The sequence below is a fragment of the Pseudomonas marginalis genome, assembly GCF_900105325.1.
In the GTDB taxonomy this organism is placed as follows: Bacteria; Pseudomonadota; Gammaproteobacteria; order Pseudomonadales; family Pseudomonadaceae; genus Aquipseudomonas; species Aquipseudomonas marginalis.
In genome coordinates this window covers 2,564,165-2,619,382 of the sequence record NZ_FNSU01000003.1, presented here as the reverse complement: position 1 = coordinate 2,619,382, position 55,218 = coordinate 2,564,165, and the positions used below count along the sequence as shown (strand labels likewise).

The window sequence follows — 55,218 nt, the reverse complement described above, 5'->3', positions numbered from 1 at the left end:
ATTCGACCGAGTTCCAGCATGAGAATGCGGTCCAGTGTGGGAGGGGCTTGCCCCCGATGGCCATAGGTATCTACCCAACTCTTAAAGGCTGACACATAACTCTGTGGTGAGCGGGCTTGCCCCGCGCTGGGCTGCGAAGCGGCCCCAATAAGGTCACCGCAGAGTGCCAGAATCAATCGAGGTGAAGGTTTTGGGGCTGCTTCGCAACCCAGCGCGGGCGGTGCGACGATTCGACAAGCCCGCTCACCACAGAAGCCTAATTGCCATAGATTCCGTATTCACTGGAAGTTGTGTAGATACCCATGCCCCGATGGCGCCCGCCCAGCCAGCACCTCCCTCGCTTATTCCTTTAAGCCATAAGCACCACACTTTGCGTGATATGGCCCGCCGACCTTTCCCGGTATGATGTTCGCCCCCGCAGTCTGGATTGCGAATACGCCATGACCTTGCAGTACCCTACAATCGCCGATTGCGTCGGCAACACGCCCCTGGTCCGCTTGCAACGCATGGCGGGTGAAACCAGCAATACCCTGTTGCTCAAGCTCGAAGGCAACAACCCGGCCGGCTCGGTAAAAGACCGCCCGGCGCTGTCGATGATCACCCGCGCGGAACTGCGCGGGCAGATCAAGCCCGGCGACACCCTGATCGAAGCCACCTCGGGTAATACCGGGATCGCCCTGGCCATGGCCGCCGCGATCAAGGGCTACAAGATGGTGCTGATCATGCCCGACAACGGCAGCGCCGAGCGCAAGGCGGCGATGACCGCCTATGGCGCCGAGTTGGTGCTGGTCACCCAGGAAGAAGGCATGGAAGGCGCCCGCGACCTCGCCGAGCGCATGGCCGCCGAAGGCCGTGGCCAGGTGCTGGACCAGTTCGCCAATGGGGACAACCCCGAAGCGCACTACACCACCACCGGTCCGGAAATCTGGCGCCAGACCCAGGGCACCATCACCCATTTCGTCAGTTCCATGGGCACCACCGGCACCATCATGGGCAACTCGCGCTACCTCAAGGAGCAGAACCCGGCGATCCAGATCGTCGGCCTGCAACCAATGGAAGGCGCGGCGATCCCAGGCATTCGTCGCTGGCCCGAAGAGTATTTGCCGAAGATCTACAACGCGACGCGCGTGGACCGCATCATCGACATGGCCCAGCGTGAAGCCGAAGACACCACCCGCCGCCTGGCGCGTGAAGAAGGCATCTTCTGCGGCGTGTCGTCCGGCGGCGCCGTGGCGGGTATGTTGCGCTTGTCCAAGGAAGTGGAAAACGCGGTGATCGTCGCGATCATCTGTGACCGAGGCGACCGTTACCTGTCGACCGGCATTTTCGACGAACCCAACTGATGGCCAAGCACGAGAGAGGCCTGCGCTTCCAACCGACGGGCGGCAGCCGGGCCCCACAGATTCCCGTGGGCAAGAAGCAACGCCTGACCATCGAGCGCCTGGCCAACGACGGCCGCGGCATCGTGTTCTTTGAAGGCCGCACCTGGTTTGTCAACGGTGCGCTGGCCGGCGAAGAGGTTGAAGCGCGAGTGTTGGGCACCCACGGCAAGGTGGTCGAGGCCCGCACCGAGCGTGTGTTCACGGCCAGTGAACTGCGCCGTCCGGCACCGTGCGCGCACTTCGGTCGCTGTGGCGGTTGCAGCGTGCAGCACTTGCCCCATGCCGAACAACTTGCCCTGAAACAGCGCATGCTCGCCGAGCAACTGTCCCGCGTGGCCGGTGTCGAACCGCAGGAGTGGGCCGCTCCATTGAGTGGGCCGGAATTCGCTTACCGGCGCCGCGCCCGGGTGGCGGTGCGTTGGGATGCCAAGGCGAAGAAGCTCGAGGTGGGTTTCCGCGCCGTGGCCAGCCAGGACATCGTCGCCATCGATGATTGCCCGGTGCTGGTACAGGCCTTGCAACCGATCATGCAGCGCCTGCCGAACATGCTGCGCCGCCTGAGCAAACCTCAGGCCCTGGGGCATGTGGAGTTGTTCAGTGGTTCGTCCGTCGCCGTGTTGCTGCGGCATATGGCGCCGTTGTCGGGGGCGGACCTGCTGATCCTGAAAGAATTCTGCAGCTTCCATGACGCCCAGCTGTGGCTGCATGGTGAAGGTCAGCCGGAACCGATTGAGCCCGATCAGTCACTAGGGTTTCGATTGGACCCATGGGACTTGGAGTTGGCGTACCGACCGGGGGATTTTGTCCAGGTCAACGCCGGGGTCAACGAGGCGATGGTTGCCCAGGCCCTGGACTGGCTGGCGCCGCAACCTGCTGAGCGGGTGCTGGACCTGTTCTGCGGCCTGGGCAACTTTGCCCTGCCGCTGGCGAAACAGGTGTGCGAAGTGGTGGCGGTGGAAGGTGTGCAGACCATGGTGGACCGGGCTGCACGGAACGCCATCAGCCACAATTTGCATAATGCGCAGTTTTTTCAGGCCGATTTGTCCCAGCCTTTGAATGACGTGGAATGGGCCAAACAGGGCTTTTCTGCGGTACTCTTGGACCCACCCCGCGATGGTGCCCTGGAGGTTGTGCGCAAGCTCGCCACCCTGGGGGCCAGGCGCCTGGTGTATGTGTCCTGCAACCCGGCGACGCTGGCGCGGGACACGGTTGAGCTGGTCAAGCAAGGCTACCGGCTAAAACGTGCCGGGATCCTCGACATGTTTCCGCAGACAGCGCATGTCGAGGCCATGGCGTTATTTGAAGCGGGCTAGGATGCCCGTTTAATCCGACTGGCCTGCGTTCTCCAAGGCCTATGATCTGCCGCGGAGCTCGCAGTAAAAAGGTCGGCGATGATTTTGGCGCATCCAAGGTGCGTCATAGGGAAGGTAAGCAAGATGGTACAGGTGAGAGCACACCAGCCGATCAACACCGACGGCAGTATCAATCTCGAGGCATGGCTGGATCATGCCATCAGTGTCGACCCGGCACTGGACCGTGAAGCCTTGAAAGCAGCCTGCGAGTTCGCTCGTGAGTCTGAGCAACAAGACAATGCAGCGAAGAACCTGTGGGCCGAAGGCACTTCCAGCTTTCGCACCGGGTTGGAAATCGCCGAGATCCTTGCCGATCTCAAGCTGGACCAGGACTCGCTGATCGCCGCCGTGCTCTATCGCGGCGTGCGCGAAGGGCACATCCAGTTGCCGACCGTCAGCCAGCGTTTTGGCGCGGTGGTGGCCAAGCTGATCGACGGCGTGCTGCGCATGGCCGCCATCAGCGCCAGCCTCAGCCCGCGCCAGTCCATGGTGCTGGGCACCCAGGGTCAGGTGGAAAACCTGCGCAAGATGCTGGTGGCGATGGTCGACGACGTGCGTGTCGCCCTGATCAAGCTGGCCGAACGCACCTGCGCAATCCGTGCGGTGAAGACCGCGGACGACGAAAAGCGCAACCGCGTTGCCCGCGAAGTCTTCGACATCTACGCGCCCCTGGCCCACCGCCTGGGTATCGGCCATATCAAGTGGGAGCTGGAGGACTTGTCCTTCCGCTACCTCGAACCTGATCAATACAAACAGATCGCCACGCTGCTGCACGAGCGGCGGCTCGACCGTGAGCGCTTTATCAGCGACGTGATGGGCCAGTTGCGCGCCGAGCTGCAGGCCACCGGGGTCGATGCCGACATCAGCGGCCGCGCCAAACACATCTACTCGATCTGGCGCAAAATGCAGCGCAAGGGCCTGGCCTTCAGCCAGATCTACGATGTGCGTGCGGTGCGCGTGCTGGTGCCGGAAATGCGCGACTGCTATACCGCGCTGGGTATCGTCCATACGCTGTGGCGGCACATTCCCAAGGAGTTCGACGACTACATCGCCAACCCCAAGGAAAACGGCTATCGCTCGCTGCACACCGCGGTGATCGGCCCCGAGGGCAAGGTGCTGGAAGTGCAGATCCGCACCCACGCCATGCACGAAGAGGCAGAACTGGGCGTGTGCGCGCACTGGCGCTACAAGGGCACCGACGTCAAGGCCGGGTCCAACCAGTACGAGGAGAAAATCTCCTGGCTGCGCCAAGTGCTGGAATGGCACGAAGAACTCGGCGACATCGGCGGCCTGGCCGAACAGTTGCGCGTGGATATCGAGCCGGACCGGGTCTACATCTTCACCCCCGACGGCCATGCCATCGACTTGCCCAAGGGCGCCACGCCGCTGGACTTCGCCTACCGCGTGCACACCGAGATCGGCCATAACTGCCGAGGCGCCAAGATCAACGGGCGCATCGTACCGCTCAACTACAGCCTGCAAACCGGCGAGCAGGTCGAGATCATCACCAGCAAGCACGGCACGCCGAGCCGCGACTGGCTGAACCCGAACCTGGGCTACATCACCACATCGCGGGCGCGGGCGAAGATCGTCCATTGGTTCAAGCTGCAGGCGCGCGACCAGAACGTCGCCGCCGGCAAGACCCTGCTCGAACGCGAGCTGGGCCGCCTGGGCCTGCCCCAGGTGGACTTCGACAAGCTGGCCGAAAAGGCCAACATGAAGATCGCCGAAGACATGTTCGCCGCCCTCGGTGCCGGCGACCTGCGCCTGGCGCAACTGGTCAACCTGGCCCAGCAACTGGTCGAGCCGGAGCGCGGCAACGAACAACTGGAGCTGATCCCACGCAAGGCCACCGGCTACAAGCCCGGCAAGCGCGGCGATATCCAGATCCAGGGCGTCGGCAACCTGCTGACGCAAATCGCCGGCTGCTGCCAGCCGTTGCCGGGGGATGCCATCGTCGGCTACATCACCCAAGGCCGTGGCGTAAGCATTCACCGCCAGGACTGCGCCTCGGTGCTGCAACTGGGTGGGCGCGAGCCTGAGCGGATTATCCAGGTCAGCTGGGGCCCGGTGCCGGTGCTCACCTATCCGGTGGACATCATCATCCGTGCCTACGACCGTTCCGGCCTGCTGCGTGACGTCTCGCAAGTGCTGCTCAATGAGCGCATCAACGTGCTGGCGGTCAATACCCGCTCGAATAAAGAGGACAACACCGCGCTGATGTCCCTGACCATCGAGATTCCGGGGTTGGACGCTCTGGGGCGGTTGCTGGGACGGATTTCCCAGTTGCCGAACATCATTGAGACGCGGCGCAACCGTACCCCATGATTCGCGGAATGAATGCAGGCTAAATGTGGGAGGGGGCTTGCTCCCACACTGATCGGACACAGAAAGATGTATTCACTTGAAGACCTGCTGCACCTGATGAACCGCCTGCGGGACCCGCAATACGGGTGCCCGTGGGACATCAAGCAAACCTACGCGACCATTGTCCCGCACACCCTGGAAGAGGCCTACGAAGTGGCCGACACCATCGAACGCGGCGACTTTGATCATCTGCAGGGTGAGTTGGGCGACCTGTTGTTCCAAGTGGTGTATTACAGCCAGCTGGCGCGGGAAGAGGGGCGTTTCGAATTTGCCGGGGTGATCGACAGCATCACCCGCAAACTGATTCGCCGCCATCCCCATGTGTTCCCGACCGGCGATCTGTATGCGCCGATGGATATTCCTCAACTGAGTGAAGAACAGGTCAAGGAACGTTGGGAGCAGATCAAGGCCGAGGAGCGTGCGGAAAAATCCGACGCGCCGGAGCAGCTGTCCCTGCTGGACGATGTGCCCAGCGCCTTGCCGTCCCTGTCCCGGGCCGCCAAATTGCAGAAGCGCGCCAGCCAGGTCGGCTTCGACTGGCCATCGGCGTTGCCGGTGGTGGATAACGTGCGCGAAGAGCTGGACGAAGTGCTCGAAGCCATGGCCGACAACGACCCGGAGGCCATCGCCGATGAAGTCGGTGACCTGCTGTTCGCGGCGGTCAACCTGGCCCGTCACCTCAAGGTCGACCCGGAAACCGCGCTGCGTGGCGCCAATGCCAAGTTCGAGCGACGCTTCCGATTTATCGAACAGGCATTGCGCGACACCCACCAACCCATAGAAGATTGCACCCTCGAAGAGTTGGACGCCCTGTGGGGCGAAGCCAAACGTCAGGAAAAGAACGTGTCCAGCTGCGGTTGAGCAGTTGCCTAAGTGAGTAAGCACCATGAGCCTTTCCCTTCGCGACCAGTTGCTCAAAGCAGGTCTGGTCAACCAAAAGCAGGCCAAGCAGGTCGGCAAAGAGAAACAGAAGCAGCAGCGCCTGGTCCACAAGGGCCAGATCGAGGCCGATGACACCCAGGCGCGCCTGGCCGCCGAAGCGCAGGCCGAGAAGGTCAAGCGTGACCAGGAGCTGAACCGCCAGCAACAGGAAAAAGCCGAGGCCAAGGCCCGTACGGCCCAGGTCAAGCAACTGATCGAGACCTCGCGCCTGCCTAAGCTCACGACCGAGGACTACTACAACTTCGTGGATGACAAGAAGGTCAAGCGCCTGTCGGTCAACACGTTGATGCGCAACAAGCTGAGCAACGGCTCCCTGGCCATCGTGCATCACGGTGGCGGCTACGAGGTGATCCCCCGTGAAGCCGCGCTGAAGATCCAGGAGCGCGCCCCGGAACGTATCGTGCAGCTCAATATCCTCACCGAAAGCCAGGTGCCGGATGAGGATGATCCGTACGCGGCCTACCAGATCCCGGATGATTTGATGTGGTAAGGCTGTAGCTACGAATTGTGGTGAGCAGGCTTGCCCTGCGTTGGGCTGCGAAGCAGCCCCAGAACACACAAACCCCGCTCAAAAGGCGGGGTTTGTGTTTTATAGGCCCCCCAGCTGCGTGGGGCTGGGGGGCCTACAGGATTTTGAAGTTTCAGGAGCTTTGCGCCTGGCGTTTCATCTCAAGGGCTTCGAGCTCGTTTTTATAATTATGAGCGTCGCTCTCGTTGTGAAACATGCCGACCAGCAGGTCTTGTTGGTGGACATCCCAGATGTGAATCCCATGGCCCAGCGCTTCGTGGGACATATGTTCGTCGTCGCGTTCAGTTACTTTTACAGTCATCTGCTTGCTCCAATTTCTGGTGGGTATGCGGCAAGTCGTCGCAGGTCTTTTTATACGGTTTGTTAGCTTGCTAAGTAAACCGCTTTAGAGGTTTATGACAGAAGTTTCATGTTGGGCTCCCGATGACGGCAGACACTTGAACCCAAAACCCCCAGACGAAAAAAAGCCCCGCATTCAGCGAGGCTCTTCTCAGCTCATCAATCCAATCAGCTGCCCTTGATGGCTTTGCCGTCAACGGTACCGTCTTGCAACATGATGTTGTATTCCTTGCCGTCGGTTTCCACCTGACGCAGGGCTACCAGGATGCCACCCAGGTCCTTGGCGAACCACATCTGGGTGATGCGCTTGCTTTGAGTCGGGTCGCGTACGCGCTCGACCTTGATCGCGTCAATGCTGCCGACCTTGGTCTGGACCTTTTCCGGGCCGATCACACGGAAGTCGTAGGTGTCGACGTCGGTGCCTTCAACCACGTTGTAGCTCATGCTTTTCTTGCCGGCTGCCACGTCGCGCTGCAAGGCCAACTGGTAGGTCGACTTGTCGAGCATGCCGCTTTGCAGGGGCACATTGACCGGGTCTTTGTTTTCAAAACCCGTGACTTTCTTGGTCGACGGGTCGAAGTCCAGGTTGATCTTCTTGGTCTTGCCCAGGCCGCCGCGTTCGAAGGCGTAGCTCTTCGGTTGCAGGGTGTCCTTGTCGAACAGGATCACACTGGTTTCGGTCAGGCTGGCGATCATCATGGAAGCCTTGAAGTTCAAGGTCCAGGTGCCGTCACCGTTCTTGGTCAGGCTGCGTTCTGCCGAACCACTCATGGGCAACTGTTTCCAGTCGGCGGTGTAGCTGGCGGAGAACGGGTGTAGATCTGCCGCTTGCACGGCAGGCAAGGCGAACAGCGCAAAAGCGAAGAGCAAGGCGCGACGCATAAAATCTCCTAGGTTCGAATCAAGTGGCCGCTGGCCGCAAGTAACTGACCGTCCAATAATGCACCCTGGTCACCAAGAATCAACCGCCCCTCGGCAAACCAGCGCACAGCCAGCGGGTAAATCCTGTGTTCCTGGGTATGAACCCGTTGCGCAAGGGTCTGCGCCGAGTCGTCAGACTCTACCGGAACCACTGCCTGTACGACCAGAGGCCCGCCATCGAGTTCCTCGGTGACGAAGTGCACGCTGCAGCCATGCTCGCTGTCACCGGCATCCAGGGCGCGTTGGTGCGTGTGCATGCCTTTGTACTTGGGCAGCAGGGAAGGGTGGATATTCAGCAGGCGCCCGTCGTAGTGCCGCACGAAGCCCGGGCTGAGAATGCGCATGAAACCGGCCAGTACCACGAGTTGGGGGTTGAAGGCGTCGATCAGTTCGACCAAGGCGCTGTCGAAGGCCTCGCGGCCTTCGAAAGCCTTGTGATCCAGCGAGCGGGTTTCGATACCCGCGTCCCTGGCGCGTTGCAGGCCGTAGGCGTCGCTGCGGTTGGAGATCACCGCAGCGATGCGCACCGGGCTGTCGCCGGTGCGCGTGCTGTCGATCAGGGCCTGCAAGTTACTGCCGGTGCCGGAAAGCAGCACCACGACATCACAGGTCCGAGGCATCAGTGAGCCTTGAGGTTCTTCAGTTCAACCTGAGCCGCGCCTTCGGCAGCGGTGGCGATCTGGCCGATGACCCAAGGCTGCTCGCCGGCTTCACGCAGTACGTTCAGCGCGGTTTCAACATGTTCCTGCGCCACGCAGATCACCATGCCCACGCCGCAGTTCAGCACGCGGTGCATTTCGGTTTCATTGACGTTGCCTTTTTCCTGCAGCCAGTCGAATACCGCAGGACGCTGCCAGCTGGCCACGTCGACGATCGCCTGGGCGCCTTTTGGCAGTACGCGCGGGATGTTGTCCAGCAGGCCGCCGCCGGTGATGTGGGCCATGGCCTTGACCGCGCCGGTGTCCTTGATCAGCTTGAGCAGTGGCTTGACGTAGATGCGGGTCGGGGCCATCAGCAGGTCGGTCAGCGGCTTGCCGTCGAGCTGGATGTTCTCGATGTCGGCACCGGACACTTCGATGATCTTGCGGATCAGCGAGTAGCCGTTGGAGTGCGGGCCGGAGGATGGCAGGGCGAGCAGGGCGTCGCCGGCAGCCACTTTGGAGCCGTCGATGATCTCGGCTTTTTCCACCACGCCGACGCAGAAGCCGGCCAGGTCGTAGTCTTCGCCTTCGTACATGCCTGGCATTTCAGCGGTTTCGCCGCCGACCAGGGAGCAACCCGACAGTTCGCAGCCGGCGCCGATGCCGGTCACCACCTGGGTGGCGGTCTCGACGTTCAGCTTGCCGGTGGCATAGTAGTCGAGGAAGAACAACGGCTCGGCACCGCATACCACCAGGTCGTTGACGCACATGGCCACCAGGTCGATGCCGATGCTGTCGTGCTTGTTCAGGTTCAGTGCCAGGCGCAGTTTGGTGCCCACACCGTCGGTACCGGAAACCAATACAGGCTGCTTGTAGCCGGCCGGGATCTCGCAGAGGGCGCCAAAACCGCCCAGGCCGCCCATGACTTCGGGGCGCGCAGTGCGCTTGGCAACGCTCTTGATGCGTTCGACCAATGCTTCACCGGCGTCGATGTCTACACCGGCGTCCTTGTAGCTCAGGGAGGGTTGCTTGCTCATGATCCAGGCCTTTAGGGGGGATTCAGGGGTAACGACCGAGCGGGCGGGCACTTTTGGTAAAAGGCCCAGCCGTTGACGGTCTGCGAAGGCGCGCGATTTTATCAGGCTTGAGGGGCAGCGGCCATCCTCGGGCCGACGGGCAGGGCAGATAGATTTAAAAAAGCAGGTTAAAAAAATGCTGATCGGGTCTGTTCAGGCACGTATTAAGGTATAGCCTTTAAACCGCTGTCGTTAATGACATGGCGAAAACTTACCAGGACCCCGTGAATGTTTTAGTTGTCGCTGTGGTCACAGCCTGGCTATACCGATTTCACGCGGTCTGTTCCAGCCGCTAAATTTGTCGTTCGGGAATCTTCCATGCGTCTGTGTAATGTCTTTTTTGTAGGCTGCTTGTCGTTGATCAGCCTGGCGAGTCATGCCGAAACCCTCAATGGCCTGTACCAGGTACTCGAACCCGTCAGCAGCCAATCGCCGCAAGAGCGCGACCAGGCGACCCAGCGCGCGGTGGAGACCCTGGTGATCCGCCTCACCGGCGACGCCAAGGCTGCGCAAGGCCCGGGCCTGGCGGCGATTCGCAAGGATCCGCAGCAAATCATCACTCAATACGGTTACGACGCCGGCCCGCCCGAGAGCCTGCAAGTGGACTTCGACCCGGTCAGCACTGATCGCGCCTTGCGTGACGCCGGCCTGTCGATCTGGGGCAGCAATCGGCCATCAATCCTCGGCTGGTGGCTGAACGACTCCACCGAAGGCAGCAGCCTGGTCGGCGATGGCCAGGCCGCTGCCCAGGCGCTGCGCCGTGCGGCACAGCACCGCGGCTTGCCATTGCGCCTGCCCCTGGGGGACCTGGATGAACAGGTGGTCGCCACCGCGCCGAATCTTGAAAACGCCGATGCCACGCCGTTGCGCGCCGCGTCCGAGCGCTACGGTGCCGACGCCTTGCTGGCCGTGCATGCACGCCAGGAAGGCAATCAATGGCAGGCCAAATGGCGCCTGTGGCTGGGTGACAAGAGCGAGCAGGGCGCCGCGCAAGGCGCCGACACGGGCGCGCTGGCCGATGCCGTCATGCTGGCGGTCAGCCAAAAACTGGCGCCGCGCTTTGCGGTCAAGCCCGGTGTGAGTACCGAGCAACTGCTGGAAGTGCAGGGCATGAACCTGGAGCGGTACGCGGCCCTGGGGCATCTGCTTGAGCCGTTTGGCGTTCAGCCGCAATGGGTGGATGGCAATCGTATTGTGTATCGGGTCAACGGCAGCGCCGATCAGTTGCGTACCCAGTTGAGCCTGGCCAAGTTGCAGGAAGTGCCTGCCGGTGAGGCCCCGGCGCAGCAGCCTGCGGTCGATGGCACACAACCGGCAGCGGCACCTGCGCCCCAGGCGCAACTGCATTTTCGTTGGTAAAAGTTCTTCCTATATAGATAGAAGCAAATAATGGAGTGGTTTATGGCGGATACGCGTCGTTGGGTGTGGCTTGGCGGGATCGTCCTGCTGTGCGTTTTTGTGTTCCTGCTGCATTCGATCCTGACGCCGTTCCTGGTTGCGTTGCTGCTCGCCTATCTGTTCGATCCTGTGGTGGATCGCCTGGAAAAAGCCGGTCTGTCGCGGACCTTGGGCGTGGTTGCGGTGTTTGCGTTGTTCACATTGATCATCACCGCGCTGGTGCTGGTGCTGGTGCCGATGCTGGCCAAGCAACTGTTTCGTCTCTATGAGCTGGCGCCGCAGATGCTCGACTGGCTGCAGCACACGGCGATGCCGTGGGCCCAGGCCAAGTTGGGCCTGTCGGATGGCTTCTGGAAGTTCGACAAGGTCAAGGCGGCGATCAGCGAGCACATGGGCCAGACCACCGATATTGTGGGGGTGATCCTCAGTCAGGCGACCGCCTCCAGCCTGGCGCTGATCGGCTGGTTGACCAACCTGGTGCTGATCCCGGTGGTGGCGTTCTACCTGCTGCGCGATTGGGACATCATGATGGCCAAGATCCGCAGCCTGCTGCCCCGCAACCGTGAAGAGCGCATCGTGGCCCTGGCCGGCGAGTGCCATGAGGTGCTTGGCGCCTTTGTGCGTGGGCAGTTGCTGGTGATGCTGGCACTGGGGATCATCTACGCGGCGGGCTTGATGGCCATCGGCCTGGAGCTGGGCCTGTTGATCGGCCTGATCGCCGGCCTCGCCGCTATCGTGCCGTATATGGGCTTTGTGATCGGTATCGGTGCGGCGTTGGTGGCTGGCCTGTTCCAGTTTGGCGGCGACCTGTACCCGATGCTGGGGATTGTCGCGGTGTTCATGGTCGGCCAGGCCTTGGAAGGCATGGTGCTCACGCCGTTGCTGGTGGGGGACCGGATTGGCCTGCACCCGGTGGCAGTGATCTTTGCGATCCTGGCGGGCGGCGAGCTGTTCGGTTTTACCGGCATTCTGCTGGCACTGCCGGTGGCGGCGGTGATCATGGTGCTGGTGCGTCATGTGCACGATCTGTACAAGGATTCCGACGCCTATACGGGGGTCGAAGACCCCGACCTGTAACCGCTGCGTCACAAACCCGGCTTCGGCCGGGTTTGTTGTTTATGGGGCTATGGCGTCAAACAATCCGCTTAAAACCGGCAAGTTAACGCAAACCTTTGATTTTGCTTGTGGTCTGCTGCATTGTGCGCCCGGCGTCACGGGTATAAACTTTGCAAACTTTACACAGAGGCCACTAACGGTTCGATGGGAGCCGTTCAGTCAGCATGAAACCGATTCAGCTGCCCTTAGGTGTGCGTCTGCGTGATGACGCTACCTTTATCAATTACTACCCAGGCGCCAATGCCGCTGCACTCGGCTATGTCGAGCGGCTCTGCGAAGCCGACGCCGGGTGGACCGAAAGCCTGATCTATCTGTGGGGTAAACACGGCGTAGGGCGTACCCACCTGTTGCAGGCCGCTTGCCTGCGTTTCGAGCAGATGGGCGAGCCGGCGGTTTACCTGCCCCTGGCCGAGTTGATGGATCGCGGCATCGGGATCTTCGACAACCTTGAGCAATACGAACTGGTGTGCCTGGACGATCTGCAGGCAGTGGCCGGCAAGGCGGATTGGGAAGAGGCGCTGTTCCATCTGTTCAACCGCCTGCGTGACAGCGGCCGGCGCTTGTTGATTGCGGCCTCCACCTCGCCACGGGAGTTGCCGGTGAAGCTGGCCGACCTCAAGTCGCGCCTGACCCTGGCGCTGATCTTCCAGATGCGCCCACTCTCCGACGAAGACAAACTGCGTGCCCTGCAATTGCGTGCATCCCGTCGCGGCCTGCACCTCACCGATGAAGTCGGGCACTTTATCCTCACCCGTGGCACCCGCAGCATGAGCGCGTTGTTCGATTTGCTCGAGCAGCTCGATCAGGCCTCCTTGCAGGCTCAACGAAAATTGACGATCCCTTTTCTCAAGGAAACGTTGGGCTGGTAACTGGTTGAATCTACGGGGTTCGGCAATTTCCAGGCGCCAGAAACCCTGCGTTTAAGCCACGTTGGCTACGCATGTGAACCGATAAATGGAATTACGGCTTAGATGTCATAGTCCAATCGCGAAGTCACATAGATCACGATTGAATTTGCAAATCGATGTGATAGAAGGCATAGTCTCGACTTCTTTACATACCAGCCACGGTCGTGCCCATGCTAAATCGCTTCGCACCCCTCGTGCCCCTCGCACTCGTTACCCTCTTGTTTGGTTGCGCCTCCCACCCTCAACAGGTGGTTGAGCAGCAAAAACCTCAACAACAGTCCCAGGCAAAATTCGTTGCTGCACAGTCTGCTTCTGTCTATGAAGAAGAGGTGGCAACCGAAAAGGAACTGGCCGATTTTTCCGGCAACAAGCCTTACCAGCTTCCAGTCCTGGCCGACAGCATCCTCGAACGCGGCATGTCCCTGATCGGTACCCGTTACCGTTTCGGCGGTACCTCTGAAGCCGGTTTCGACTGCAGCGGTTTCATCGGCTACCTGTTTCGTGAAGAAGCTGGCATGAACCTGCCACGCTCCACGCGCGAAATGATCAACGTGAAAGCACCGTTGGTCGCGCGCAACAACCTCAAGCCCGGTGATCTGCTTTTCTTCAGTACTGCAGGTCGTGGTCGCGTAAGCCATGCCGGTATCTACCTGGGCGATAACCAGTTTATCCACTCCAGCAGCCGTCGCAGTGGCGGTGTTCGAGTCGACAGCCTGGGTGACAGCTACTGGAGCAAAACCTTCATCGAAGCCAAGCGCGCACTCGCCATGGCCCCGACTACGGTTACCGCCAGTAAGTAAACTTAAAGTGATACTTGAAGTTTGACGTGTAAGCGCTAGAATCCCTGGACATTGTTGTAATCCGTTCGCGCGAGCTTTGCTTGCGCGTTCTGGTTTTCAGCGTTCGGCAGCGATAGCCGCATCCAGACCAGGATTGTTCTGCACATGTCGACCTCAGCCCGCCTGCTCCTTATTCTCTGCGCCGCGCTTATCAGCGCCTGCGCCAGCCGGCCGCCACCCGCTCCCGTTGCGGTCAAGCCCAAGCCGGTATTCAACTATTCCACCCAGAATTTCTCGCCTGCGGCCGAAGACGTACTCTTTCGTGCACTGGGCCTGGTCGGCACGCCTTACCGTTGGGGCGGCAACACGCCGGACTCGGGTTTCGATTGCAGTGGCCTGATCGGCTTCGTCTTCCGCGACGCCGCCGGCATCTCCCTGCCGCGCACCACTCGCGAACTGATCGTGATGCGCGCCCAGGATGTCAGCGAGCAGAACCTGCAGACCGGCGACCTGCTGTTCTTCGCCACCGGTGGCGGCTCCCAGGTCAGCCACGCCGGGATTTACGTGGGCGAAGGTCGCTTTGTGCATGCGCCGCAGACCGGCGGTACGGTCAAGCTGGACACCTTGTCCAAGGCGTATTGGCAGAATGCCTATCTGAGCGCCAAGCGTGTGTTGCCAGCAAACCTGGCACGTAATCCCTGAAATCAGCGATAAGCTTCAAGTCGTAAGCTGCAAGAGGGTGCAATGCCACCTTGCAGCTCCACGCTTGAAGCTTGCGGCTTCGCTACCTAGTGGCCGACACCCGCCACACCTTATTCCCCACATCATCCGCCACCAGCAAATCCCCTTGCTGATCGATCACCACGCCCACCGGCCGGCCCATGGCGTTCTCATCTTTATCGAGAAACCCGGTCAGCACGTCCACTGGCTGCCCTTTAGGCTGGCCTGCCTCGAACGGCACGAAGATCACCTTGTAGCCACTGTGGGGCTTGCGGTTCCATGAGCCATGCTGGCCGATGAACGCGCCGTTGCTGAGCGGCGCCGGGAGTTTGCTGCCCTCGGCGAACGTCAGTCCCAAAGACGCGGTGTGCGGCCCTACCGCATAGTCCGGCACGATTGCCTTGGCCACCAGGTCCAGGTTCTGCGGCGTGACGCGTACATCCACATGCTGGCCGTAATAGCTGAAGGGCCAGCCATAGAACCCGCCATCCTTGACCGAGGTGATGTAGTCGGGCACCAGGTCGCTGCCGATCTCGTCGCGCTCGTTTACCGCTGTCCATAGCTTGCCGCTCTGGGGTTCCCAGGCCATGCCGTTAGGGTTACGCAGGCCGGAAGCGAAGATGCGCTGCTGGCCGCTGGCGCGATCGACTTCCCAGATAGCCGCCCGGCCCTGTTCCGCCTCAAGACCGTTCTCACCGACGTTGCTGTTGGAGCCGACGCTCACGTACAGCTTGCTGCCGTCCTTGCTGGCGATCACGTTCTTGGTCCAGTGGTGATTCAGGGGCCCGCCCGGCAGGTCGACCACCTTGGTGCCAGGTGCCTTGATCGCGGTTTCGCCCGCTTGATAGGGAAAACGCAGCAGCTTGTCCGAATCGGCGACGTACAGGTCATTGCCGACCAGTGTCATACCGAAGGGCGAGTTGAGGTTTTCCAGGAACACCGTACGGGTCTCGGCAACCCCATCGTGATCGGCGTCGCGCAGCAGGGTAATGCGATTGGGGCTCGGCACCCCGGCACCGGCGCGGCCCATGACCTTCTCCATGACCCAGCCGCGAATGCCCTTGGAATCATCCGGTTTGGGCGGCGCATTGGTTTCTGCCACCAGCACATCGCCGTTGGGCAATACATACAGCCAGCGCGGGTGATCCAGGCCTTCGGCGAACGCCGCCACTTGGGTGCCGGCCGCCGCCGTTGGCTTCACGCCCTCCGGCCAGCCGATAGCCGGGGCAATGTTCACCGTGGGAATCAGGGTTTTGTTCGGCTCGGGTAGCTGCGGCGACGGCCCGGTGCCGTCGGACACCTGCAGGGTGGAGCTTTCACCGCAGCCCGCGAGGGTGCCGGCGAGCATGATGAGTAGGGCGAGTCTGGTTTTATGCATGGTGTTCTCCTTGATACCTGTAAGGGTAGAGGAGGGCGCTGGTGCGATGGTTCAAGTGCAAGGCCAGCTTTAATTGACGCTCCACCCCCAACCCACTAACCTTCGCGGCTTGTTCCAGGTGCTCTGTGACCCACGGGTCGACCGAGTGAAACAGGGAAGCCGGTGAGCGAGCGCACTTGTACACAGTGCTGCCGCGATTCCGGCGCTGCCCCCGCAACGGTAAATGAGTCAAGACGGTGCCTTTTGCCACTGTATCGCCCGCGATATGGGAAGGCGCGCCGTCGGCGTGTTCGCTCTGTCGATGAGCCAGCGCACCACTCATGAGCCCGGAGACCGGCCTGGATCATCCAACAGCATCACGGTGGGCGATGCTTGGCTGTCTGTTTTTTCCTGCCTGCCGTTTTTGTCCAGCCCCAACGGAGAGCTGCCATGACCGATACCCCCGACCGCGACGAACGCCACCTGGCGCGCATGCTGCGCAAAAAAGCCGTGATCGACGAGCGCATCGCCAATTCCCCCAATGAGTGCGGCTTGCTGCTGGTGCTGACCGGCAACGGCAAAGGCAAGAGCAGCTCGGCATTCGGTATGCTCGCGCGCGCCATGGGCCACGGCATGCAGTGCGGTGTGGTGCAGTTCATCAAGGGGCGCAACAGCACCGGTGAGGAGTTGTTCTTCCGTCGCTTCCCCGAGCAAGTGCGTTTCCACGTGATGGGCGAAGGCTTCACCTGGGAGACCCAGGACCGCCAGCGCGATATCGCTGCCGCCGAAGCCGCCTGGGCCGTGTCTCGCGAACTGCTGCAAGACCCGCGCATCGGCCTGGTGGTGCTGGATGAGCTGAACATCGCCCTCAAGCATGGTTACCTCGACTTGGACCAGGTCCTCAGCGACCTGCAAGCGCGTCCGCCGATGCAGCACGTGGTCGTCACCGGCCGTGGCGCCAAGCCTGAATTGATCGAAATGGGCGATACCGTCACCGAAATGGGCATGCTCAAGCACGCGTTCCAGGCCGGGATCAAGGCACAGAAGGGCGTCGAACTTTGAATCAGCCCCGTCACTGCCCGGCCGTCCTGATCGCTGCACCGGCGTCCGGCCAGGGCAAAACCACCGTCACCGCCGCGCTGGCCCGTTTGCACCGCAACCTGGGGCGCAGGGTACGCGTGTTCAAATGCGGCCCGGATTTCCTGGACCCGATGATCCACGAGCGCGCCAGCGGTGCGCCGGTGTATCAATTGGACATGTGGATGGTGGGCGAGCAGGAAAGTCGCCGCCTGCTGTGGGAAGCGGCGGGTGAGGCCGACCTGATCCTGATCGAAGGCGTGATGGGCCTGTTCGATGGCACACCGTCCAGCGCCGACCTGGCGCGGCATTTCGGCGTGCCGGTGCTCGGTGTGATCGACGGCACCGCCATGGCCCAGACGTTTGGCGCCCTGGCCCTGGGCCTGGCGCGCTATCAGCCGGACCTGCCGTTTGCCGGGGTGCTGGCCAACCGCGTCGGCACCCTGCGCCATGCGCAGTTGCTGGAAGGCAGCCTCACCGAAGGCTTGCGCTGGTATGGCGCCCTGTCCCGCGAAACCGGGATCGAACTGCCCAGCCGCCATTTGGGCCTGGTGCAGGCCAGCGAGCTGAATGACCTCGACGTGCGCCTGGACGCCGCCGCCCAGGCCCTGGGCAGCAGCTGCGAAGTCGCATTGCCGCCACCGGTGACCTTCGCCGCGCCGGAAGTGATCATGGCCGAACCATTGCTGGCCGGTGTGCGCATTGCGGTGGCCCGTGACGAAGCCTTCGCCTTCACCTATGGCGCCAGCCTCGACCTGCTGCGGGCGATGGGGGCCGAGTTGCACTTCTTCTCGCCGATCCATGATCGCCAGCTGCCCGAGGCTGACAGCCTGTATTTGCCCGGCGGTTACCCGGAATTGCACCACCAGGCGCTGTCGCAAAACACGCCGATGCTTGACGCCATTCGTAACCATCATGCCGCCGGCAAACCCTTGCTCGCCGAGTGTGGCGGCATGCTCTACCTGCTGGACTCGCTCACCGATGTCGACGGCACCCGCGCCGAACTGGTCGGCCTGCTGCAAGGCGATGCGGTGATGCAAAAGAAACTCGCGGCCCTGGCCCTGCAAAGTGTCGAACTGCCGGAAGGCGTGCTGCGCGGGCACACGTACCACCATTCCCTGACCAGCACCGAGTGCCAGCCGATTGCCCGTGGCCTGAGCCCGAACGGTGGGCGCGGTGCCGAAGCGGTGTTCCGGCAGGGGCGGATGACGGCCTCTTACGTGCACTTCTATTTCCCGTCGAATCCGACGGCGGTAGCCGCGTTGTTTGCCCCGGACCGAGCTGAAACCCCATCCACTGTGGGAGGGGGCTTGCCCCCGATAGGGCCATGACCGACAACGCTTTCCCCCAGGCCGACCGCGACGCCGTCTACCGCGCCATCGCCGAACGCCGCGACATGCGCCACTTCAGCGGCGGCAGTGTCGCGCCCGAATTGCTGCATCGCCTGCTCCAGGCCGCGCACCAGGCGCCCAGTGTCGGCCTGATGCAGCCCTGGCGGTTTATCCGCATCAGCGACCGCGCGTTGCGCAGCCGGATTCAACAGTTGGTGGAAGAAGAACGCGTGCGCACCGCCGAGGCGTTGGGCGAGCGCTCCGATGCGTTCATGAAGCTCAAGGTCGAAGGCATTCACGACTGCGCCGAAGTGCTGGTGGCGGCGTTGATGGATGATCGCGAGCGCCACATCTTCGGGCGGCGCACCTTGCCGGAGATGGACCTGGCGTCGCTGTCCTGTGCGATCCAGAACCTGTGGCTGGCCGCGCGGGTCGAGGGGTTGGGCATGGGCTGGGTCTCGCTGTTCGAACCCCAGGCCCTGGCCGACCTGCTGCGCCTGCCGCCCGGTGCGAAACCCCTGGCGGTCTTGTGCCTGGGGCCGGTGACGGAGTTTTACCCGGCACCGATGTTGCAGCTCGAAGGCTGGACCGAGCCTCGGCCGTTGAGTGACATGGTGTATGAAAATGCGTGGGGAGTGAGTCAATGAGTGTGGCCTTGCTGTGTGTCGCAGCAGTGGCGCTGGATGCGCTGCTGGGCGAGCCCAGGCGCTGGCATCCGCTGGTGGCGTTCGGCAATTTTGCCGGGCGCATCGAGCAGCGTTTCAACAGCGGTGGCCGGGGCTGGCGCAGCCATGGCGTGACCGCGTGGGTTATCGCCGTGGTGCCATTGACCCTGCTGGCCACCGCGTTGTCGTGGGCGCCGTATATCGGCTGGGTCCTGGAGATCCTCGCGTTGTACTGCGCCCTCGGCATGCGCAGCCTCGGCGAGCATGTGATCCCGGTGGCCCAGGCCCTGCGCGGCGATGACCTCGACGCGGCCCGCACACGGGTGAGCTACCTGGTCAGCCGCCAGACCAGTGAACTGGATCGCACCGAAGTCGCCCGTGCCGCCACCGAATCGGTGCTGGAAAACGGCAGCGATGCGGTGTTTGCCGCGTTGTTCTGGTTTGTCGTCGCCGGCGTACCGGGCGTGGTGCTCTACCGCCTGAGCAATACGCTCGACGCGATGTGGGGCTATCGCAATGAACGCTTCGAGCGTTTCGGTTGGGCCGCGGCCAAGATCGACGATGTACTCAACTATGTGCCTGCACGCCTGGTGGCCTTGACCTACGCCGTGCTGGGCAAAACCCGCCTGGCCCTCAAATGCTGGCGCACCCAGGGGCCGACCTGGGACAGTCCCAATGCCGGGCCGGTGATGGCATCCGGCGCTGGCGCGTTGGGCGTTGAGCTGGGTGGCGCCGCGATTTACCACGGCGAGGTGCACCAGCGTCCGCCACTGGGCGAAGGCCCGGCGGCGGATGCCGACTCTATCGACCGCGGCTGGCAACTGGTGCAGCGCGGCGTATGGTTGTGGTTGCTGATTCTCTGCGTGGGGGGGCAATTTTATGCTTGAGCACGGTGGCCGGCTGCGCAAGGCAGCGATTCAGTACGGGATTGCCGAGGCCGATTGGCTGGACCTGTCTAGCGGCCTCGCACCCTGGCCATGGCCGATCCCGGAGATTCCGCTGCGGGCCTGGGCGCGCTTGCCGGAGTCCGACGACGGCCTGGAACAGGCGGCCAGCGAGTATTACGGCGCCGCGCATCTGCTGCCGGTGCCCGGCTCCCAGGCGGCGATTCAGTTGCTGCCGCGCCTGCGCCGTGCCGGCAAGGTCGGCGTGCTGTCGCCGTGCTACGCCGAACATGCCGAGGCCTGGCGGCGTGCCGGCTACGTGGTGCGTGAAGTGCAGGAGCAGGAAGTCGACTTCTTCCTCGACGTCCTCGACGTGCTGGTGGTGGTCAATCCCAATAACCCCACCGGACTGAGCCTGGCCCCGCAACGCCTGCTGGACTGGCACACAAGGCTGGCCCAGCGCGGCGGCTGGCTGGTGGTGGACGAAGCGTTCATGGATGTCACCCCGCAGTTGAGCCTGGCGAGCCAGGCCCATCAGGTCGGCCTGATTGTGCTGCGTTCGTTCGGCAAGTTTTTCGGCCTGGCCGGGGTGCGCCTGGGCTTTGTGCTGGCCGAGCGCAGGCTGCTCAAGTTGCTGGCCGAACAGGTTGGGCCCTGGGCTGTCAGCGGGCCGACGCGGGTACTGGGCCAAGTGTGCCTGCGCGATACTGCCGGTCATGCACGGCAGCGGGCACGCTGCATCGAGGCCGGCCAGCGTTTGTTTGAACTGCTCGAGCGTCGTGGCTTTCAACCCCAGGGCGGCTGCGCGTTGTTCCAATGGTTGATCACCCCGCACGCCGAGCGCATGCACGAATTCATGGCCCAGCGCGGCATCTTGCTGCGCCTGTTTGTGCACAACAGCAGCGTGCGGTTTGGCCTGCCCGACACCGAGGCCGATTGGTCGCGTCTCGACGAAGCGCTGGCTGCCTACAAGGACGCCTCATGAGTACGCTGATGGTGCAAGGCACCACCTCCGATGCCGGCAAAAGTACCCTGGTGACCGCGTTGTGCCGTTGGCTGGTACGCCAGGGCATTGCCGTGGTGCCGTTCAAACCGCAGAACATGGCGCTCAACAGTGCGGTGACGGCCGAGGGCGGCGAGATCGGTCGTGCCCAGGCGGTGCAGGCCCAGGCGGCCAACCTGGCGCCCCATACCGACATGAACCCGGTGCTGCTCAAGCCCAACAGCGACACCGGCTCCCAGGTGATCATCCATGGCCGCGCCGTGACCAGCATGAACGCGGTGGCCTATCACGACTACAAAGCCATCGCGATGCAGGCGGTGCTGGCTTCCCACGCGCGGTTGAGCGAAGCCTACCCGGTGGTGATGGTGGAAGGCGCAGGCTCCCCGGCGGAGATCAACCTGCGCGCCAACGACATTGCCAATATGGGCTTCGCCGAGGCCGTCGACTGCCCGGTGCTGCTGATTGCCGACATCAATCGCGGCGGGGTGTTCGCCCATCTGGTCGGCACCCTGGAATTGCTCTCTCCCAGCGAACAGGCGCGGGTCAAGGGCTTCATCATCAACCGCTTTCGCGGCGACATCGCACTGCTGCAACCCGGCCTGGATTGGTTGCAGGCACGCACCGGCAAACCGGTGGTGGGCGTATTGCCCTACGTGATGGACCTGCACCTGGAAGCCGAGGACGGTATCGACCAACGCCAGATCGACAAGGCGGCGCAGGTGCTCAAGGTGGTGGTGCCGGTGTTGCCGCGCATCAGCAACCATACGGATTTCGATCCGCTGCGCCTGCATCCTCAGGTGGACTTGCAGTTCATCGGGCCGGGCCAGCCGATTCCGGCCGCCGACCTGGTCATCCTGCCGGGCTCGAAAAGCGTGCGCAGCGACCTCGCGTACCTGCGTGCCCATGGCTGGGACACCGCCGTGGCGCGGCACTTGCGCTACGGCGGCAAGGTGCTGGGGATTTGCGGCGGGCTGCAGATGTTGGGCGAGCAGGTGCATGACCCGTTGGGCTTGGAAGGGGGGGCGGGTTCCAGTGAGGGGCTGGGGTTGTTGGCGTTCAGCACGACCTTGGAAGAAGAGAAGCAATTGCGCAATGTGCGTGGGCGGTTGGTGCTGGAGGATGCTGAGGTCAGTGGGTATGAGATTCATGCAGGGGTGACGTCGGGCGATGCGCTGTCTCATGCCGCCGTGGTGCTGGACGACGGGCGTAGTGATGGGGCTTTGAGTGCTGACGGGCAGATCCTTGGTACGTATCTGCATGGTTTGTTCGAGACGCCGGCGGCTTGCAGTGCCTTGTTGCGTTGGGCTGGGTTGGAGGATGTGCAGGAAGTGGATTATCACGCTTTGCGCGAGCGGGACATTGAGCGGTTGGCGGATTTGGTGGAGAACCATTTGGACACCGATTTGTTGCGTAGTCTGTGTGGGGTTTAAGGGTGTACACACGGTTCAAATGTGGGAGGGGACTTTCGGTGTACATATCCATTCCTGCGGTAACGGCCACTTATGGTTCCGCTCTTACAGCGGCTCACTTTTGGAAAGGCCCAAAAGTAAGCAAAAGGCCTTCGCCCCACCACTCGGCACCTCGCTTGGGCTCGGTGTGCCCGAACGCAGGCTTGAATCCGTGGGCCGCCGCAATGGGCCATCCCTGGCCCAGTGCGGCTAACCCGGCGTCCTGCCGGGTTACCCACGGATTCAAGCCTGCGTTCGGCCAGCGTGGTTTACGGGGCGACTTCAGATCAAAAGCAGGATCAAAAACGACTCGCTTCGCATCGTGGAGTGGTGGGTGGGGAGGGGGGGTCTCATGCTTCAACTGATTTTAGGTGGCGCCCGCTCCGGCAAAAGCCGCCTCGCTGAAAAACTCGCCGGCGACAGCGCTTTGCCCGTGATCTATATCGCCACCAGCCAACCGCTTGACGGCGAGATGAATGCCCGCGTTGCCTTGCATCGCGAGCGTCGCCCTGATCACTGGGGTTTGATCGAAGAACCTGTCGAGCTGGCGCGTGTGCTACGCGAAAACGCTGCGCCCGGTCGTTGCCTGTTGGTGGATTGCCTGACCCTGTGGCTGACCAATCTGCTGATGCTCGAAGACGCGCAGCGCCTGGCGTTCGAGCGCGATCAATTGCTGGAAAGCCTGGCCGTGCTGCCGGGTGAAATTATTTTTGTCAGCAACGAGACCGGTCTGGGTGTCGTGCCGCTGGGCGAATTGACTCGCCGCTATGTGGATGAAGCCGGTTGGCTGCATCAAGCCTTGGCCGAGCGCTGTCAGCGTGTTGTCCTGACGGTTGCCGGCCTGCCCCTGACGTTGAAAGGTACTGCGTTATGACTGACACCTGGTGGCTCAACCCTTGTAAGGCCATTGACGCCTCGGCGTACGAACAAGCCCTGGCGCGCCAGCAGCAATTGACCAAGCCGGCCGGTTCCCTGGGCCAGCTGGAAGCGCTGGCGGTGCAATTGGCCGGCTTGCAGGGCCAGGTCAAACCGTCGGTGGACCGGCTGTGGATCGCCATCTTTGCCGGTGACCACGGCGTGGTTGCCGAAGGTGTATCGGCGTTTCCCCAGGAAGTGACCGGGCAAATGCTGCATAACTTTGTCACCGGTGGCGCGGCCATCAGTGTATTGGCGCGGCAACTGGATGCGCAGTTGGAAGTGGTCGACCTCGGTACGGTGACCCCTTCGCTGAGCCTGCATGGCGTGCGTCACCTGAATATTGGCGCGGGCACCGCCAATTTCGTCAAGGGCCCGGCAATGACCGGCGCCCAGGGCCGATTGGCATTGCAGGCGGGTCGCGACAGTGTGCTGCGCGCCCGTGAAAGCGGTGCGCAGTTGTTTGTTGGCGGCGAGATGGGCATTGGCAACACCACCGCCGCCAGTGCGCTGGCCTGCGCCTTGCTCGATTGCCAGGTGACCGAGCTGACAGGCCCGGGCACCGGATTGAATGCCCAAGGCGTCAGTCACAAGGTGGCGGTGATCGAACGCGCGCTGGCCGTGCATGCGGCGCAGCGTGGGGATGCGCTGCACACCCTGTGCAATCTCGGTGGCTTTGAAATCGCTGCCCTGGTGGGCGCTTATCTGGCCTGCGCCCAGGAAGGCATCGTGGTGCTGGTGGATGGGTTTATCTGCACCGTCGCGGCACTGGTCGCCACACGCTTGAACCCGGCGTGCCGCGAATGGCTGCTGTTCGGCCACCGCGGCGCCGAGCCTGGCCATCGCCATGTCTTGCAGAGCCTCGATGCACAACCGTTGCTGGAACTCGGCCTGCGCCTGGGCGAGGGCAGTGGCGCGGCGTTGGCGGTGCCATTGCTGCGCCTGGCCTGTGCGCTGCACGGGCAGATGGCGACGTTTGCCGAAGCGGCCGTGGCAGACCGTCCGGCATGACCTTGCACCTGGACCTGTTGCGCCATGGCGAAACCGAACTGGGGGGTGGCCTGCGCGGCAGCCTGGACGATGCATTGACCGCCAAGGGCTGGGAACAGATGCGCGCCGCTGTGGTGGCACAGGGGCCCTGGGATCGGCTGATCAGCTCGCCGCTGCAACGCTGCGCGCGGTTCGCGGATGAACTGGGCGCGCGGCTGAATGTGCCGGTGAGTCTGGAAAAGGACCTGCAGGAACTGCACTTCGGTGCCTGGGAAGGGCAAAGTGCGGCAGCGCTGATGGAGACCGACGCCGAAGGCCTGGGCCGGTTTTGGGCCGATCCCTATAGCTTCACGCCGCCCCAGGGCGAACCGGTCAGCGCGTTTTCCCTGCGGGTTTTGGGCGCCGTCCTGCGCCTGCATAAGGCATATGCCGGTGAGCGTGTGCTGTTGATCAGCCACGGTGGGGTGATGCGTTTGCTGTTGGCCCAGGCTCGGGGGCTGCCCCGTGAGCAGTTGCTGAATGTCGAAGTCGCTCATGGCGGGTTGTTCAACCTGCGGGTCGGCGCCGATGGCGTGTTGAAGGAAGGAGTCTGAGCATGCTGCCGTTCTGGATCGCCGTGCAGTTCCTGAGCAGTTTGCCGATTCGCCTGCCGGGTATGCCGCAACCGCAGGAACTGGGGCGCTCGTTGCTGTTTTATCCTGTAGTCGGGTTGCTGTTCGGCGTGCTGCTGTGGGGGCTCAATACGCTGTTGATCGGATCACCGCTGTTGTTGCACGCCGCGCTGCTGCTGACGGCCTGGGTGTTGCTCAGTGGCGGCTTGCACCTCGACGGCCTGGCGGACAGCGCCGATGCCTGGCTGGGTGGCTTCGGCGACCGCGAGCGCACCCTCAGCATCATGAAAGACCCGCGCAGCGGGCCGATTGCGGTGGTCACCCTGGGCCTGGTGTTGCTGCTCAAGTTCACCGCGCTGGTGGCTTTGATCGAACAGCGCAACGGTGTGGCGTTGATTCTCGCGCCGTTGATCGGCCGCGCGTCGATGCTGGGGTTGTTTCTCACCACGCGCTATGTGCGAGCGGGTGGGTTGGGCCAGGCGTTGTCGGATCATTTACCGCGCGTCGTCGGGCAACAGGTGCTGATCCTCAGTGGCCTGGCCTGCATCCTGATCGGTGGTTTCAGCGGGGGGCTCGCCGTGCTGCTCGCGGCCGTGTGTTTTATCGGCCTGCGCCAACTGATGGTCAATCGCCTCGGCGGCACCACCGGCGATACCGCTGGCGCGCTGCTGGAGCTGCTGGAAGTGGCTGTTCTGGTCGGTTTGGCGTTGTAACACTTTCTTGCATTTCCTTAATCGCGGGTATATACACGTTCCATGCTTGCCTCCCAATGTTTATGCACCAACCTGCGACGTGCCGCCCGTGGCGTCAGCAGGCACTACGACGGCGCCCTCGACGGCTTCGGGATCAACGTCGCCCAGTATTCCTTGCTGTGCAACCTGCAGCGCCTCGATCAACCGAGCATTTCCAGCCTGGCCGACGCCATGGGCCTGGATCGCAGCACCTTGGGGCGCAACCTGCGGGTGTTGGAAGGTGAGGGCCTGGTGCGGATGGTGGAGGGCGATGACCTGCGCAACCGCCTGGTGCTGTTGACCGCCGCCGGTGAAGAGCGCCTGGCGGCAGCGTTACCCGCCTGGGAGGCAGCGCAACAGAAATTGATCGATCAACTCGGCGCGGAAAAACGCGAAACCCTGTTGGCCTTGCTGGATGAACTCGCCTGAACGCGGGTTTGTTCGAATACAAGCGGGTATATACCCGCGAACGGAGAATAAGAAATGACGTCGATGTGGCGCACCAGTGGTTGGATCCTTGTAGGGAGTGCGCTGATCCTGGCGTTGTCCTTGGGCGTGCGGCACGGGTTCGGCCTGTTCCTGGCGCCGATGAGCAGCGAATTCGGCTGGGGCCGTGAGACCTTTGCCTTTGCCATCGCCTTGCAGAACCTGATCTGGGGCCTGGCGCAGCCCTTTACCGGTGCCCTGGCCGACCGGTTCGGCGCCACCAGGGCGGTGTTTGTCGGCGGGGTGTTATACGCCGCGGGCCTGGTGTTGATGGGCCTGTCGGATTCGGCGTGGTCATTGTCCTTGAGTGCCGGCCTGCTGATCGGGATTGGCCTGTCGGGTACATCGTTCTCGGTGATTCTGGGCGTGGTCGGCCGCGCCGTGGCGCCGGAAAAGCGCAGCATGGCCATGGGCATTGCCAGTGCCGCCGGTTCGTTTGGCCAGTTCGCCATGGTGCCGGGCACCTTGGGCTTGATCAGTTGGCTGGGCTGGTCGGCCGCGTTGCTGGCGCTGGGCCTGATGGTGGCGCTGATCCTGCCGCTGGTGAGCATGCTCAAGGATCGCCCGCTGCCGGTCATGGCCGGCCAGCAGACCCTGGGTGAAGCCTTGAAGGAAGCCTGCTCCCACTCCGGGTTCTGGCTGCTGGCCTTCGGCTTTTTCGTCTGCGGTTTCCAGGTGGTGTTTATTGGTGTGCACCTGCCGGCCTACCTGGTGGACCAGCACTTGCCGGCCACGGTCGGCACCACGGTGTTGGCGTTGATTGGGTTGTTCAATATCTTCGGCACCTATACCGCCGGCTGGCTTGGCGGGCGCATGTCCAAGCCGCGCCTGTTGACCGGGTTGTACCTGCTGCGCGCGGTGGTGATCATCCTGTTCCTGTGGGCACCGGTGACCGAAGTCACGGCCTACCTGTTCGGCATGGCCATGGGCTTTTTGTGGCTGTCCACGGTACCGCTGACCAACGGCACGGTCGCCACATTGTTCGGGGTGCGAAACCTGTCCATGCTCGGTGGGATCGTGTTCCTTTTCCACCAGCTCGGCTCGTTCCTTGGCGGTTGGTTGGGCGGAGTGGTCTATGATCGAACCGGTAACTACGATTTGATCTGGCAAGTGGCAATCCTGTTGAGCGTGCTCGCCGCAGCCCTTAACTGGCCGGTGCGTGAGCGGCCGGTGGCGCGATTGCAGGCGCAGATGGAGACGGCATGAGTTCGACCTGGTATTGGTTTGGCGGGGCAATCGCGGCCGCACTGTTGCTGGCCCTGGCCTGGTGGGGCTGGCAGCGCGGTGGCCTGGCGTTGATGCAACTGGGTATGTCGATCTGTTAAGTTCGGTGCCTGAACTCTTTAAAGGACGTTTCGACATGCAGATGCGCTGGCTGGCTGTACCCGTGCTGATGGCTGCTTTTGGCGGCGTGGCGTTGGCTGCCGATTGCCCGCCGTTGCTGGAGGGTCAATTGCCCAAGTTGCGCGCCAAGGAATCCATCGACCTGTGCCAACGTTTTGCCGGCAAGCCCCTGGTGATCGTCAACACGGCGAGCTTTTGCGGGTTCGCGCCGCAATTCAAAGGCCTCGAAGCGCTGTATCAGCGCTACAAGGATGAAGGGTTGGAGGTGATCGGCGTGCCATCCGATGACTTCAAGCAGGAAGCCAAGACCGGCGAAGAAACCGCCAAGGTCTGCTACGTGAACTACGGCGTGACCTTCACCATGACCGAGCCGCAGAAGGTCAAGGGGCCGGACGCGGTGCACCTGTTCAAGGTATTGGCGCAGCAGAGCAATGCGCCGAAGTGGAATTTCTACAAGTACGTGGTGGACCGCCAGGGCAAGGTGATTGCCGATTTCTCCAGCCTCACCAAGCCGGACAGCCCCGACCTGATCAAGGCGGTGGAGCAGGCGATAGCGTCCAAACCCTGATTATCGGGCACTGAAAAGCCCCGCCTCCCTTGCAGGAGAGCGGGGCTTTTTTACACCCGTCCGGATCAGAAGGTGTAGGTCATGCCCAGGCCGAAACCGTTGGCACTGTTTTCGTACTTGGCGCGGTAACTGGCTGTCGACGGGGCGTTAGCCGTCTGGTTGATCTTGACGTCTTCTTCTTTCAGGTACGAATACGCCAGGTCGACGGTCATGTTATCCATGACTTTGTAGCCCAGGCCCACGCTGAAGATCGTACGGTCGCCCGTCGGGATGCGCGGCGAACGATCGGTGTTGTTGGCCGGGGATTGGTCGAAGGTCAGGCCGGTACGCAGCACGACTTGCTTGGTCAACTGATACGAGGTACCCACGGCGTAGGCCCAGGTGTCGTGCCAATTTTGTTCTTCAGTGATAGAGCCCAGTTGGCTTGGCGCCAGTAAGCCGCCTGCAGCTGTTACGCCTTCGTTGTTGACGGTGATCTCTTTCAGGCGACTCCAACGCGTCCAGGTTGCACCGCCGTAGAGTTTCCAGGCGTCGGTCAGGTCTTGGGTGACCGACAGGTCGTAGGACTCTGGGGTGTCGATTTTCAACGAAGCGTCGTAACGGTTGTTACGCAGGAACGGTTGAGTGGCCGCTGGGCCGCTGACCGTGGTGTGGCCTTCCAGCTTGTACTTGACCTTCGAGTGGTAGGTCAGGCCCACGCGAGTGGTGTCGGTGGCCTGGACCAATACGCCGACGTTGAAACCCAGGGCGGTATCGTCACCCTTGATTTTGACGTTGGTGTCGGAGGCAAGCGGGCTGAGGGTCTTGTCCGACTCAAGCACACCGGAAATCCGGTTGATGGTCGGGCCAAAGCCGATGGATACACGATCATTGAACGCATAGCTGACAGTTGGCTGGAAGGTCATGACCTTCACTTCGCTCTTGCTGCCGAAGCCGCGACCCTGGAAGCCGTTTTCATAGTCGGTCACCAGGCCGAACGGTGCGTATACACCGAAGCCGATAGCCCACTGATCGTTGAGTTTGTTGGTGTAGAAACCGAATGGCACCGCGGTGAACGGAACCATGTCGCCTTTGTTGGAACCGCGAGAGTTGCCACCGGTATTGCTGATATCGGTCGACGCATCAATGGCAGCGACACCACCGGTGATTTGTTGGCCATTCAGACGGGACATACCGGCCGGGTTACCGTAGACAGTGCTTGCATCATCGGCAGAAGAAGAGCGACCTGCGAAACCCGTACCCATCCCGCTGACGCTCTGTTCGTTCAGTGCGAAACCGCTTGCGAACAGTTGGGAGGATGCCATGGCAACGGCGAGGCTAAGTGTGGTCTTGAGCATTACTTTTTTCATTATTAGAACTCCGTGGTGATCACCGCAGCGGAAAGTATCAATAAAATTAACATCGCGCTATAGGCTGTAATGCAGGAGATAGAGCGGTTTTGTAGGACAATCCGACCAAAATTCGGCTTTTTTGCCGAATCTTGCAAATTGCCCGGTCAGCAGGCCACGTGATTCAAGGGCGAAACACAGGTTTGCCAGGCCTGGGTGAAATCCCGCAGCCTTCCTTGAGGATGAAATATTTCTTTCCAGATACGCGCCATGGCTAAAACATCACCGGGTGGTGGCAGGGCGGGGCTGTGTTGTTCGACCAGGAGCCAGGCGATGGCCGTGGCATAACGCAGGTTTACGGTGAGTTCCAGTTGGGGCGCACTGAGAAAGGCGTGTTGGCTGGCGAGCCCGCGTACCAGGCTGGCACGCTCGGGATCGAGCGCCAGGTAGTTATCCCACAAGGCGCGATGGCGAGGTTCGGTGATGCTGTACAGGCCGTGGCCGCGTCGATCATGCAGGGCAGAACCCAATTCCGACTGGCTGGCGGCGATACCCAGCAGCAGTGACTCAGCCGTTGGGCTCTGCTGGCCGAGGTACGTCAAGGTCGGCCGGATCACATAGCGACACAATTCACTGGCTGCGATACCCATACATGCCTCAATCCGTGAAAAGGGTCGACGAGCCCTGAGAAAGGGGGCTTGGCAGCAGTGGATCGGCTCTCAGGCTCGTCGGAAGCGGATCATGCCGCTTGAGTTGAAGTGTAGTGTCATATTCATGAGGTAAAGGACTGTTTTTAAAACATCTTCTTCAACCAGTTATAACGTTTATATCGATTTGAACTTAGTGCAAATACTCGAGGCAAGAATGACGGGCAATAAAAAACCCTGTGTTTTAAACAGGGTTTTTTGTGTTTCAGCGACTCGGGTCGATCAGGCAACCAGTGCCTGACGGGTACGCTCGATCACGGCCTGCAGCGGTTCAGCGCTGGAGTATTGATCGGGGTACAGGCGTTCGCTGTGACGGGCGATGCCGTGTTCGTTGACCAGGGTGAAGCTGAAGCAGCCTTTGCGAGCGGCCATGATCAGGCAGTTCATTGGGGCAAAAGCGTTGGTGAGGGTGCGAATGGCATCCTGAGTGTGGATAGCGGACATATTATTGGTGTTCCTACAAATGACACGGATAAGAACCGTGCAACGTTAAAACGTTCCAGTAACGTTGATCACCATTGATCGAACGAAGAACCCGACTGGAACAAAGCAGCCAGTTTGAAGCGCTGATTAAGTTAGGCGCGCTTGGGCTGGCAGGTAGGTACTTAGGAGGGCAGGCAACACAACAAGGGCAAAGGTTCTGGGCCCGGGGTGAAGATCCTGATCAATTTGCAGGTTGGTTCGGTCAGAGTATTAAAACTTCGCGGCACCCTTTGCTTGTTCAAAGGCAGTGTCGTCGCAAGTGATACCTGGAAACCATCGAGGTGGTCGATCCCGTGTTGTTCAGGGGAGTTGTTCGACCAGAATTGACTTTCAGCTTGGTACTAACGCTGCGGATAGTAACGGATTGAAACAGGCAATGGAAGCGTGCTAGTCAAAAAACTTCAATCAGCCGCCCAGCAGGCCGCGATACACCAGCACCGTGACGGCGGCGGCCAGGGAACAACCCAACCCATAGGCGGCCAGGGTCAGGCGCAAGGATTGGCCGGTCTCGACCATCTTCATCACATCGCCCATGTCATCGATACGCCCTTCACCCAGCTCGATGCACAGGCTCACGGCGGTGAACGCGGCCGATAGCAGGATGGCGATGGCAAACAACGCCCCATCCGGGGATGGCAGTACGACATTTATCCCTAATGAAATGGCACAGATGGCCAGTAACAACACGGCGAATAACAGCATTCCTTTCATCGGCCCACTCAGCGTTGTGTTGTCCGTCGGGCAGTGTGGCGAGCTGGCAAAGATTTGAAAAGTCCCTGTTTTGCCTCGGCGGTAACATTTTTGAAGGCTATCGCTTCAAAAAAAGCCGGAGATATAACCATCGGATCGGTACTTGTGCACATTAGTTGCGGCGTGTGTAACCTGGCTGTCAGTCGCTGGACAGGGCCGCCATTTGCCTGCAATGGAAATTTAAGTCAATGAAAAATCTGGCTTTTTTTTATTGGTGAAAAAATCGTCAGTTTGACTGTGGGCCCCGTTCCATGGGCCTTTGCGCGAGTTAAAGGCTGGTTGTCCACTGAGTTATCCACAGCTTCTGTGGATTGTCCCAAGCGCTTGCTCTAGAACGGGCGTGCCGGGTTTTTTCAGCTTTACCTGTGCGAAAAAAAGAGTAGAGTGGCGCGCCTTCCGTTCTGTCCCACAGTGCTTTATGAAGTTTCGCTTAGTATCACCTTCTGTTACCGATACCTCCCAGACTGTTACCGCACCCAAGCGTTTTTCCTTGAAAGTCGCCCTGTGGTTGCTCGACAGCCCACGCCTGGGCCATAGCACCAACATCAAACACTTCGCCGGGCGCTTGCTCAAGCAGCCGGCCCGTGAGGGCGTAGTGGCTGCGCAAAGCCGTCTGGGCCAATTGATGTGCCGCGAGTGCGGCAACGCCCGCGACCGCCGCATCGGCCACGATCTGCTGCGCCTGGCCGCCCGTGCCGGTGACCGCCGTGCCCAACGGGAACTGGGTCAGGTCGAAGACTGAGCTGTCCTCACGCTCTACGCTTGGTTAACCTTGCTCCTTTTCGGTGATGGCAGAAATGGCTATGGTTTTTGACTGGACCAGTGTTGCCCTGGGCCTGGCTGGCGCCACAGTGCCTTTATTGGCGGTGTGCTGGCAGATTCAGCGGCGGTTGACCGCGCGGACCACTGGCTGGGAACTGCTCGAAGAGCGCCTGGCCACTGCGCAACTGGCCCAGGAGGGCCTCGCCGCTCAACTGGATGCCAGTCGCGATGAAATCAGCGATCTGAGCCAGGCCAACGCCGCCAAGCAAGCTGACCTGGCTGCAGTGCGCCGCGAGGTCGAGCTGTTGCAGATCGATCGCGACAACGCCCGCGACGCCGCCCACGCCTGGAACCTTGACCGCAGCGCCAAGGAAACCGAATTACGCCGCCTCGACGCACTGTCGGCCGCCTTGCGCGCCGAACTGCGCGAGCAGCAGGAAAGCCATCAGCAGCGCCTCGCCGACCTGCAAGGCTCGCGGGACGAGTTGCGTGCGCAGTTCGCTGAGCTGGCCGGCAAGATCTTCGATGAGCGCGAGCAGCGCTTTGCCGAGACCAGCCAGGAGCGCCTGGGCCAGTTGCTCGACCCCTTGAAGGAACGCATCCAGTCCTTCGAAAAACGCGTGGAAGAGAGCTATCAGAACGAGGCTCGCGAGCGCTTTTCCCTGGCCAAGGAGCTTGAACGCCTGCAGCAGCTGAACCTGCGTCTGTCAGACGAAGCCACCAACCTGACCCGCGCCCTCAAGGGCCAGAAAACCCAGGGCAACTGGGGCGAGCTGATCCTCGAACGGGTGCTGGAGCACGCCGGCCTGGAGAAGGGCCGCGAGTACCAGACCCAGGTCAGCTTAAAGGGCCCGGACGGTGAGCGCTTCCAACCGGATGTGCTGATCATGCTGCCCGGTGACAAGCAGGTGGTGGTGGACTCCAAGGTCAGCCTGACCGCGTACCAGCAGTATGTCGCAGCGGATGATGAGGTGATCGGCCAGGCAGCCTTGAAGCAGCACGTACTGTCGCTGCGCAATCACGTCAAAGGCTTGGCCGGTAAGGATTACAAACGCCTGGAAGGCCTGCACAGCCTGGATTTCGTGTTGTTGTTCGTGCCGATCGAAGCCGCTTTTTCCGCGGCCTTGCAGGCCGAACCGAATCTGTTCCAAGAAGCTTTCGACCGGCATATCGTGATCGTCAGCCCAACGACGCTGCTCGCCACCCTGCGGGTGATCGACAGTCTCTGGAAGCAAGAGCGTCAAAGCCAGAACGCCCGCGAAATCGCCGAACGCGCCGGGTGGCTGTACGACAAGTTCGTGCTGTTTATCCAGGATCTGGATGAGGTGGGCAATCGTCTGCAGCAGTTGGATAAGGCTTACAGCGCGGCGCGGAACAAGCTGACAGATGGGCGCGGAAACCTGGTCAGTCGCACCGAGCAATTAAGGTTGCTCGGTGCGCGTGCCAGCAAAAGCCTGCCGGCGGATTTGCTGGAGCGGGCGATGACCGACGCCGACGGCGTCGCGCACCTTCCCGAATAAACACAATCCGAAAGGTGGAAGCGGGCAAGCCCCCTCCCACATATTGACTGAGTACATCCGGTTTATAGCGGTAAGTGTCGACTCAGCAACGCCCGCAGCGCGGCCGGCTTCACCGGTTTGGCGAGGTAATCCAACCCTGCCGCATGCACCTCTGCCACCATCTCCGGGCGGCCGTCGGCACTGATGACCACGCCGGGAATCGGCTCCGCCATTTGCGCCCGCAGCCAGCCCATGAGCTCGGTGCCAGTCTCACCGTGGTCGAGGTGGTAATCCACCAGTGCCAGTTGCGGGCGTACGCCTTGCTCCAGCAGCGCCGCACATTGGGCCTGGTCGGTGGCGGTCCACACTTCACAGCCCCAGCGTGTCAGCAGGCTGCGCATACCGATCAGGATGCTCTCTTCGTTGTCCACGCAGAGTACTTGCGCGCCGCTTAACGGCAGGCCGTTCTCCTGGGTAGGCTTGACCTGCGGACTGGCCTGGTTGCGTGCCAGCGGCACACGCACGCTGAACACGCTGCCCTTGCCGGGCCATGAGCGCACGCTCAGGCGATGGTCCAGCACCCGGCACAGGCCGTCGGCAATCGCCAGGCCCAGGCCCAGGCCTTTCTCGGCGCGGGTCTGGTGGCTGTCCAGGCGTTTGAACTCTTCGAAGATCACCTTCTGTTTATCCAACGGGATGCCAGGGCCTCGGTCCCAGACTTCCAGGCACAGCTCGCCCTTGCGCCGACGTACGCCCAGCAGCACCGGGCCGTCGGCATACCGGAAAGCGTTAGTCAGAAAATTCTGCAAGATCCGTCGCAGCAACTTGATGTCACTGTCGACGCGCAAGCGGCTGCCGCGCAGGCGAAAACGCAGGCCTTGTTCCTGGGCCAGGGCCTTGAATTCCGCGCCGAGGGTGTCGAACAGTTCGTTGAGCACAAAGGGCTGGCGCTGCGGGTTGATCTTGCCGTTTTCCAGGCGCGAGATATCCAGCAGGTCGCTGATCAGGTCTTCGGCCGAACGCAGCGAGCTGTCCAGGTGCTGTACCAGTTGCCGGGCTTCGCTGGACAGGCCGTCGTTCTGGTGGGAAAGGGCAGCGGAGAACAGGCGGGCGGCGTTCAGCGGTTGCATCAGGTCATGGCTGACGGCCGCGAGGAAGCGCGTCTTTGACTGGCTGGCGGACTCGGCAACGCCCTTGGCATCGGTGAGCGCCACATTGAGCTGCGACAGTTCGTGGGTGCGCTCGGTCACCCGTTGCTCGAGGCCTTCGTTGGCCTCGGTGAGTGCCTGCTCGGCCTCGCGGAACGCGGTAATGTCGGTGAAGCTCATGACGAAGCCGCCGCCGGGCATCGGGTTGCCGATCAGCTCGATCACCCGCCCATTCGGGAACAGCCGCTCTGAGGTATGCGCGCGGCCCTGGCGCATCCAATGCAGGCGGCGCGCCACGTGGACCTCCGCTTCCCCCGGCCCGCACAGGCCGCGCTCGGCGTTGTAGCGGATGATGTCGGCAATCGGTCGGCCTACGCTGATCAGCCCGTCCGGGTAATTGAACAACTCCAGGTAACGCCGGTTCCAGGCCACCAGCTTGAGGGACTGGTCCACCACACTGATGCCCTGGGTGATGTTCTCGATAGCGCCCTGCAGCAATGCGCGATTGAATTGCAGCACTTCCGAGGCTTCGTCGGCGATACGTACGACGTCCTCGAGCTGCATTTCCCGCCCCTCGATCGCCGCTTTCACCACGGCCCGAGTCGAGGATGCGCCGAGCACACCGGCCAGCAATCGCTCGGTGTGTGCGATCCAGTCGTTGTCGGCATTCTGGTTGGGGTTAAAGCCTTTGCCCTGGCGATAGGCGAAGCGGATAAAACTCTGCTGGGCCCGTTCTTCGCCGACAAACCGCGCGGCCAGGCTGAGCAGGTCGCTGATCTGTACCGACAGCATCGAGCGGGCATTGGCGCGCTGGCTGATTTCCTGGCCGATAAAGCGCCCGGCTTGCCAGTGTTCCGAGACACGTGTGCGCGACAGCATCGACACCCACACGAACAGCGTGAAGTTACCGGCCAGGGAGAACACGGTGCCCAGGGTCAGTGAGGTGACGGACAAACCGAGCGGCTGCGAATGCATCCACGTCAGCCCCGGGAAAATGGCGAGGGACCAACCCAGGCTTTTCGCGGTAACCGGCAGGACCAAGGTGTAGAACCACAGGAACGTACCCGCCGCCAGCCCCGCAAATACACCGCGTCGGTTGGCTTGCTTCCAATACAGTGCGCCAAGCATGGCCGGGGCCAGTTGAGTCACCGCGGCAAACGCGATCTGGCCGATGGTCGCCAGGCTCGCGGTGGAGCCCAGCAGGCGGTAGCTGACATACGCCAGCAGCAGAATGATCACGATGCTGACCCGGCGCACCGACAGCATCCAGTGGCGGAACACTTCGAACGGCCGCTCGGCGCTGGAACGGCGCAGCAGCCAGGGCAGCAGCATGTCGTTGGAGACCATGGTCGACAAGGCGATGCTCGCCACGATCACCATGCCGGTGGCCGCCGACGCACCGCCGATAAACGCCAGCACGGCGAGGGCCGGGTGGGCTTCGGCCATGGGCAGGCTGATCACGTAGGAGTCCGGCAGCACCGAGCCGGGCAGCATCATTTTGCCGCCCAAGGCGATCGGCACGACAAACAGCGCGGCGAGGATCAGGTAGGCCGGGAACACCCACTTGGCCAGGCGCAGATCCTGGGGGTCGATGTTCTCCACGACCGTCACATGGAACTGCCGAGGCAAGCAGATGATCGCCATCATGGCGACGCCGGTCTGCACCACCATCGACGGCCAGTTGATGGTTTCCTTCCAGTATTCCTCCAGGCGTGGCGCGAGCATCGCCTGGCTGAACAGGTCGCCGAAACCGTCGTACAGGCCGTAGGTCACAAACGCCCCGACCGCGAGAAAGGCGAACAGCTTCACCAACGATTCAAACGCAATCGCCAGCACCATGCCGCGGTGGTGTTCGGTGGCGTCGAGGTTGCGGGTACCGAACACAATGGTGAACAGCGCCAGCACCAGGGACACGATCAGCGCCGTGTCCTGGGCTCGGGTGCCGGTGGTATCGGCACCTGCGCCAATCAGCAGGTTGACCCCCAGCACAATGCCTTTGAGTTGCAGGGCGATATAAGGCAGCACGCCCACCAGGCAGATCAGCGCGACCACCACCGCCAGGGACTGGGATTTGCCATAGCGTGCGGCGATGAAGTCGGCGATGGAGGTGATGTTTTCCTGCTTGCTGATCAGGATCATCTTCTGCAGGACCCAGGGTGCCAACACCAGCAACAGCACCGGTCCCAGGTAGATCGGTAAGAACGCCCACAGTTGTTCGGCGGCCTGGCCTACGGCGCCGAAGAAGGTCCAACTGGTGCAGTAGACGGCCAGCGACAGGCTATAGACCCAGGCACGCATGCGCGGCGGCAGCGGCGCACGGCGGCGGTCACCGTAGAAGGCGATGGCAAACATAATGGCCATATAGGCCAGGGCAACGGCGGCGATCAGCCCGCTGGACAGCGTCATGGTAACTCCGAGCATGAGAACACCCAGGCATTCCAGGCCCGGTTGGACAGTCTCGCATGATGCCTGGGGTTAGTCAGTGTCGACCAAGGTCGTGTGGGATCTAATGTCGCAGGGGGCGCTCAGCGCGGTGGCAAGGTTTTCTGGCGCAGGATGTAGATTGTCACCAGCACCGCGCTGGTCAACATGAAGCCACGTGCCCATGGCAACGGCACCAGGTAGCAGGAAAAACCGATACTCAGCCACATCAGGCCGATGGCGTAGACCTTGCCCTTGAGCGGGATGCCGTTGCCGTCCAGGTAGTCACGAATCCAGGGGCCCAGGCGCGGGTGTTCCACCAGCCACTGGTAGAAACGCGGGGAGCTTCGAGCGAAGCAGGCGGCGGCGAGCAGGAGGAAGGGGGTGGTCGGCAATACCGGCAGGAAAATACCGATCACTCCCAACGCTACGCTCAGCCAGCCGATGGCCAGCAGCACGTAGCGCAGGAGCAGCGAGCGATTGCCCATGGGTGTCACGGGCAAGCGACTCAGTGGTGGCGTGGCTTGAGGATCGCCGGTTTTTCGTCAGGGGCGTTGCACAGCAGGTACAGGGCGGTCAGCGCTTCGGGGATCTGTACGATCATGTCGTCCATCAGGTTGGCGTCGGCGGCGATGTCGGAAAATTCAGCTTCTTCCTCAAACAGCCCCGAGCCGACCATGATCGGCAAAAGCATTTCGCTGACTTCTTCCTCGGCGGTTTCGAACCAGGCGGCTTCACGCAGGAACACACCTTCCATGAAGCCGATGCACCAGCCGCGCAGGTCGGAGTCGTCCGGCTCCTCGCCCAGGTCCAGCTCGCACGGCAACTCGAACTCTTCATCGGAGGCCAGTTGGCGAGAGATGTGGGCCTTGAGGGCCAGCAGGGTGGATTCGATTTCTTCGCGCTGGGCGGCGTCGGCGTAGTGCGGCTCTTCGGCGAACAGTGCGTCGATCCATTCACGGTCGGGAACGACCTCGGAGCAGATCGACAGGGCGGTCAGGTAGCCGTGGGCGGCCACGTAGTCCAGCGCCTCGTCATGCAGCTCATCGGCGTCGAGGAAGGCTTGCAGGCGGGTTAGTTGCTCAGCGAAGGACATTGAAGGACTACCTTGGGAATAAACGATGCTGAATTCTAGGCTTTCTTGCGCGCCCAAGCCAGTCGGCGTGCATATTTGCCAGGTTTTAGAGACGGGCTGCAATTCGTCAGCGGCGCCCTTTGCCGGATGACGCTCGGGTATACTGCCGCGTTTTGTGATGCCCCTGCAGGCCAAGCGCCAGGTCGAGAAAACTTCGCTTACGGATTATTTTCCGTGAGCCCGTATTTTTTCGACCAGCCTGTACAGAGGGATTTCGGCACTATTTTGTTGGAGTTATACATGCTCGATCAGGCTCAACGCGTCCTCAAGGACATCTTCGGCTACGACAGCTTTCGTGGCCGCCAGGGTGCGATCATTGAGCGCGTGGCCAAGGGCGGTGATGCCCTGGTCCTGATGCCTACCGGTGGTGGCAAGTCGTTGTGCTTCCAGGTGCCGGCGTTGTTGCGCAACGGGCTGGCAGTGGTGGTGTCGCCACTGATCGCGTTGATGGACGACCAGGTTGCGACCCTGGAAGAACTTGGCGTCGCTGCCGCCGCCTTGAACTCCACCCTCAGTGCCGAGCAGCAACGCGACCTGGCCGCGCGGATCAAGCGCGGTGAAGTGAAGATGCTTTATCTGGCACCTGAGCGCCTGGTGCAGCCGCGCATGCTGGCGTTTTTGCAGAGCCTGGAAATTGCCCTGTTCGCCATCGACGAAGCCCACTGCGTATCGCAATGGGGGCATGATTTCCGCCGCGAATATTTGCAGCTCGGTCAACTGGCGGAGCTGTTCCCGGACGTCCCGCGCATCGCCCTGACCGCCACGGCCGACAAGCGCACCCGTGAAGAAATCGTCGAGCGCCTGCACCTGCAGAACGCCGAGCGGTTCCTGTCGAGTTTCGACCGGCCAAATATTTTCTACCGCATCGTACCCAAGGAGCAGCCGCGCAAGCAGTTGCTGGCATTCCTTTCCGAGCGACGCAGCGATGCGGGCATTGTCTATTGCCTGTCGCGCAAGAAGGTCGATGAAGTGGCCGCGTTCCTCTGCGAGCAGGGCTACCCGGCGCTGCCGTACCACGCCGGACTGCCCAACGAAACGCGCGCTGCCCACCAGAAGCGTTTTCTCAACGAGGAAGGCCTGATCATGGTGGCCACCATCGCGTTCGGCATGGGCATCGACAAATCCAACGTGCGCTTCGTGGCCCATATGGACCTGCCCAAGTCCCTCGAGGCCTATTACCAGGAGACCGGTCGTGCCGGCCGTGATGGCCTGCCGGCGGATGCCTGGATGGTCTACGGCCTGCAGGACGTGGTGATGCTCAAGCAGATGCTGCAGAACTCCGAAGGCGATGAGCGCCACAAGCGCCTGGAGCAGCACAAGCTCGACGCGATGCTCTCGTTGTGTGAAGAGACCCGCTGCCGCCGCCAGACCTTGCTGGCCTACTTCGACGAGGACATGCCGCAACCGTGCGGCCACTGCGATAACTGCATCGATGGGGTGCAGACCTGGGACGCCACCGAGCCCGCCCGCCAGGCGTTGTCGACGATCTATCGCACCGGCCAGCGTTATGGCGTCGGTCATCTGGTGGATGTATTGCTGGGCAAGGACAACGAAAAAGTACGCAGCTTCGGCCACGAGAAACTCTCGGTCTACGGCGTCGGCAAGGCCCGTGCCGAGGGCGAATGGCGTTCGTTGTTCCGACAGATGGTCGCGCGCGGTCTGGTGGACATCGATATCGAAGGGTATGGCGGCCTGCGCCTGAACGACAGCTGCCGGCCGTTGCTCAAGGGCGAGGTGAGCCTGGAGCTGCGCCGCGACCTAAAGCCGCAAACCACCGCCAAGACCAGCACCAGCCAGGCCAGCCAGCTTGTACGGGGCGAGGAGCGCGAACAGTGGGAAGCCCTGCGTACCCTGCGACGCAAACTGGCCCAGGAACACAGCGTGCCGCCGTACGTTATTTTTCCCGACTCCACGTTGCTGGAGATGCTGCGCGAGCAGCCCACCACCATGGCCGAAATGGCACGGGTCAGCGGCGTCGGTGCGCGTAAGCTGGAGCGCTACGGCCAGGCATTCCTCGAAGTGCTTGGTGGCCAGGCCGAAGCGCCGAAGGAAATCGCCGATATTCGCCATGAACTGATCAGCCTGGCCCGCGCCGGCATGACCCCGATCCAGATCGCCGGCCAGTTGCAATGCACGGAGAAAAACGTCTACACCTTGCTGGCCGAAGCCATCGGCAAGCAGCAGTTGTCATTGGAGCAGGCCCTTGATTTGCCGGAAGATTTGCTCGGCGAAATCCAGGATGCATTCCTGGACGGAGAAGGCGAATTGCCACCGGTTGCGGAGATTGCACCGCTGTTTACCGGGCGTGTTCCTGAGGGGGTTTTGTACTGCGTGCGGGCCGCTTTGCAGTCTGAATTCGAAATTTAGTGTGCCAATTACGACAATGTAACGAATCAGTACATAGCAACTCTTGCCTAGTGACATGGCTCATGCTTAGCTGACTAATAATTAGCCATACTTTATTTTCAGTCTAAACCATGAGTTTTTTATGCCGTTAACCGATCAACACCGTTTTGGCATGCAACTGGCGCAAATGTCCCGAGGTTGGCGCGCCGAGCTCGACCGCCGTTTGGCCGGGCTGGGCCTGTCCCAGGCGCGCTGGCTGGTGCTGCTGCACCTGGCCCGTTTTGAAGAAGCGCCCACCCAGCGTGAGTTGGCGCAAAGCGTCGGTGTAGAAGGGCCGACCCTGGCCCGGTTGCTCGACAGCCTCGAAGGCCAGGGCCTGGTGCAACGCCAGGCCGTGGTGGAAGACCGTCGCGCCAAGCGCATCTTGCTATGTGACACCGCCAAGCCGTTGATCGAGCAGATCGAGACTATTGCCACGGCTTTGCGCCAGGAGCTGTTTATGGGCGTTGACGAAGAAGATATGCGTGTCTGCATGCGGGTGCATGGGCACATTCTGGCGAACCTGGAAAAGTCCTGATCCCAGGTGAAGTGACGATCAAAATGTGGGGGACTTGCTGTGGTGAGCGGGCTTGCCCCGCGCTGGGCTGCGAAGCGGCCCCAATGAGCCCGCCGCGATTCTTCAGAAAAACCGCAGGGCCTGGTTTCAGGGCCGCTCCGCAGCCCAGCGCGGGGCAAGCCCGCTCACCACAATTAATAGCCGCTCCAACACGGGTGCAGCGTTGTATCAGAACGTCTGCCCCAGGTTCAGGTACACCGCCTTCTGATTATCATCGTTGAAGCCATAGCTGAAATTCAGCGGCCCCAGCGGTGTATCAAACCCGAGGAAAATACTCGCGGCGTTGATATAGCCGCTGTCGAATTCATTGTCGTTGTTCCATGCCCGGCCGCGTTCCAGGGACGCGCCCAGGTACAGCGGGAAATCCAGCGGCAGGTAGGAGCGCGGTGTCAGCCGGCGGTAGTACACCGCGCGCATCAAGCTGATGTTCTGCCCGGATATCGCATCCTGGCGGAAGCCCGACAACTGCCGCGCACCCCCCAGCAGGAAGCTGGAAATCACCACGTCCGAATCATCCAGGGTACGCCCGTAGCGCCCTCCCAGTACCAGGGTGTCCGGACCATGGCTCATGGCCTTGTCCAGCTTGAACTCCCATTGTCGATAGCGCTGGTCCGAGCCCAACCCCGGTTCGAATTCGCGAAACGCCAAGCCAATGTCCTCGCCGCTGTGGGGGAAGTACACGTTATCCAGGGAGTCGAATGAATACTTCAGTTCATAGAAGCCTTCGCTGAAGCTCACACTTGGCAGGTCGCGGTCGCCGATGCGCACATCCGCCTTGCCCCAGGCCTCGCCGACGCCGAAGCGGATCTCGCCGCTGTTGCCGATCTGCCGCCCCACGTTGAGGCCGAAGCCGTAGCGTTCCAGGCGGTATTCGGAGATGGGGTCGTTGTCCAGGATCAGCTCGACGTTCTGTGCCTGGGCGCTGATATACGGCGCGACAAAATAGCGCGAACCGGTATCCATCGGCTGGTAGAACTCGCTGTAAAGCTCCTGCCGATCACCGATCTGTACCCGCGTCAGCCACTCGGCGCCCAGGCGATTGATGCCGTTCATGCGGTAGCTGGCGCCGAGGTTGAAGGCGCTGTCGCCGCGCATGTCGTCCGACAGGTTCAGGCCCAGGCGCAGGTAGTCGGTGCCGCTGCGTTTGCCGCGCGCGCTGATCACCAGGGTGTTGTCCTGGCCCTTTTTCACCACGCGGTATTGCACCTGCTCGAAGTAATCCAGGCCATACAGGGTGCCCATGTCGGTCTGCAGGCGGCCAAGTTCCAGCGGTTGGCCCAACGGTTGGCGGATGTAGTAGCGGATCACGTCGTCGCTGACCTTCGAGTCGTTCTCCACCTTGATCGCGGTTATCACCGGGGTGCGTTCGCCCGGGGTACGCGCGGCTACCAGTTGCGGGTCGATCGGCTCGGCGGGGCGCAAATGGGCCAGGCGAACGTCAAGGGCGCGGGTGGCGCGGTAGCCGGCATCGATCATGTCCTTGGCGCGGCCGAAATCCGTCACGCCATAGGCGGCCAGCGGCGGCTGGATCAGTACGTCCTTGGGATGCAGGGCCTTGAGTTGTTCTTCGGAGTTGCGCCGGGTCATCAGGGTGATGGACTGGTTGAGCACGTCCACCACCGTTGCCAGTTGCTTGCGTGAACGCAACGGGGTGCCGATGTCGACCACGATGGCGATGTCCACGCCCATCTCACGCGCCACATCCAGTGGGATGTTATCGGTCATGCCGCCATCCACCAGCAGGCGACCATCCAGCTCCACCGGCGCGAACACGGCCGGGATCGACATGCTGGCGCGGATCACCTGGGGCAGGTGGCCCTTGCTGAATACCACTTTCTCGCCGGTGGTGATGTCGGTGGCCACGGCGCGAAAGGGGATCGGCAGCTTGTCGAAATTACGCGTGTTGCTGGTGTGGGCGAACATGCTTTCCAGCAGCAGCGCCAGGTTCTGGCCCTGGATCACGCCAAGGGGCAGGCCGAGGCTGCCGTCATCGCGGAAGCTGAGCTTCTGCTTGACCAGGAAATCCCGGTCATCCTGCTTGCGTCGAAACGGCACGTCTTCCCGTGGCGGTGCGTCGGACAGCGCCTGTTGCCAGTCGATGCCCAGGGCCAGTTTTTCCAGCTCATCGATCTTGTAGCCCGACGCATACAGCCCGCCAATCACCGCGCCCATGCTGGTGCCGGCAATCGCGTCGATATGAATACCCTGCTCCTCGAGGGCCTTGAGCACGCCGATATGGGCCAGGCCTCGGGCGGCACCGCCGGACAGCACCAGGCCGATTTTGGGGCGGGGCGTTTCTACGGCGTCGGCAAGAAGCGGGAGCAGGCACAGGAACAGGCAGGACAACAGGCGGCGCATCATGAATCTCGAGGCTGGGCGATAAAGGCCGGTATTATAGCCATCCGATCCGCCGAGCCCGTTACGCCAGGAGCCTCTCAAATTATGTCGCTGAGCAAACCCGAGATTGTCATCACCTATTGCACCCAGTGCCAGTGGCTGCTGCGCGCCGCGTGGCTGGCGCAGGAGTTGTTGAGTACGTTTGCCGATGACCTCGGCCGGGTGGCGCTGGAACCGGCCACCGGCGGTGCGTTTCGGATCACCTGCGACGGTGTGCAGATCTGGGAGCGCAAGGCGGATGGTGGCTTCCCTGAAGCCAAGGTGCTCAAGCAGCGGGTGCGCGACCAGATCGACCCACACCGCGACCTGGGCCACAACGACCGTACGCCATGAAGGTCACCGCCACATCAGGGCGGTGACCCCTCAGTGCGCCGCTATTTGGCGGCCATCTTGCTTTTGATGAAGCCCACGACCCAGGTCAGCACCAGGCCGCCCACGCCGCCGCCGACGATATTGCTGCCGACCGCCGCCACATCCAGCGCCTCGCCGCCCGATGTGCCGGTCAGCGCGGCCACGACCTGGCCCAGCACGAGCCCGCCGACACCCCCCAGCATGGTATTGAGCCCGGTGCCCAGGCTTTGTTTGGTCATGCCGGCCAAATTGCCACCGACGGCACCGCTGATGATCTGAACCAACAAGCTGATGAACATTTCCATGATGAAACCCCTGCATCGCGTTGATGGAGTGACCACTCGCGTGCAGCAACTGCAGAAAACACCATGGCTGTCGTCGAGGAGTCTTTATCCGTTGAACGACGGCTGACTGTTGCGGATGTTTAAAGTATAGATCAGGCCGTTGCAGCGGGCTGTCTGGCCTGGCTGGCGCTGCCCATCAGCCCGGAAAGCACGATGGCGACGATGATCAACGCGCCGCCCAGCAACATGCGCAGGGTCGGGGTTTCGGCAAACAGCAGCCAGGCCACGGTGATGCCGTAGACCGGCTCCATGGCGAACACCACCGAGGCGGTGCGCGCCTTGATCACCGCGAGGCTGGCAACAAACAGGCTGTGGGCCAGGCCGGTGCAGAACACCCCAAGCAAGCCGATCCACAACCAGTCCAGCGCGCGCACGTCCGCCAGCCCCGGCGCGGCCACGGGCAGCAGGCACACCGCGACCACCACGTTCTGGCACAGCGCTGCCTGCACGGCGGGAATCCGTCCGGAGCTGGCGCGGTTGTTCAGCGACAACAATGAGAACAGCAAACCCGAGACAATCCCCCAAAGCAGGCCACCCGTGGCTTCGCTGGCGAGATTGAAGTCCGGCGTCACCAGCACCAGGCCAACGGTGACCAAGGCCACCAGCACGATTTCATTGGCGCGGATACGCTCGCGGAAGATCAGCCCTTCGAGGATCACGGTAAACGCCGGGAATGCGGTGAACCCCAGCGTGGCGACGGCTACGCCGGCGACCTTGACGGCAATGAAGAACGTCACCCAATGCGCCGCCAGCAACACGCCACTGACCAGCAGGCGACGCCAGTCCTGCAGCGCCAGGGTTTTCCAGGGGGCGTTGCTGGCGAAGCGCGCAAACACTGCCAGGGCAATCACGGCAAACGCGGCGCGCCCGAAGACGATGATGGCCGGCGAGGCCGCCGCCAGCTTGCCGAAGACGCCGGTAAGGCCAAACATCAATGCGCCGATATGCAGGGCGCCGAGGGCTGAACGGGGAGTCATTGCGATCCTTGAACCAACGGGAGTGACAGGTTCGCAGTCTAGAGGGTGCCGGTGTGTGCGTCTGTCGTGGGACTCGCGATTTTTAGCGCAAGGCTCGCCCTATGTGGCGCGCCGCAACGCGCCGGGAGAGGCGCCGAATTCGCGCAGCATAGCGGCGGCAAAGGCGCTTTGTGAGGTGTAGCCAACCCGCACGGCGATTTCACCGACGGGCAGCGGCGTCTCGCGCAGCAGGTTCAGGGCCAGTTGCAGGCGCCGGCTGCGGATGTAATCCATGGGCGTCTGCCCGCATTCGGCGATGAAGCGCGCATGCAGGCGCGCCACCGATAGGCCGGCGATACGCGCCAGGTCGGCGACCTGCAACGGATGGGCGACGTGTCGCTCGATATGCGCATTGAATGCCCCATACGGCAGGCGGCGGCCCGGCACCTGCGGGGCCTGCGGATGATTGAGGCTGGCCAGCAACAGCACCGCACCCTGTTGGGCGATCAATGGATCATCCACGGGGCTGTGCGCCAGCCATTGCACCAGTTGGTGCTGCCGGGAATCCAGGGCCAGGCGTGCCGGTTGATCGAGCAGGCGGCGGCTGGCGTCGGCGTGTTCGCCCAGGGATTGCAGGAGCCAATGCTCCGTGGGCACATCCAGCACCAGGCAACGGCTGCCATCGCGACTGCCACAGGCGTGGTGGGCGGAGAAGGGCAGCACCATCACGCTGCTTTCGCGCACCTGGCTGCCACGGCCGTCGACTTCCAGGTCCAGGTGGCCGGACAGGCCGAACACCAACTGCGCATGGTCATGGCTGTGGGCGATGGGCGCTTCGAGGTAGTGGCGTAGCGTGAGCGACGGTCTCATCGCGGTCTCCTGGGCGGCAGGGCGCCAGTCTACAACGCTTCGCGGCCGGCGGGCGCTGTCATCGGACTGACGCACGACTGTCATGGGCTATTAATCGCCAGGGCGCAAGCTCGCGAAAACAGCGTCGAGGGATGCCCATGACCAGTGCCGAGTTCACCAAGCCCAGCCGCAAGCAGCGGGTTCGTACCCTGTGGATTTCCGACGTGCACCTGGGCACCCGGGATTGCCAGGCCGAACACCTATCGCAGTTCCTCAAGGGCTACCACGCCGATAAGGTCTACCTGGTGGGCGATATCATCGACGGCTGGAAAATGCGCGGCGGCATGTATTGGCCCCAGGCCCATACCAACGTGATCCGTCGCCTGCTGACCATGGCCAAGCGCGGTACCGAGGTGATCTACGTCACCGGCAACCACGACGAGTTCCTGCGCCGCTACTCCAAGCTGATCCTGGGCAATATCCAGTTGGTGGATGAGGCGGTGCACGTGACGGCCGACGGTCGCCATCTGCTGGTGATCCACGGCGACCAGTTCGATGTGATCACCCGCTATCACCGTTGGCTGGCGTTCCTGGGCGACTCGGCCTACGAGTTCACACTCACCTTGAACCGCTGGTTGAACCACTGGCGCGCCCGCTACGGCTATGGCTACTGGTCTTTGTCGGCGTACCTGAAACACAAGGTCAAAACCGCCGTGAGCTTTATCAGCGATTTTGAAGAGGCCATCGCCCACGAAGTGACCCGGCGCGAGTTGCATGGCGTGGTGTGCGGGCATATCCACCATGCGGAGATTCGCAAGGTGGGCGAGGTGGATTACCTCAACTGCGGGGATTGGGTGGAGTCGTGCACGGCGTTGATCGAGCACTGGGACGGGAGCATCGAGTTGTATCGGTTGGCGGATGCCCAGGCGAAAGAAGCGCAGTTGAAAGCTGAGATGATCACAAACTGAAGGCCAACCACAGTCCAACTGTAGGAGCGAGCTTGCTCGCGAAAAACGTCAACGATAACGCGTGCAGCCTGAATAGGCGCGGTGCTTATGAGTTCTTCGCGAGCAAGCTCGCTCCTACGATTGGTTTTGTGTTTCTTCAGTGGGAGACGTCGGCGATGGCTTCGGCCAGAAGTGTCAGGCGTGTCGCATCGATCCCCGCCACGTTGGCCCGTCCCGAACTGACCATGTATACGCTGTGCTTCTCGCGCAGTTGCTTGACCTGCTCGGCACTCAAGCCGGTGTAGGAAAACATCCCGCGTTGCGCCCCGATGTGCGCAAACCGCTCCGATAAACCGTGGGGCGCCAACGCCTCCACCAGTCCTGAACGCAACTGCGCGATTCGCGCACGCATGGCTTCGACTTCCTCGCTCCACTGCTTTTTCAGCTCGGCATCCCCCAGGATGGTCGCGACCACCGCCGCACCATGGTCCGGCGGCGTCGACCACAGGTTGCGCGCGGTATTCGCCAGTTGGCTGCGTACATCCTTCAGCTTCTCGGCATCCGCCGCGCACACGATCAACGCGCCGACACGGTCGCGGTACAGGCCGAAGTTCTTCGAGCAGGAGCTGGTGACCAGTACTTCCGGCAGTTCAGCCGCAAACAAGCGCACCGCCCAGGCGTCCTGCTCCAGGCCGTCGCCAAAGCCCTGGTAGGCGAAGTCGATCAGTGGCAGCAACTGGCGCTCACGCACGATGTGCAGTACCTGGCGCCAGTCATCCTGGGACAGGTCGAAGCCGGTCGGGTTATGGCAGCAGGCGTGCAGCAAGACCACGTCGCCCTTGGGCACGGTGGAGAGGGTTGCCAGCATCGCCGCCACATCCAGGCGGTTATCCGCGCCCACGTAGGGGTAATGGCTGACCCTGAGCCCGGCCTTGGCAAAGATGGTTTCGTGGATCGGCCAGGTCGGGTCGCTCAACCACACGCCACGGCCGGGCAGGTTGTGGGCGATAAAGTCGGCGCTCAGGCGCAGGGCGCCGGTGCCGCCTGGGGTCTGGGTCGCGCCGGCACGGTGTTCGCGCAGTAGGGCGGAGTCGGCGCCCAGCACCAGTTCGCTGATCAGTGTGCCGAAGGCTGCATCACCGTGGCCGCCGATATAGGTCTTGGTGGCCTGGGTGTCGACCAGGCGCTGTTCGGCGCGCTTCACCGAAGCGGGAATCGGCGTCAGGCCCTGGTCGTCCTTATAAACGCCCACGCCGAGGTCGAACTTGTGCGGGTTGGCGTCCTGGGCATACAGGTCCATCAAGCCGAGGATCGGGTCGCCGGGCACGCGGCCTATGGCATCGAAATGCATTACTTGCGGCCCTCGGCGTCCTTGGCCACTTCGTCGGTGCGCGCGGCCATGATGAAGTCGTTGCGGTGCAGGCCCTTGATGGAGTGGCTCCACCAGGTCACGGTGACCTTGCCCCACTCGGTGAGCAGGCCTGGGTGATGGCCTTCGGCTTCGGAGATTTCACCCATGGCGTTGGTAAAGGCCAGGGCGAACTTGAAGTTCTTGAACAGGAAAACCTTTTCCAGCTGCATCACGCCGTCGCGCACTTCGATGTTCCAGTCGGGGATCTGCTTGAGCAGCACCGGCAGTTCTTCATCGCTGACTTGCGGGGCATCGGCGCGGCAGGCTTCGCAGTGGGCTTGGTTCAAGGTGGTCATGTGGTGGTGTCCTGAATTCGAGTGTTTAAAAACGGTCGTCAGTGGCGTCACCCTAAAGCAACGCGGGGCCAGGGAACAGACTCACCTGGCCTTAAAAGCTGAGGCTCACGCGGCTTTGGGCTTGGGTGGGAACTTCGGCGCGTGCAAGCCCAACTGCATACCGTGCTCGACCATGCCCATGATGTCTTCCTGCGCCACTTCGAACAGGCGCTTGAGGTTGGGCAATACGAAATACAGCGGTTGCAGGATGTCGATGCGATACGGGGTGCGCATCGCTTCCAGCGGGTCGAAGGCTTGATGTTCAGGCTGGTCGGACAGGCAGTACACGCTTTCCTTGGGCGACGACAAAATCCCGCCACCGTAGATACGCCGGCCGTCGGGGGTATCCACCAGGCCGAACTCGATGGTCATCCAGTACAGGCGCGCCAGGTATACCCGTTGCTCCTTGCTGGCCGCCAGGCCGAGCTTGCCGTAGGTGTGGGTGAACTCGGCAAACCACGGGTTGGTCAGCAGCGGGCAGTGGCCAAAGATCTCGTGGAAAATATCCGGCTCTTGCAGGTAATCCAGTTCTTCGCGGGTACGAATAAAGGTCGCCACCGGAAACTGCTTGTTGGCGAGCAATTCGAAGAAGGTCTGGAAGGGGATCAGCGCCGGCACGCGAGCGACTTGCCAGCCGGTGGTCGCGGCCAGCACCTGGTTGATTTCACCCAGTTGCGGGATGCGATCCAAGGGCAGGCCGAGCTTGTCGATGCCGTCCAGGTACTCTTGGCACGCGCGGCCCTCGATCACTTTCAACTGGCGGGTGATCAGGGTGTTCCACACCGCGTGTTCTTCCGGCGGGTAGTGGATAAAACCTTGCGCATCGGGCTCGCGGGCCACGTAGTGCGTCTGCTTCATACGGCTCTCCTGCTAGGCATTCGTTCTTGTTATGTCCTGGGATGAGCCTATTGATACGCCGTGCGGGGCAAGATTCCATCGGCTTCAGCATCGGCCGTGTAGGAAAAATTACTGGTTTTCGTAAAGTATTCGTTACGATTGCTTGGCTCAATACGGTATTGGGCTGGGAAAAGCCCCCAAGCTGTCACATAATCTTGACGACTATCTGCGCCCAGCGACAAAAAGACGCGGCGCCTACCCACTTTTCGAGCCTTTTCATGCGTATCAAAGTGCACTGCCAGAACCGCATCGGCATCCTGCGGGACATCCTCAACCTGTTGGTGGAGTACGGCGTCAACGTCGCCAAGGGTGAGGTGGGTGGCGAGCATGGCAACGCCATTTACCTGTTCTGCCCAAACCTGGTGAACATGCAATTCCAGGCGCTGCGCCCGCAGTTCGAGGCGATTGCCGGGGTGTTTGGCGTTAAACGGGTAGGGCTGATGCCCAGTGAGCGTCGACATATGGAGCTCAATGCGCTGCTCGGTGCACTTGAGTTTCCGGTGCTGTCCATCGACATGGGCGGCTCCATCGTCGCCGCCAACCGTGCGGCCGCGCAGTTGCTCGGGGTGCGGGTGGACGAGGTACCGGGCATTCCGCTGTCGCGCTACGCCGAGGATTTCGACTTGCCGGAACTGGTGCGCGCGAGTAAATCGCGGATCAATGGCCTGCGGGTCAAGGTCAAGGGTGACGTGTTCCTGGCGGATATCGCACCGCTGCAATCCTCCGAACATGACGACAGCGAAGCCATGGCCGGTGCCGTGTTGACCCTGCACCGTGCCGACCGTGTGGGTGAGCGTATCTACAATGTGCGCAAACAGGAGCTGCGCGGTTTCGACAGTATTTTCCAAAGCTCCAAGGTCATGGCCGCCGTGGTACGTGAAGCCCGGCGCATGGCGCCGTTGGATGCGCCTCTATTAATAGAAGGCGAAACCGGCACCGGCAAAGAGTTGTTGGCACGCGCTTGCCACCTGGCCAGCCCGCGCGGGCAATCGCCGTTGATGGCGCTGAACTGCGCTGGGCTGCCCGAGTCGATGGCCGAGACCGAATTGTTCGGCTACGGCCCCGGCGCTTTTGAAGGCGCGCGGGCCGAAGGCAAGCTCGGGCTGCTGGAGCTGACGTCAGGCGGTACGTTGTTTCTCGATGGTGTCGGGGAAATGAGCGCGCGCTTGCAGGTGAAATTGCTGCGCTTCCTGCAGGACGGCTGCTTTCGGCGCGTGGGCAGTGACGAAGAGGTGTACCTGGATGTGCGGGTGATCTGCGCCACCCAGGTGGACCTGTCCGAACTCTGCGCCCGTGGCGAATTCCGCCAGGACCTCTATCACCGCCTCAACGTGCTGTCCTTGCATATCCCGCCCCTGCGCGAATGCCTCGACGGCCTTGCTCCCCTGGTCGAGCACTTTCTCGACCAGGCCAGCCGGCAGATTGGCTGCCCGCTGCCCAGGCTGGCGCCTGCCGCCATGGACAAGCTCAGCCACTACCACTGGCCGGGGAATGTGCGGCAGCTGGAAAACGTGCTGTTCCAGGCGGTATCGCTGTGTGACGGCGGGACGGTCAAGGTCGAACACATCCGCCTGCCGGACTACGGCGTGCGCCAACCCCTTGGCGACTTTTCCCTGGAGGGCGGTTTGGAGGCGATCGTCGGACGCTTCGAGAAGGCGGTGCTGGAGAGCCTGTATGCCGAGCATCCCAGCAGCCGGCAGTTGGGGAAACGCCTGGGGGTGTCACACACCACCATCGCCAATAAGTTGCGTGATTACGAAATCCTCAAGGCGGACAAATAACCAACTGCGCCCCCCCGCATTGGTTCTCTGTCACCCGTAAGACGGGTACTTGCCGTAAGCGGCATAAGTCCGCCGTTTTTTCGACTATCTCCAGTCCTTCAAATCCTGCTGCCTGCCCGCAAACCCCAGCCCCGCCTGGACTTTCCCCTGTTTTTAAAAGTTGGTTCGCAAATTGCTTAAGCCTCATCAGTACAGCGGTGGGCGGCAAGCCTGCGTCAGAAAGAGGAAAGAGCGTGGACAAGTACCTTTATGTGGCAATGACCGGCGCCAGCCAGAATGCACTGGCGCAGAAGGCCCATGCCAACAACTTGGCGAACATTTCCACCAACGGTTTTCAACGTGACCTGGAACAGGCGCGTTCGATGCCGGTGTTCGGTGACAGCTTTCCGGCGCGTGCGTTTGCCATGACCGAACGTCCCGCGACCGACTTCAGCCCTGGCGCCATGATCGAGACCGGTCGCGACCTGGATGTGGCGGTGAACGGCAATGGCTGGATGGCGGTGCAAACCCCCGATGGCGGTGAAGCCTACGTGCGCAGTGCCAGCATGAACGTCGATGCGCTGGGTGTGCTGCGCGCCGGCAACGGCATGCCGATCATGGGCAACGGTGGCCCGATCGCCGTACCGCCGCAGCAGAAAGTCGAAGTGGGCGCCGACGGCACCATCAGCATCCGCGCCATGGGCGAAGGCCCGCGGGTGATGGCTGAAGTGGACCGCATCAAGCTGGTCCAGCCCGACCTCAAGAATATGAATAAAGGCCTGGATGGCACCATCCATACCAAGGATGGCCAGCCGGCCGTCGCCGATGCGAACGTCACGCTGACCTCGGGTTTCCTGCAGGCGAGCAACGTCAACGCCGTGGAAGAAATGACCGCTGTCCTGGCGCTTTCCAAGCAGTTCGAGTTGCACATCAAGATGATGAACAGCGCCAAGGAAGACGACCAGGCCATGACCCGCGTAATGGCGATGAGCTGATAGCCGCGTTATTGACCGACTACTAATTTTTGCAGCGCAGCGCCAACAAACAGGCGCACGAAGGAGAACAGCATGCTTCCGGCTCTATGGGTTGCCAAAACAGGTCTGTCCGCCCAGGACACCAACCTGACCACCATTTCCAACAACTTGGCCAACGTGTCGACCACGGGTTTCAAACGTGACCGCGCCGAGTTCCAGGACTTGCTCTACCAGATCAAACGCCAGCCAGGCGCCCAGTCGACCCAGGACAGCGAATTGCCGTCGGGCCTGCAACTGGGTACCGGTGTGAAGATCGTCGGCACCCAGAAGAACTTCAACGCCGGTAACCTGCAGCAGACCGGGCAGCCGCTGGACATGGCCATCAACGGTAAAGGGTTCTTCCAGATCCTGCAGCCGGATGGGACCACTTCCTACACCCGTGACGGTACCTTCCACCTGGACTCCAATGGCCAGATCGTGACGGCCAACGGTTTCGCCCTGGAACCGGCTATCGTCGTGCCGAACAACGCCCAGACCTTCACCGTCGGCAACGACGGCACCGTGTCGATCACCGTGGCCGGTAACCCGGCGTCGCAAGTGATCGGCAACCTGCAAACCGCCGACTTCATCAACCCGGCCGGCCTGCAGGCGATGGGTAACAACCTGTTCCTGGAAACCGCTTCCAGCGGCGCGCCGCAAATCGGCACCCCTGGCCTGAACGGTTTCGGCACCACGCTGCAAAGCACCCTGGAAACCTCCAACGTCAGCACCGTTGAAGAGATGGTCAACATGATCACCACTCAACGCGCCTACGAGATGAACTCCAAGGTGATTTCCACCGCCGACCAGATGCTTTCGTTCGTAACGCAGAATCTGTAATCAAGTCTATGGGGCGCTCCTGAGAGCACCTGCAACACCGTGAGGTAAGGGTCATGAATCGCTATGTTTCCGTTCTGGCATTGAGTGGGATTGCCGTGCTCGCGGGCTGTGTCGCCCCGACGCCAAAACCCAATGACCCGTACTACGCGCCGGTGTTGCCGCGCACCCCACTGCCGGCGGCGGCCAACAACGGTTCGATCTACCAGGCCGGTTTCGAACAGAACCTGTACAGCGACCGCAAGGCGTTCCGGGTCGGTGACATCATCACCATCACCCTGAACGAACGCACCCAGGCCAGCAAGAATGCCAACTCCCAGGTGGGCAAGAACAGCACCGCCAGCCTTGGTTTGAGTTCTCTGTTTGGCGCCGTGCCCAACGTCAATAACCCGTTGAGCGACGGTGACCTGACCTTGAACGCCGGCTACAGCGGCAGCCGCGCTACCGACGGCAAGAGTGCGGCGGGGCAGGGCAACAGCCTGACCGGCTCGATCACCGTGACGGTCGCTGACGTATTGCCCAACGGCATCATTGCCGTGCGCGGCGAGAAGTGGATGACCCTCAACACCGGTGACGAATTGGTGCGCATAGCCGGTATGGTCCGCGCCGATGATATTTCCACGGACAACACCGTGCCTTCCACGCGGATTGCCGATGCACGCATTACCTATTCCGGTACCGGTGCTTTTGCTGATGCGAGTCAGCCCGGTTGGCTCGACCGTTTCTTCCTCAGCCCGCTGTTCCCTTTCTAGGTGACTACTTTGAAATTCAAACAGCTGATGGCGGCCGCACTGTTGCTGAGCCTGAGCGCAGTCGCCCAGGCCGAACGCCTGAAAGACATCGCCAGCATCTCCGGCGTGCGTTCCAACCAGTTGATCGGCTACGGCCTGGTGGTGGGGCTCAACGGAACGGGTGACCAGACCACCCAGACCCCGTTCACCCTGCAAACCTTCAACAACATGCTCTCGCAGTTCGGCATCAAGGTGCCGGCGGGTTCGGGCAACGTGCAGTTGAAGAACGTCGCGGCGGTGTCGATCAGTGCCGACTTGCCGGCGTTTTCCAAGCCGGGCCAGGTGGTCGACATCACTGTGTCGTCCATCGGTAACTCCAAAAGCCTGCGTGGCGGCACCCTGCTGATGACGCCGCTGAAAGGTATCGACGGCAACGTCTACGCCATCGCCCAGGGCAACCTGGTGGTGGGCGGGTTTGACGCTGAAGGTCGCGACGGTTCGAAGATCACTGTCAACGTGCCGTCGGCCGGGCGTATCCCGGGTGGCGCCACGGTTGAACGCACCGTGCCGAGCGGTTTCAACCAGGGCAACAGCCTGACCCTGAACCTCAACCGTTCGGACTTCACCACCGCCAAGCGTGTAGTCGACAAGATCAACGACATGCTCGGCCCTGGCGTGGCCCAGGCCATCGACGGCGGCTCGATCCGCGTCACCGCACCGCTGGACCCCAGCCAGCGTGTGGACTACCTGTCGATCCTGGAAAACCTCGAAGTCGATCCGGGCCAGGCGGTGGCCAAGGTCATCATCAATTCGCGCACCGGTACCATCGTGATCGGCCAGAACGTCAAGGTCTCGCCGGCGGCGGTGACCCACGGCAGCCTGACCGTGACCATCACCGAAGACCCGATCGTCAGCCAGCCTGGGCCGTTGTCCAATGGCCAGACGGCGGTGGTGCCACGCTCGCGAGTGAATGCCCAGCAAGAAGCCAAGCCGATGTTCAAGTTCGGCCCCGGCACGACGCTGGATGAGATTGTGCGTGCGGTTAACCAGGTGGGCGCAGCGCCAGGCGACTTGATGGCGATCCTCGAAGCGTTGAAGCAGGCCGGCGCGTTGCAAGCCGACCTGATCGTGATTTAAGGCCATGGCCATGGACATGCGTAACAGCGGCCTGACCAGCACGGCGGATTCGGGTTCGTATTCCGACTTGAATCGCCTGAACCAACTGAAGGTCGGCGACAAGAACAGCGAAGGCAACATGCGCAAGGTGGCGCAGGAGTTCGAGTCGCTGTTCTTGAGCGAGATGCTCAAGTCCATG

Annotated in this window: 55 protein-coding genes and 1 riboswitch (1 of these 56 running past the window's edge); of the genes, 36 read left to right on the top strand and 19 right to left on the bottom strand. The window is 61.9% G+C overall.

What is annotated here, in order from left to right:
- Positions 1-440 precede the first annotated feature (440 nt).
- From cysM to BLW22_RS21265, 5 genes are all read left to right on the top strand, one after another.
- Positions 441-1,343, top strand: coding sequence for a cysteine synthase CysM (gene cysM, locus BLW22_RS21285; protein WP_015885254.1), 903 nt, complete (start codon positions 441-443; stop codon positions 1,341-1,343).
- The gene (gene rlmD / locus BLW22_RS21280; RefSeq protein WP_074847425.1) at positions 1,343-2,695 is read left to right on the top strand and encodes a 23S rRNA (uracil(1939)-C(5))-methyltransferase RlmD; all 1,353 of its coding nucleotides are present in this window, start codon (positions 1,343-1,345) and stop codon (positions 2,693-2,695) included. Before cysM ends, rlmD begins: the two co-directional genes overlap by 1 nt.
- A 123-nt stretch (positions 2,696-2,818) precedes the next feature.
- Positions 2,819-5,062 (top strand): GTP diphosphokinase, encoded by a 2,244-nt coding sequence (gene relA / locus BLW22_RS21275; RefSeq protein WP_027603791.1) that lies wholly within the window; start codon positions 2,819-2,821, stop codon positions 5,060-5,062.
- 66 nt (positions 5,063-5,128) lie between these two features.
- A complete protein-coding gene (gene mazG / locus BLW22_RS21270; protein WP_074847424.1) occupies positions 5,129-5,962 on the top strand; it encodes a nucleoside triphosphate pyrophosphohydrolase in 834 nt (277 codons plus the stop codon).
- A gap of 25 nt (positions 5,963-5,987) precedes the next feature.
- Positions 5,988-6,533, top strand: coding sequence for a DUF2058 domain-containing protein (locus BLW22_RS21265; RefSeq protein WP_010208656.1), 546 nt, complete (start codon positions 5,988-5,990; stop codon positions 6,531-6,533).
- 151 nt (positions 6,534-6,684) lie between these two features.
- Here BLW22_RS21265 and BLW22_RS21260 read toward each other — a convergent pair whose 3' ends face one another.
- The 4 genes from BLW22_RS21260 to purM form a co-directional block, all read right to left on the bottom strand.
- Entirely contained in the window at positions 6,685-6,873 is a 189-nt protein-coding gene (locus BLW22_RS21260) for a hypothetical protein (protein ID WP_065924914.1), read from the bottom strand.
- A gap of 206 nt (positions 6,874-7,079) precedes the next feature.
- Positions 7,080-7,793 carry a DUF3108 domain-containing protein gene (locus BLW22_RS21255; RefSeq protein WP_027603794.1) on the bottom strand — a complete coding sequence of 238 codons (714 nt, stop codon included), beginning with the start codon at positions 7,791-7,793 and terminating at the stop codon, positions 7,080-7,082.
- Between the two features lie 8 nt (positions 7,794-7,801).
- Positions 7,802-8,452, bottom strand: coding sequence for a phosphoribosylglycinamide formyltransferase (gene purN / locus BLW22_RS21250; RefSeq protein WP_074847423.1), 651 nt, complete (start codon positions 8,450-8,452; stop codon positions 7,802-7,804).
- Positions 8,452-9,510: a phosphoribosylformylglycinamidine cyclo-ligase gene (gene purM / locus BLW22_RS21245; protein WP_014719398.1), complete on the bottom strand. Its 1,059-nt coding sequence runs from the start codon at positions 9,508-9,510 to the stop codon at positions 8,452-8,454. The genes purN and purM overlap by 1 nt, the downstream gene beginning before the upstream one ends.
- 357 nt (positions 9,511-9,867) lie before the next feature.
- On the opposite strand from purM, the gene BLW22_RS21240 reads away from it, so the two are divergent.
- From BLW22_RS21240 to BLW22_RS21220, 5 genes are all read left to right on the top strand, one after another.
- Positions 9,868-10,908: a DUF2066 domain-containing protein gene (locus BLW22_RS21240; RefSeq protein WP_074847422.1), complete on the top strand. Its 1,041-nt coding sequence runs from the start codon at positions 9,868-9,870 to the stop codon at positions 10,906-10,908.
- A 42-nt stretch (positions 10,909-10,950) separates the two neighbouring features.
- Positions 10,951-12,024 (top strand): AI-2E family transporter, encoded by a 1,074-nt coding sequence (locus BLW22_RS21235; RefSeq protein WP_065940599.1) that lies wholly within the window; start codon positions 10,951-10,953, stop codon positions 12,022-12,024.
- A 203-nt stretch (positions 12,025-12,227) separates the two neighbouring features.
- Positions 12,228-12,932, top strand: a complete 705-nt coding sequence (gene hda / locus BLW22_RS21230; RefSeq protein WP_027603798.1) for a DnaA regulatory inactivator Hda — start codon at positions 12,228-12,230, stop codon at positions 12,930-12,932.
- A gap of 209 nt (positions 12,933-13,141) precedes the next feature.
- On the top strand, positions 13,142-13,771 hold the full coding sequence (locus BLW22_RS21225) for a C40 family peptidase (RefSeq protein ID WP_027603799.1): 630 nt from the start codon (positions 13,142-13,144) through the stop codon (positions 13,769-13,771).
- 144 nt (positions 13,772-13,915) lie between these two features.
- Entirely contained in the window at positions 13,916-14,452 is a 537-nt protein-coding gene (locus BLW22_RS21220) for a C40 family peptidase (protein WP_027603800.1), read from the top strand.
- Between the two features lie 82 nt (positions 14,453-14,534).
- Here BLW22_RS21220 and BLW22_RS21215 read toward each other — a convergent pair whose 3' ends face one another.
- Positions 14,535-15,848, bottom strand: coding sequence for a PQQ-dependent sugar dehydrogenase (locus tag BLW22_RS21215; protein ID WP_074847421.1), 1,314 nt, complete (start codon positions 15,846-15,848; stop codon positions 14,535-14,537).
- A 99-nt stretch (positions 15,849-15,947) separates the two neighbouring features.
- A riboswitch (cobalamin riboswitch) is annotated at positions 15,948-16,204 on the top strand.
- Between the two features lie 73 nt (positions 16,205-16,277).
- On the opposite strand from BLW22_RS21215, the gene cobO reads away from it, so the two are divergent.
- From cobO to BLW22_RS21145, 14 genes are all read left to right on the top strand, one after another.
- Entirely contained in the window at positions 16,278-16,889 is a 612-nt protein-coding gene (gene cobO, locus BLW22_RS21210) for a cob(I)yrinic acid a,c-diamide adenosyltransferase (RefSeq protein WP_065924919.1), read from the top strand.
- Positions 16,886-18,235, top strand: coding sequence for a cobyrinic acid a,c-diamide synthase CobB (locus tag BLW22_RS21205; protein ID WP_074847420.1), 1,350 nt, complete (start codon positions 16,886-16,888; stop codon positions 18,233-18,235). Before cobO ends, BLW22_RS21205 begins: the two co-directional genes overlap by 4 nt.
- On the top strand, positions 18,232-18,882 hold the full coding sequence (gene bluB, locus BLW22_RS21200; protein ID WP_074847419.1) for a 5,6-dimethylbenzimidazole synthase: 651 nt from the start codon (positions 18,232-18,234) through the stop codon (positions 18,880-18,882). Before BLW22_RS21205 ends, bluB begins: the two co-directional genes overlap by 4 nt.
- A complete protein-coding gene (gene cbiB, locus BLW22_RS21195) occupies positions 18,879-19,787 on the top strand; it encodes an adenosylcobinamide-phosphate synthase CbiB (protein WP_074847418.1) in 909 nt (302 codons plus the stop codon). The genes bluB and cbiB overlap by 4 nt, the downstream gene beginning before the upstream one ends.
- A complete protein-coding gene (gene cobD, locus BLW22_RS21190; protein ID WP_065924923.1) occupies positions 19,780-20,769 on the top strand; it encodes a threonine-phosphate decarboxylase CobD in 990 nt (329 codons plus the stop codon). Before cbiB ends, cobD begins: the two co-directional genes overlap by 8 nt.
- Positions 20,766-22,217: a cobyric acid synthase gene (locus BLW22_RS21185; protein ID WP_065946843.1), complete on the top strand. Its 1,452-nt coding sequence runs from the start codon at positions 20,766-20,768 to the stop codon at positions 22,215-22,217. The genes cobD and BLW22_RS21185 overlap by 4 nt, the downstream gene beginning before the upstream one ends.
- 370 nt (positions 22,218-22,587) lie before the next feature.
- Entirely contained in the window at positions 22,588-23,109 is a 522-nt protein-coding gene (gene cobU, locus BLW22_RS21175) for a bifunctional adenosylcobinamide kinase/adenosylcobinamide-phosphate guanylyltransferase (RefSeq protein ID WP_065940592.1), read from the top strand.
- Positions 23,106-24,161: a nicotinate-nucleotide--dimethylbenzimidazole phosphoribosyltransferase gene (cobT, locus tag BLW22_RS21170; protein ID WP_065946842.1), complete on the top strand. Its 1,056-nt coding sequence runs from the start codon at positions 23,106-23,108 to the stop codon at positions 24,159-24,161. Before cobU ends, cobT begins: the two co-directional genes overlap by 4 nt.
- Positions 24,158-24,733 (top strand): alpha-ribazole phosphatase family protein, encoded by a 576-nt coding sequence (cobC, locus tag BLW22_RS21165; RefSeq protein WP_074847417.1) that lies wholly within the window; start codon positions 24,158-24,160, stop codon positions 24,731-24,733. Before cobT ends, cobC begins: the two co-directional genes overlap by 4 nt.
- 2 nt (positions 24,734-24,735) lie before the next feature.
- On the top strand, positions 24,736-25,464 hold the full coding sequence (locus BLW22_RS21160) for an adenosylcobinamide-GDP ribazoletransferase (protein WP_074847416.1): 729 nt from the start codon (positions 24,736-24,738) through the stop codon (positions 25,462-25,464).
- A gap of 42 nt (positions 25,465-25,506) precedes the next feature.
- Positions 25,507-25,911: a MarR family winged helix-turn-helix transcriptional regulator gene (locus BLW22_RS21155; RefSeq protein ID WP_027603812.1), complete on the top strand. Its 405-nt coding sequence runs from the start codon at positions 25,507-25,509 to the stop codon at positions 25,909-25,911.
- A gap of 63 nt (positions 25,912-25,974) precedes the next feature.
- Positions 25,975-27,174: an MFS transporter gene (locus BLW22_RS21150; RefSeq protein ID WP_162494272.1), complete on the top strand. Its 1,200-nt coding sequence runs from the start codon at positions 25,975-25,977 to the stop codon at positions 27,172-27,174.
- Positions 27,171-27,293 carry a hypothetical protein gene (locus BLW22_RS35620; protein ID WP_256097712.1) on the top strand — a complete coding sequence of 41 codons (123 nt, stop codon included), beginning with the start codon at positions 27,171-27,173 and terminating at the stop codon, positions 27,291-27,293. Before BLW22_RS21150 ends, BLW22_RS35620 begins: the two co-directional genes overlap by 4 nt.
- 35 nt (positions 27,294-27,328) lie before the next feature.
- Complete coding sequence (locus tag BLW22_RS21145) at positions 27,329-27,880, top strand: glutathione peroxidase (RefSeq protein ID WP_027603814.1); 552 nt, start codon at positions 27,329-27,331, stop codon at positions 27,878-27,880.
- A 65-nt stretch (positions 27,881-27,945) separates the two neighbouring features.
- On the opposite strand, the gene BLW22_RS21140 is transcribed toward BLW22_RS21145, so the two are convergent.
- From BLW22_RS21140 to BLW22_RS21120, 4 genes are all read right to left on the bottom strand, one after another.
- Entirely contained in the window at positions 27,946-29,229 is a 1,284-nt protein-coding gene (locus tag BLW22_RS21140) for an OmpP1/FadL family transporter (RefSeq protein WP_065924931.1), read from the bottom strand.
- Between the two features lie 146 nt (positions 29,230-29,375).
- Positions 29,376-29,858, bottom strand: coding sequence for a hypothetical protein (locus BLW22_RS21135; RefSeq protein ID WP_065946840.1), 483 nt, complete (start codon positions 29,856-29,858; stop codon positions 29,376-29,378).
- 279 nt (positions 29,859-30,137) lie between these two features.
- Positions 30,138-30,359, bottom strand: coding sequence for a hypothetical protein (locus BLW22_RS21130; protein WP_010563939.1), 222 nt, complete (start codon positions 30,357-30,359; stop codon positions 30,138-30,140).
- A gap of 444 nt (positions 30,360-30,803) precedes the next feature.
- On the bottom strand, positions 30,804-31,109 hold the full coding sequence (locus BLW22_RS21120) for a hypothetical protein (RefSeq protein WP_065924933.1): 306 nt from the start codon (positions 31,107-31,109) through the stop codon (positions 30,804-30,806).
- Between the two features lie 457 nt (positions 31,110-31,566).
- On the opposite strand from BLW22_RS21120, the gene BLW22_RS21115 reads away from it, so the two are divergent.
- A complete protein-coding gene (locus tag BLW22_RS21115) occupies positions 31,567-31,890 on the top strand; it encodes an SEL1-like repeat protein (protein ID WP_065924934.1) in 324 nt (107 codons plus the stop codon).
- Between the two features lie 175 nt (positions 31,891-32,065).
- Positions 32,066-33,430 carry a DNA recombination protein RmuC gene (locus tag BLW22_RS21110; protein ID WP_174562748.1) on the top strand — a complete coding sequence of 455 codons (1,365 nt, stop codon included), beginning with the start codon at positions 32,066-32,068 and terminating at the stop codon, positions 33,428-33,430.
- Positions 33,431-33,492: 62 nt separating this feature from the next.
- On the opposite strand, the gene BLW22_RS21105 is transcribed toward BLW22_RS21110, so the two are convergent.
- The 3 genes from BLW22_RS21105 to BLW22_RS21095 all read right to left on the bottom strand — a co-directional run bounded on the left by BLW22_RS21105 (position 33,493) and on the right by BLW22_RS21095 (position 38,074).
- A complete protein-coding gene (locus BLW22_RS21105; protein ID WP_074847414.1) occupies positions 33,493-36,963 on the bottom strand; it encodes a hybrid sensor histidine kinase/response regulator in 3,471 nt (1,156 codons plus the stop codon).
- Positions 36,964-37,082: 119 nt separating this feature from the next.
- Positions 37,083-37,466 carry a YbaN family protein gene (locus tag BLW22_RS21100; RefSeq protein WP_027603821.1) on the bottom strand — a complete coding sequence of 128 codons (384 nt, stop codon included), beginning with the start codon at positions 37,464-37,466 and terminating at the stop codon, positions 37,083-37,085.
- A 20-nt stretch (positions 37,467-37,486) separates the two neighbouring features.
- Entirely contained in the window at positions 37,487-38,074 is a 588-nt protein-coding gene (locus BLW22_RS21095; RefSeq protein WP_027603822.1) for a UPF0149 family protein, read from the bottom strand.
- A 279-nt stretch (positions 38,075-38,353) separates the two neighbouring features.
- Here BLW22_RS21095 and recQ point away from each other — a divergent pair, with 279 nt between their 5' ends.
- Positions 38,354-40,480: a DNA helicase RecQ gene (recQ, locus tag BLW22_RS21090; protein ID WP_065946836.1), complete on the top strand. Its 2,127-nt coding sequence runs from the start codon at positions 38,354-38,356 to the stop codon at positions 40,478-40,480.
- Positions 40,481-40,601: 121 nt separating this feature from the next.
- Positions 40,602-41,036, top strand: coding sequence for a MarR family transcriptional regulator (locus BLW22_RS21085; protein WP_065924937.1), 435 nt, complete (start codon positions 40,602-40,604; stop codon positions 41,034-41,036).
- Positions 41,037-41,243: 207 nt separating this feature from the next.
- On the opposite strand, the gene BLW22_RS21080 is transcribed toward BLW22_RS21085, so the two are convergent.
- Positions 41,244-43,433 (bottom strand): patatin-like phospholipase family protein, encoded by a 2,190-nt coding sequence (locus BLW22_RS21080; RefSeq protein ID WP_065924938.1) that lies wholly within the window; start codon positions 43,431-43,433, stop codon positions 41,244-41,246.
- An 84-nt stretch (positions 43,434-43,517) separates the two neighbouring features.
- Here BLW22_RS21080 and BLW22_RS21075 point away from each other — a divergent pair, with 84 nt between their 5' ends.
- Positions 43,518-43,805, top strand: a complete 288-nt coding sequence (locus BLW22_RS21075) for an Rdx family protein (protein WP_027603826.1) — start codon at positions 43,518-43,520, stop codon at positions 43,803-43,805.
- A 41-nt stretch (positions 43,806-43,846) separates the two neighbouring features.
- Here the strand turns inward: BLW22_RS21075 and BLW22_RS21070 are convergent, their stop codons facing one another.
- The 3 genes from BLW22_RS21070 to BLW22_RS21060 all read right to left on the bottom strand — a co-directional run bounded on the left by BLW22_RS21070 (position 43,847) and on the right by BLW22_RS21060 (position 45,993).
- A complete protein-coding gene (locus BLW22_RS21070) occupies positions 43,847-44,128 on the bottom strand; it encodes a hypothetical protein (RefSeq protein ID WP_027603827.1) in 282 nt (93 codons plus the stop codon).
- 131 nt (positions 44,129-44,259) lie between these two features.
- Positions 44,260-45,144 carry a DMT family transporter gene (locus BLW22_RS21065; RefSeq protein ID WP_065946835.1) on the bottom strand — a complete coding sequence of 295 codons (885 nt, stop codon included), beginning with the start codon at positions 45,142-45,144 and terminating at the stop codon, positions 44,260-44,262.
- Positions 45,145-45,243: 99 nt separating this feature from the next.
- Positions 45,244-45,993 carry a helix-turn-helix transcriptional regulator gene (locus BLW22_RS21060; RefSeq protein ID WP_074847413.1) on the bottom strand — a complete coding sequence of 250 codons (750 nt, stop codon included), beginning with the start codon at positions 45,991-45,993 and terminating at the stop codon, positions 45,244-45,246.
- A gap of 137 nt (positions 45,994-46,130) precedes the next feature.
- On the opposite strand from BLW22_RS21060, the gene BLW22_RS21055 reads away from it, so the two are divergent.
- The gene (locus BLW22_RS21055) at positions 46,131-46,940 is read left to right on the top strand and encodes a UDP-2,3-diacylglucosamine diphosphatase (RefSeq protein ID WP_065924942.1); all 810 of its coding nucleotides are present in this window, start codon (positions 46,131-46,133) and stop codon (positions 46,938-46,940) included.
- A 136-nt stretch (positions 46,941-47,076) separates the two neighbouring features.
- On the opposite strand, the gene BLW22_RS21050 is transcribed toward BLW22_RS21055, so the two are convergent.
- The 3 genes from BLW22_RS21050 to phhA form a co-directional block, all read right to left on the bottom strand.
- Positions 47,077-48,270, bottom strand: coding sequence for an amino acid aminotransferase (locus BLW22_RS21050; protein ID WP_065946833.1), 1,194 nt, complete (start codon positions 48,268-48,270; stop codon positions 47,077-47,079).
- Positions 48,270-48,626 (bottom strand): 4a-hydroxytetrahydrobiopterin dehydratase, encoded by a 357-nt coding sequence (locus BLW22_RS21045; RefSeq protein WP_010208721.1) that lies wholly within the window; start codon positions 48,624-48,626, stop codon positions 48,270-48,272. The genes BLW22_RS21050 and BLW22_RS21045 overlap by 1 nt, the downstream gene beginning before the upstream one ends.
- Positions 48,627-48,731: 105 nt before the next feature.
- Positions 48,732-49,523, bottom strand: coding sequence for a phenylalanine 4-monooxygenase (phhA, locus tag BLW22_RS21040; RefSeq protein WP_065924944.1), 792 nt, complete (start codon positions 49,521-49,523; stop codon positions 48,732-48,734).
- 257 nt (positions 49,524-49,780) lie between these two features.
- Between phhA and BLW22_RS21035 the strand changes: the two genes are divergently transcribed.
- From BLW22_RS21035 to flgJ, 6 genes are all read left to right on the top strand, one after another.
- Entirely contained in the window at positions 49,781-51,343 is a 1,563-nt protein-coding gene (locus tag BLW22_RS21035) for a sigma-54-dependent transcriptional regulator (RefSeq protein WP_074847412.1), read from the top strand.
- Between the two features lie 233 nt (positions 51,344-51,576).
- Positions 51,577-52,317, top strand: coding sequence for a flagellar basal body rod protein FlgF (locus tag BLW22_RS21030; RefSeq protein ID WP_065924946.1), 741 nt, complete (start codon positions 51,577-51,579; stop codon positions 52,315-52,317).
- Between the two features lie 72 nt (positions 52,318-52,389).
- Positions 52,390-53,175, top strand: a complete 786-nt coding sequence (gene flgG, locus BLW22_RS21025) for a flagellar basal-body rod protein FlgG (protein WP_027603835.1) — start codon at positions 52,390-52,392, stop codon at positions 53,173-53,175.
- 53 nt (positions 53,176-53,228) lie between these two features.
- The gene (flgH, locus tag BLW22_RS21020; protein WP_065924947.1) at positions 53,229-53,924 is read left to right on the top strand and encodes a flagellar basal body L-ring protein FlgH; all 696 of its coding nucleotides are present in this window, start codon (positions 53,229-53,231) and stop codon (positions 53,922-53,924) included.
- Positions 53,925-53,951: 27 nt separating this feature from the next.
- Positions 53,952-55,040 carry a flagellar basal body P-ring protein FlgI gene (locus BLW22_RS21015; RefSeq protein WP_033901075.1) on the top strand — a complete coding sequence of 363 codons (1,089 nt, stop codon included), beginning with the start codon at positions 53,952-53,954 and terminating at the stop codon, positions 55,038-55,040.
- A gap of 4 nt (positions 55,041-55,044) precedes the next feature.
- Positions 55,045-55,218, top strand: the start of a protein-coding gene (flgJ, locus tag BLW22_RS21010; protein ID WP_065924948.1) for a flagellar assembly peptidoglycan hydrolase FlgJ. 1,095 nt of this gene lie beyond the right edge of the window; the window shows 174 of its 1,269 coding nt (coding positions 1-174); its start codon is at positions 55,045-55,047; its stop codon lies off the right edge, out of view.

What these genes read in the sequence shown, in the direction of transcription:
- BLW22_RS21260 (WP_065924914.1), bottom strand. Translation starts at nt 6,873, where the DNA reads ATGACTGTAAAAGTAACTGAACGCGACGACGAACATATGTCCCACGAA.
- BLW22_RS21185 (WP_065946843.1), top strand. Translation starts at nt 20,766, where the DNA reads ATGAGTACGCTGATGGTGCAAGGCACCACCTCCGATGCCGGCAAAAGT.
- BLW22_RS21240 (WP_074847422.1), top strand. Translation starts at nt 9,868, where the DNA reads ATGCGTCTGTGTAATGTCTTTTTTGTAGGCTGCTTGTCGTTGATCAGC.
- BLW22_RS21095 (WP_027603822.1), bottom strand. Translation starts at nt 38,074, where the DNA reads ATGTCCTTCGCTGAGCAACTAACCCGCCTGCAAGCCTTCCTCGACGCC.
- BLW22_RS21085 (WP_065924937.1), top strand. Translation starts at nt 40,602, where the DNA reads ATGCCGTTAACCGATCAACACCGTTTTGGCATGCAACTGGCGCAAATG.
- flgG (WP_027603835.1), top strand. Translation starts at nt 52,390, where the DNA reads ATGCTTCCGGCTCTATGGGTTGCCAAAACAGGTCTGTCCGCCCAGGAC.
- BLW22_RS21155 (WP_027603812.1), top strand. Translation starts at nt 25,507, where the DNA reads ATGCTTGCCTCCCAATGTTTATGCACCAACCTGCGACGTGCCGCCCGT.
- BLW22_RS21215 (WP_074847421.1), bottom strand. Translation starts at nt 15,848, where the DNA reads ATGCATAAAACCAGACTCGCCCTACTCATCATGCTCGCCGGCACCCTC.
- cobO (WP_065924919.1), top strand. Translation starts at nt 16,278, where the DNA reads ATGACCGATACCCCCGACCGCGACGAACGCCACCTGGCGCGCATGCTG.
- BLW22_RS21050 (WP_065946833.1), bottom strand. Translation starts at nt 48,270, where the DNA reads ATGCATTTCGATGCCATAGGCCGCGTGCCCGGCGACCCGATCCTCGGC.
- phhA (WP_065924944.1), bottom strand. Translation starts at nt 49,523, where the DNA reads ATGAAGCAGACGCACTACGTGGCCCGCGAGCCCGATGCGCAAGGTTTT.
- purM (WP_014719398.1), bottom strand. Translation starts at nt 9,510, where the DNA reads ATGAGCAAGCAACCCTCCCTGAGCTACAAGGACGCCGGTGTAGACATC.
- BLW22_RS21055 (WP_065924942.1), top strand. Translation starts at nt 46,131, where the DNA reads ATGACCAGTGCCGAGTTCACCAAGCCCAGCCGCAAGCAGCGGGTTCGT.
- bluB (WP_074847419.1), top strand. Translation starts at nt 18,232, where the DNA reads ATGACCGACAACGCTTTCCCCCAGGCCGACCGCGACGCCGTCTACCGC.
- BLW22_RS21265 (WP_010208656.1), top strand. Translation starts at nt 5,988, where the DNA reads ATGAGCCTTTCCCTTCGCGACCAGTTGCTCAAAGCAGGTCTGGTCAAC.
- BLW22_RS21140 (WP_065924931.1), bottom strand. Translation starts at nt 29,229, where the DNA reads ATGAAAAAAGTAATGCTCAAGACCACACTTAGCCTCGCCGTTGCCATG.
- hda (WP_027603798.1), top strand. Translation starts at nt 12,228, where the DNA reads ATGAAACCGATTCAGCTGCCCTTAGGTGTGCGTCTGCGTGATGACGCT.
- rlmD (WP_074847425.1), top strand. Translation starts at nt 1,343, where the DNA reads ATGGCCAAGCACGAGAGAGGCCTGCGCTTCCAACCGACGGGCGGCAGC.
- BLW22_RS21105 (WP_074847414.1), bottom strand. Translation starts at nt 36,963, where the DNA reads ATGACGCTGTCCAGCGGGCTGATCGCCGCCGTTGCCCTGGCCTATATG.
- BLW22_RS21120 (WP_065924933.1), bottom strand. Translation starts at nt 31,109, where the DNA reads ATGAAAGGAATGCTGTTATTCGCCGTGTTGTTACTGGCCATCTGTGCC.
- mazG (WP_074847424.1), top strand. Translation starts at nt 5,129, where the DNA reads ATGTATTCACTTGAAGACCTGCTGCACCTGATGAACCGCCTGCGGGAC.
- recQ (WP_065946836.1), top strand. Translation starts at nt 38,354, where the DNA reads ATGCTCGATCAGGCTCAACGCGTCCTCAAGGACATCTTCGGCTACGAC.
- BLW22_RS21135 (WP_065946840.1), bottom strand. Translation starts at nt 29,858, where the DNA reads ATGGGTATCGCAGCCAGTGAATTGTGTCGCTATGTGATCCGGCCGACC.
- BLW22_RS21045 (WP_010208721.1), bottom strand. Translation starts at nt 48,626, where the DNA reads ATGACCACCTTGAACCAAGCCCACTGCGAAGCCTGCCGCGCCGATGCC.
- cbiB (WP_074847418.1), top strand. Translation starts at nt 18,879, where the DNA reads ATGAGTGTGGCCTTGCTGTGTGTCGCAGCAGTGGCGCTGGATGCGCTG.
- BLW22_RS21225 (WP_027603799.1), top strand. Translation starts at nt 13,142, where the DNA reads ATGCTAAATCGCTTCGCACCCCTCGTGCCCCTCGCACTCGTTACCCTC.
- BLW22_RS21035 (WP_074847412.1), top strand. Translation starts at nt 49,781, where the DNA reads ATGCGTATCAAAGTGCACTGCCAGAACCGCATCGGCATCCTGCGGGAC.
- cobC (WP_074847417.1), top strand. Translation starts at nt 24,158, where the DNA reads ATGACCTTGCACCTGGACCTGTTGCGCCATGGCGAAACCGAACTGGGG.
- BLW22_RS21015 (WP_033901075.1), top strand. Translation starts at nt 53,952, where the DNA reads ATGGCGGCCGCACTGTTGCTGAGCCTGAGCGCAGTCGCCCAGGCCGAA.
- BLW22_RS21065 (WP_065946835.1), bottom strand. Translation starts at nt 45,144, where the DNA reads ATGACTCCCCGTTCAGCCCTCGGCGCCCTGCATATCGGCGCATTGATG.
- cobD (WP_065924923.1), top strand. Translation starts at nt 19,780, where the DNA reads ATGCTTGAGCACGGTGGCCGGCTGCGCAAGGCAGCGATTCAGTACGGG.
- BLW22_RS35620 (WP_256097712.1), top strand. Translation starts at nt 27,171, where the DNA reads ATGAGTTCGACCTGGTATTGGTTTGGCGGGGCAATCGCGGCCGCACTG.
- BLW22_RS21145 (WP_027603814.1), top strand. Translation starts at nt 27,329, where the DNA reads ATGCAGATGCGCTGGCTGGCTGTACCCGTGCTGATGGCTGCTTTTGGC.
- BLW22_RS21150 (WP_162494272.1), top strand. Translation starts at nt 25,975, where the DNA reads ATGTGGCGCACCAGTGGTTGGATCCTTGTAGGGAGTGCGCTGATCCTG.
- cobT (WP_065946842.1), top strand. Translation starts at nt 23,106, where the DNA reads ATGACTGACACCTGGTGGCTCAACCCTTGTAAGGCCATTGACGCCTCG.
- BLW22_RS21070 (WP_027603827.1), bottom strand. Translation starts at nt 44,128, where the DNA reads ATGGAAATGTTCATCAGCTTGTTGGTTCAGATCATCAGCGGTGCCGTC.
- BLW22_RS21160 (WP_074847416.1), top strand. Translation starts at nt 24,736, where the DNA reads ATGCTGCCGTTCTGGATCGCCGTGCAGTTCCTGAGCAGTTTGCCGATT.
- BLW22_RS21080 (WP_065924938.1), bottom strand. Translation starts at nt 43,433, where the DNA reads ATGCGCCGCCTGTTGTCCTGCCTGTTCCTGTGCCTGCTCCCGCTTCTT.
- flgH (WP_065924947.1), top strand. Translation starts at nt 53,229, where the DNA reads ATGAATCGCTATGTTTCCGTTCTGGCATTGAGTGGGATTGCCGTGCTC.
- BLW22_RS21255 (WP_027603794.1), bottom strand. Translation starts at nt 7,793, where the DNA reads ATGCGTCGCGCCTTGCTCTTCGCTTTTGCGCTGTTCGCCTTGCCTGCC.
- cobU (WP_065940592.1), top strand. Translation starts at nt 22,588, where the DNA reads ATGCTTCAACTGATTTTAGGTGGCGCCCGCTCCGGCAAAAGCCGCCTC.
- BLW22_RS21130 (WP_010563939.1), bottom strand. Translation starts at nt 30,359, where the DNA reads ATGTCCGCTATCCACACTCAGGATGCCATTCGCACCCTCACCAACGCT.
- relA (WP_027603791.1), top strand. Translation starts at nt 2,819, where the DNA reads ATGGTACAGGTGAGAGCACACCAGCCGATCAACACCGACGGCAGTATC.
- BLW22_RS21075 (WP_027603826.1), top strand. Translation starts at nt 43,518, where the DNA reads ATGTCGCTGAGCAAACCCGAGATTGTCATCACCTATTGCACCCAGTGC.
- BLW22_RS21115 (WP_065924934.1), top strand. Translation starts at nt 31,567, where the DNA reads ATGAAGTTTCGCTTAGTATCACCTTCTGTTACCGATACCTCCCAGACT.
- BLW22_RS21235 (WP_065940599.1), top strand. Translation starts at nt 10,951, where the DNA reads ATGGCGGATACGCGTCGTTGGGTGTGGCTTGGCGGGATCGTCCTGCTG.
- BLW22_RS21220 (WP_027603800.1), top strand. Translation starts at nt 13,916, where the DNA reads ATGTCGACCTCAGCCCGCCTGCTCCTTATTCTCTGCGCCGCGCTTATC.
- BLW22_RS21100 (WP_027603821.1), bottom strand. Translation starts at nt 37,466, where the DNA reads ATGGGCAATCGCTCGCTGCTCCTGCGCTACGTGCTGCTGGCCATCGGC.
- BLW22_RS21060 (WP_074847413.1), bottom strand. Translation starts at nt 45,993, where the DNA reads ATGAGACCGTCGCTCACGCTACGCCACTACCTCGAAGCGCCCATCGCC.
- purN (WP_074847423.1), bottom strand. Translation starts at nt 8,452, where the DNA reads ATGCCTCGGACCTGTGATGTCGTGGTGCTGCTTTCCGGCACCGGCAGT.
- cysM (WP_015885254.1), top strand. Translation starts at nt 441, where the DNA reads ATGACCTTGCAGTACCCTACAATCGCCGATTGCGTCGGCAACACGCCC.